This window comes from Microbacterium sp. NPDC089695, from assembly GCF_044749085.1.
Lineage (GTDB): Bacteria > Actinomycetota > Actinomycetes > Actinomycetales > Microbacteriaceae > Microbacterium.
Map to the genome: position 1 here is coordinate 2,453,457 of NZ_JBIVHG010000001.1, position 55,526 is coordinate 2,508,982.

General features: G+C 69.1%; 55 protein-coding genes, 2 tRNA genes and 1 pseudogene (2 of these 58 cut by a window edge). 34 read left to right on the forward strand and 24 right to left on the reverse strand.

The features are described from left to right. The 4 genes and pseudogenes from ACIPYT_RS11765 to ACIPYT_RS11780 form a co-directional block, all read left to right on the forward strand. On the forward strand, positions 1-92 hold the final stretch of the coding sequence (locus ACIPYT_RS11765; protein WP_401074058.1) for an MFS transporter. 1,186 nt of this gene lie to the left of the window's left edge; only the last 92 of its 1,278 coding nucleotides appear in the window; its start codon lies beyond the left edge, outside the window; it ends in the stop codon at positions 90-92. A gap of 4 nt (positions 93-96) precedes the next feature. After that, positions 97-456, forward strand: a pseudogene (locus tag ACIPYT_RS11770) (class I SAM-dependent methyltransferase); the annotation flags it as partial. A 425-nt stretch (positions 457-881) separates the two neighbouring features. After that, positions 882-2,387, forward strand: a complete 1,506-nt coding sequence (gltX, locus tag ACIPYT_RS11775) for a glutamate--tRNA ligase (protein WP_401074060.1) — start codon at positions 882-884, stop codon at positions 2,385-2,387. A 97-nt stretch (positions 2,388-2,484) separates the two neighbouring features. Next, positions 2,485-2,556, forward strand: a tRNA-Gln gene (locus tag ACIPYT_RS11780). Between the two features lie 52 nt (positions 2,557-2,608). Here ACIPYT_RS11780 and ACIPYT_RS11785 read toward each other — a convergent pair. After that, positions 2,609-3,541, reverse strand: a complete 933-nt coding sequence (locus ACIPYT_RS11785) for a hypothetical protein (protein ID WP_401074064.1) — start codon at positions 3,539-3,541, stop codon at positions 2,609-2,611. Positions 3,542-3,703: 162 nt separating this feature from the next. Here ACIPYT_RS11785 and ACIPYT_RS11790 point away from each other — a divergent pair, with 162 nt between their 5' ends. After that, positions 3,704-4,663 (forward strand): DNA topoisomerase IB, encoded by a 960-nt coding sequence (locus tag ACIPYT_RS11790; RefSeq protein WP_401074067.1) that lies wholly within the window; start codon positions 3,704-3,706, stop codon positions 4,661-4,663. A gap of 40 nt (positions 4,664-4,703) precedes the next feature. After that, positions 4,704-7,202 carry an aminopeptidase N gene (gene pepN, locus ACIPYT_RS11795; protein WP_401074069.1) on the forward strand — a complete coding sequence of 833 codons (2,499 nt, stop codon included), beginning with the start codon at positions 4,704-4,706 and terminating at the stop codon, positions 7,200-7,202. Positions 7,203-7,221: 19 nt separating this feature from the next. On the opposite strand, the gene ACIPYT_RS11800 is transcribed toward pepN, so the two are convergent. Further along, positions 7,222-7,860 (reverse strand): MBL fold metallo-hydrolase, encoded by a 639-nt coding sequence (locus ACIPYT_RS11800; protein WP_401074071.1) that lies wholly within the window; start codon positions 7,858-7,860, stop codon positions 7,222-7,224. A 153-nt stretch (positions 7,861-8,013) separates the two neighbouring features. On the opposite strand from ACIPYT_RS11800, the gene ACIPYT_RS11805 reads away from it, so the two are divergent. Then, a tRNA-Glu gene (locus tag ACIPYT_RS11805) sits at positions 8,014-8,086 on the forward strand. A 60-nt stretch (positions 8,087-8,146) separates the two neighbouring features. Here the strand turns inward: ACIPYT_RS11805 and ACIPYT_RS11810 are convergent. The 4 genes from ACIPYT_RS11810 to ACIPYT_RS11825 all read right to left on the reverse strand — a co-directional run bounded on the left by ACIPYT_RS11810 (position 8,147) and on the right by ACIPYT_RS11825 (position 11,723). Continuing rightward, positions 8,147-9,394 carry an MFS transporter gene (locus tag ACIPYT_RS11810; protein WP_401074074.1) on the reverse strand — a complete coding sequence of 416 codons (1,248 nt, stop codon included), beginning with the start codon at positions 9,392-9,394 and terminating at the stop codon, positions 8,147-8,149. Then, positions 9,394-9,942 (reverse strand): ArsR/SmtB family transcription factor, encoded by a 549-nt coding sequence (locus tag ACIPYT_RS11815; protein WP_401074076.1) that lies wholly within the window; start codon positions 9,940-9,942, stop codon positions 9,394-9,396. Before ACIPYT_RS11815 ends, ACIPYT_RS11810 begins: the two co-directional genes overlap by 1 nt. A gap of 108 nt (positions 9,943-10,050) precedes the next feature. Further along, positions 10,051-11,169, reverse strand: a complete 1,119-nt coding sequence (locus tag ACIPYT_RS11820) for a DUF4349 domain-containing protein (RefSeq protein WP_401074079.1) — start codon at positions 11,167-11,169, stop codon at positions 10,051-10,053. Further along, complete coding sequence (locus ACIPYT_RS11825; protein WP_401074082.1) at positions 11,166-11,723, reverse strand: RNA polymerase sigma factor; 558 nt, start codon at positions 11,721-11,723, stop codon at positions 11,166-11,168. Before ACIPYT_RS11825 ends, ACIPYT_RS11820 begins: the two co-directional genes overlap by 4 nt. Before the next feature lie 252 nt (positions 11,724-11,975). Between ACIPYT_RS11825 and ACIPYT_RS11830 the strand changes: the two genes are divergently transcribed. Further along, positions 11,976-12,980, forward strand: a complete 1,005-nt coding sequence (locus ACIPYT_RS11830; protein ID WP_401074085.1) for a TerC/Alx family metal homeostasis membrane protein — start codon at positions 11,976-11,978, stop codon at positions 12,978-12,980. A gap of 24 nt (positions 12,981-13,004) precedes the next feature. Here the strand turns inward: ACIPYT_RS11830 and ACIPYT_RS11835 are convergent, their stop codons facing one another. After that, on the reverse strand, positions 13,005-13,598 hold the full coding sequence (locus ACIPYT_RS11835) for an LON peptidase substrate-binding domain-containing protein (RefSeq protein WP_401074087.1): 594 nt from the start codon (positions 13,596-13,598) through the stop codon (positions 13,005-13,007). Between the two features lie 36 nt (positions 13,599-13,634). Here ACIPYT_RS11835 and ACIPYT_RS11840 point away from each other — a divergent pair, with 36 nt between their 5' ends. After that, entirely contained in the window at positions 13,635-14,132 is a 498-nt protein-coding gene (locus ACIPYT_RS11840) for a DUF427 domain-containing protein (protein WP_401074090.1), read from the forward strand. Positions 14,133-14,144: 12 nt separating this feature from the next. On the opposite strand, the gene ACIPYT_RS11845 is transcribed toward ACIPYT_RS11840, so the two are convergent. Both ACIPYT_RS11845 and ACIPYT_RS11850 read right to left on the reverse strand, forming a co-directional pair. Next, positions 14,145-15,458, reverse strand: coding sequence for an LLM class flavin-dependent oxidoreductase (locus tag ACIPYT_RS11845; RefSeq protein ID WP_401074093.1), 1,314 nt, complete (start codon positions 15,456-15,458; stop codon positions 14,145-14,147). Further along, positions 15,455-16,750 carry an O-acetylhomoserine aminocarboxypropyltransferase/cysteine synthase family protein gene (locus tag ACIPYT_RS11850; protein WP_401074096.1) on the reverse strand — a complete coding sequence of 432 codons (1,296 nt, stop codon included), beginning with the start codon at positions 16,748-16,750 and terminating at the stop codon, positions 15,455-15,457. The genes ACIPYT_RS11845 and ACIPYT_RS11850 overlap by 4 nt, the downstream gene beginning before the upstream one ends. Positions 16,751-16,937: 187 nt before the next feature. On the opposite strand from ACIPYT_RS11850, the gene leuC reads away from it, so the two are divergent. The 6 genes from leuC (at position 16,938) to ACIPYT_RS11880 (ending at position 23,291) form a co-directional block, all read left to right on the forward strand. Further along, positions 16,938-18,389 carry a 3-isopropylmalate dehydratase large subunit gene (gene leuC, locus ACIPYT_RS11855; protein WP_401074099.1) on the forward strand — a complete coding sequence of 484 codons (1,452 nt, stop codon included), beginning with the start codon at positions 16,938-16,940 and terminating at the stop codon, positions 18,387-18,389. Positions 18,390-18,391: 2 nt separating this feature from the next. Then, positions 18,392-18,988: a 3-isopropylmalate dehydratase small subunit gene (leuD, locus tag ACIPYT_RS11860; RefSeq protein WP_401074102.1), complete on the forward strand. Its 597-nt coding sequence runs from the start codon at positions 18,392-18,394 to the stop codon at positions 18,986-18,988. A gap of 63 nt (positions 18,989-19,051) precedes the next feature. Next, positions 19,052-20,419, forward strand: coding sequence for a UDP-N-acetylglucosamine 1-carboxyvinyltransferase (murA, locus tag ACIPYT_RS11865; RefSeq protein ID WP_401074105.1), 1,368 nt, complete (start codon positions 19,052-19,054; stop codon positions 20,417-20,419). 5 nt (positions 20,420-20,424) lie between these two features. After that, the gene (locus ACIPYT_RS11870) at positions 20,425-21,180 is read left to right on the forward strand and encodes a lysophospholipid acyltransferase family protein (RefSeq protein ID WP_401074108.1); all 756 of its coding nucleotides are present in this window, start codon (positions 20,425-20,427) and stop codon (positions 21,178-21,180) included. After that, complete coding sequence (locus ACIPYT_RS11875; protein WP_401074110.1) at positions 21,170-22,303, forward strand: NAD(P)H-dependent glycerol-3-phosphate dehydrogenase; 1,134 nt, start codon at positions 21,170-21,172, stop codon at positions 22,301-22,303. The genes ACIPYT_RS11870 and ACIPYT_RS11875 overlap by 11 nt, the downstream gene beginning before the upstream one ends. Next, positions 22,209-23,291 (forward strand): D-alanine--D-alanine ligase family protein, encoded by a 1,083-nt coding sequence (locus tag ACIPYT_RS11880; RefSeq protein WP_401074113.1) that lies wholly within the window; start codon positions 22,209-22,211, stop codon positions 23,289-23,291. Before ACIPYT_RS11875 ends, ACIPYT_RS11880 begins: the two co-directional genes overlap by 95 nt. A gap of 16 nt (positions 23,292-23,307) precedes the next feature. Here the strand turns inward: ACIPYT_RS11880 and ACIPYT_RS11885 are convergent, their stop codons facing one another. Beyond that, positions 23,308-23,805, reverse strand: coding sequence for a DUF3515 family protein (locus ACIPYT_RS11885; RefSeq protein WP_401074116.1), 498 nt, complete (start codon positions 23,803-23,805; stop codon positions 23,308-23,310). Between the two features lie 23 nt (positions 23,806-23,828). Between ACIPYT_RS11885 and thiL the strand changes: the two genes are divergently transcribed. After that, positions 23,829-24,824, forward strand: coding sequence for a thiamine-phosphate kinase (thiL, locus tag ACIPYT_RS11890; RefSeq protein WP_401074119.1), 996 nt, complete (start codon positions 23,829-23,831; stop codon positions 24,822-24,824). On the opposite strand, the gene rsmD is transcribed toward thiL, so the two are convergent. After that, a complete protein-coding gene (gene rsmD, locus ACIPYT_RS11895; protein ID WP_401074122.1) occupies positions 24,794-25,420 on the reverse strand; it encodes a 16S rRNA (guanine(966)-N(2))-methyltransferase RsmD in 627 nt (208 codons plus the stop codon). The two genes, thiL and rsmD, sit on opposite strands and share 31 nt — an antisense overlap. A gap of 61 nt (positions 25,421-25,481) precedes the next feature. Here rsmD and ACIPYT_RS11900 point away from each other — a divergent pair, with 61 nt between their 5' ends. The 6 genes from ACIPYT_RS11900 (at position 25,482) to mutM (ending at position 30,598) form a co-directional block, all read left to right on the forward strand. Then, positions 25,482-27,653 (forward strand): ATP-dependent DNA helicase RecG, encoded by a 2,172-nt coding sequence (locus ACIPYT_RS11900; protein WP_401074124.1) that lies wholly within the window; start codon positions 25,482-25,484, stop codon positions 27,651-27,653. 49 nt (positions 27,654-27,702) lie between these two features. Next, on the forward strand, positions 27,703-28,200 hold the full coding sequence (coaD, locus tag ACIPYT_RS11905; RefSeq protein ID WP_401074126.1) for a pantetheine-phosphate adenylyltransferase: 498 nt from the start codon (positions 27,703-27,705) through the stop codon (positions 28,198-28,200). Positions 28,201-28,325: 125 nt separating this feature from the next. Next, positions 28,326-28,820, forward strand: a complete 495-nt coding sequence (locus tag ACIPYT_RS11910; protein WP_401074834.1) for a YceD family protein — start codon at positions 28,326-28,328, stop codon at positions 28,818-28,820. Between the two features lie 2 nt (positions 28,821-28,822). Next, positions 28,823-29,032 (forward strand): 50S ribosomal protein L32, encoded by a 210-nt coding sequence (gene rpmF, locus ACIPYT_RS11915; protein WP_050721097.1) that lies wholly within the window; start codon positions 28,823-28,825, stop codon positions 29,030-29,032. Positions 29,033-29,055: 23 nt separating this feature from the next. Then, a complete protein-coding gene (rnc, locus tag ACIPYT_RS11920) occupies positions 29,056-29,742 on the forward strand; it encodes a ribonuclease III (RefSeq protein ID WP_401074128.1) in 687 nt (228 codons plus the stop codon). Next, complete coding sequence (gene mutM / locus ACIPYT_RS11925; RefSeq protein ID WP_401074132.1) at positions 29,735-30,598, forward strand: bifunctional DNA-formamidopyrimidine glycosylase/DNA-(apurinic or apyrimidinic site) lyase; 864 nt, start codon at positions 29,735-29,737, stop codon at positions 30,596-30,598. The genes rnc and mutM overlap by 8 nt, the downstream gene beginning before the upstream one ends. Before the next feature lie 7 nt (positions 30,599-30,605). Here the strand turns inward: mutM and ACIPYT_RS11930 are convergent, their stop codons facing one another. The 5 genes from ACIPYT_RS11930 to ACIPYT_RS11950 form a co-directional block, all read right to left on the reverse strand. Next, complete coding sequence (locus ACIPYT_RS11930) at positions 30,606-31,928, reverse strand: permease (RefSeq protein WP_401074135.1); 1,323 nt, start codon at positions 31,926-31,928, stop codon at positions 30,606-30,608. After that, complete coding sequence (locus ACIPYT_RS11935; RefSeq protein WP_401074137.1) at positions 31,925-32,620, reverse strand: ABC transporter ATP-binding protein; 696 nt, start codon at positions 32,618-32,620, stop codon at positions 31,925-31,927. Before ACIPYT_RS11935 ends, ACIPYT_RS11930 begins: the two co-directional genes overlap by 4 nt. An 86-nt stretch (positions 32,621-32,706) precedes the next feature. After that, the gene (locus ACIPYT_RS11940; RefSeq protein ID WP_401074140.1) at positions 32,707-33,786 is read right to left on the reverse strand and encodes a GNAT family N-acetyltransferase; all 1,080 of its coding nucleotides are present in this window, start codon (positions 33,784-33,786) and stop codon (positions 32,707-32,709) included. Next, positions 33,783-34,871, reverse strand: coding sequence for a GNAT family N-acetyltransferase (locus ACIPYT_RS11945; protein ID WP_401074143.1), 1,089 nt, complete (start codon positions 34,869-34,871; stop codon positions 33,783-33,785). The genes ACIPYT_RS11940 and ACIPYT_RS11945 overlap by 4 nt, the downstream gene beginning before the upstream one ends. A 12-nt stretch (positions 34,872-34,883) precedes the next feature. Next, positions 34,884-35,162, reverse strand: coding sequence for a hypothetical protein (locus ACIPYT_RS11950; RefSeq protein WP_401074146.1), 279 nt, complete (start codon positions 35,160-35,162; stop codon positions 34,884-34,886). Positions 35,163-35,725: 563 nt separating this feature from the next. Between ACIPYT_RS11950 and smc the strand changes: the two genes are divergently transcribed. The 3 genes from smc to ACIPYT_RS11965 are packed head-to-tail and all read left to right on the forward strand — an operon-like array spanning position 35,726 to position 40,758. Continuing rightward, positions 35,726-39,274 carry a chromosome segregation protein SMC gene (smc, locus tag ACIPYT_RS11955; protein ID WP_401074148.1) on the forward strand — a complete coding sequence of 1,183 codons (3,549 nt, stop codon included), beginning with the start codon at positions 35,726-35,728 and terminating at the stop codon, positions 39,272-39,274. 56 nt (positions 39,275-39,330) lie between these two features. Then, positions 39,331-40,203 (forward strand): signal recognition particle-docking protein FtsY, encoded by an 873-nt coding sequence (gene ftsY / locus ACIPYT_RS11960; protein WP_401074151.1) that lies wholly within the window; start codon positions 39,331-39,333, stop codon positions 40,201-40,203. A 54-nt stretch (positions 40,204-40,257) separates the two neighbouring features. Continuing rightward, positions 40,258-40,758 (forward strand): DUF2004 domain-containing protein, encoded by a 501-nt coding sequence (locus tag ACIPYT_RS11965; RefSeq protein ID WP_401074153.1) that lies wholly within the window; start codon positions 40,258-40,260, stop codon positions 40,756-40,758. A gap of 10 nt (positions 40,759-40,768) precedes the next feature. Here the strand turns inward: ACIPYT_RS11965 and lipA are convergent, their stop codons facing one another. Together lipA and lipB are read right to left on the reverse strand one after the other, a co-directional pair. Continuing rightward, positions 40,769-41,761, reverse strand: coding sequence for a lipoyl synthase (gene lipA, locus ACIPYT_RS11970; RefSeq protein WP_401074155.1), 993 nt, complete (start codon positions 41,759-41,761; stop codon positions 40,769-40,771). Continuing rightward, a complete protein-coding gene (lipB, locus tag ACIPYT_RS11975; protein ID WP_401074158.1) occupies positions 41,758-42,411 on the reverse strand; it encodes a lipoyl(octanoyl) transferase LipB in 654 nt (217 codons plus the stop codon). Before lipB ends, lipA begins: the two co-directional genes overlap by 4 nt. A gap of 132 nt (positions 42,412-42,543) precedes the next feature. Between lipB and ACIPYT_RS11980 the strand changes: the two genes are divergently transcribed. The 3 genes from ACIPYT_RS11980 to ACIPYT_RS11990 all read left to right on the forward strand — a co-directional run bounded on the left by ACIPYT_RS11980 (position 42,544) and on the right by ACIPYT_RS11990 (position 45,397). Continuing rightward, the gene (locus ACIPYT_RS11980) at positions 42,544-43,128 is read left to right on the forward strand and encodes a TetR/AcrR family transcriptional regulator (RefSeq protein ID WP_401074161.1); all 585 of its coding nucleotides are present in this window, start codon (positions 42,544-42,546) and stop codon (positions 43,126-43,128) included. 40 nt (positions 43,129-43,168) lie between these two features. After that, positions 43,169-44,728 carry a signal recognition particle protein gene (gene ffh / locus ACIPYT_RS11985; RefSeq protein ID WP_401074163.1) on the forward strand — a complete coding sequence of 520 codons (1,560 nt, stop codon included), beginning with the start codon at positions 43,169-43,171 and terminating at the stop codon, positions 44,726-44,728. A 111-nt stretch (positions 44,729-44,839) separates the two neighbouring features. Beyond that, positions 44,840-45,397: a hypothetical protein gene (locus tag ACIPYT_RS11990; protein ID WP_401074166.1), complete on the forward strand. Its 558-nt coding sequence runs from the start codon at positions 44,840-44,842 to the stop codon at positions 45,395-45,397. A gap of 100 nt (positions 45,398-45,497) precedes the next feature. Here the strand turns inward: ACIPYT_RS11990 and glpK are convergent, their stop codons facing one another. From glpK to ACIPYT_RS12005, 3 genes are all read right to left on the reverse strand, one after another. Further along, positions 45,498-47,012: a glycerol kinase GlpK gene (gene glpK / locus ACIPYT_RS11995; protein ID WP_401074169.1), complete on the reverse strand. Its 1,515-nt coding sequence runs from the start codon at positions 47,010-47,012 to the stop codon at positions 45,498-45,500. Positions 47,013-47,051: 39 nt separating this feature from the next. Next, entirely contained in the window at positions 47,052-47,813 is a 762-nt protein-coding gene (locus tag ACIPYT_RS12000) for an MIP/aquaporin family protein (RefSeq protein WP_401074172.1), read from the reverse strand. 92 nt (positions 47,814-47,905) lie between these two features. Further along, entirely contained in the window at positions 47,906-49,615 is a 1,710-nt protein-coding gene (locus ACIPYT_RS12005) for an FAD-dependent oxidoreductase (RefSeq protein ID WP_401074175.1), read from the reverse strand. 101 nt (positions 49,616-49,716) lie between these two features. Between ACIPYT_RS12005 and ACIPYT_RS12010 the strand changes: the two genes are divergently transcribed. Then, positions 49,717-50,688, forward strand: a complete 972-nt coding sequence (locus ACIPYT_RS12010; RefSeq protein ID WP_401074177.1) for a sugar-binding transcriptional regulator — start codon at positions 49,717-49,719, stop codon at positions 50,686-50,688. Positions 50,689-50,692: 4 nt separating this feature from the next. Here the strand turns inward: ACIPYT_RS12010 and ACIPYT_RS12015 are convergent, their stop codons facing one another. Continuing rightward, complete coding sequence (locus tag ACIPYT_RS12015; RefSeq protein ID WP_401074179.1) at positions 50,693-51,844, reverse strand: glutamate--cysteine ligase; 1,152 nt, start codon at positions 51,842-51,844, stop codon at positions 50,693-50,695. A 208-nt stretch (positions 51,845-52,052) separates the two neighbouring features. On the opposite strand from ACIPYT_RS12015, the gene rpsP reads away from it, so the two are divergent. From rpsP to trmD, 4 genes are read left to right on the forward strand one after another with little or no spacing between them, the layout of a single operon-like run. After that, positions 52,053-52,490: a 30S ribosomal protein S16 gene (gene rpsP / locus ACIPYT_RS12020; RefSeq protein WP_401074182.1), complete on the forward strand. Its 438-nt coding sequence runs from the start codon at positions 52,053-52,055 to the stop codon at positions 52,488-52,490. Positions 52,491-52,496: 6 nt separating this feature from the next. After that, entirely contained in the window at positions 52,497-52,727 is a 231-nt protein-coding gene (locus tag ACIPYT_RS12025; RefSeq protein WP_050721075.1) for an RNA-binding protein, read from the forward strand. 2 nt (positions 52,728-52,729) lie between these two features. Beyond that, positions 52,730-53,332 carry a ribosome maturation factor RimM gene (gene rimM / locus ACIPYT_RS12030; RefSeq protein WP_401074185.1) on the forward strand — a complete coding sequence of 201 codons (603 nt, stop codon included), beginning with the start codon at positions 52,730-52,732 and terminating at the stop codon, positions 53,330-53,332. A 19-nt stretch (positions 53,333-53,351) separates the two neighbouring features. Continuing rightward, a complete protein-coding gene (trmD, locus tag ACIPYT_RS12035; RefSeq protein WP_401074187.1) occupies positions 53,352-54,050 on the forward strand; it encodes a tRNA (guanosine(37)-N1)-methyltransferase TrmD in 699 nt (232 codons plus the stop codon). Here trmD and ACIPYT_RS12040 read toward each other — a convergent pair. After that, positions 54,047-54,640 (reverse strand): histidine phosphatase family protein, encoded by a 594-nt coding sequence (locus ACIPYT_RS12040; RefSeq protein ID WP_401074190.1) that lies wholly within the window; start codon positions 54,638-54,640, stop codon positions 54,047-54,049. The two genes, trmD and ACIPYT_RS12040, sit on opposite strands and share 4 nt — an antisense overlap. A 63-nt stretch (positions 54,641-54,703) precedes the next feature. On the opposite strand from ACIPYT_RS12040, the gene ACIPYT_RS12045 reads away from it, so the two are divergent. Continuing rightward, the gene (locus ACIPYT_RS12045) at positions 54,704-55,441 is read left to right on the forward strand and encodes a class I SAM-dependent methyltransferase (RefSeq protein ID WP_401074192.1); all 738 of its coding nucleotides are present in this window, start codon (positions 54,704-54,706) and stop codon (positions 55,439-55,441) included. A gap of 12 nt (positions 55,442-55,453) precedes the next feature. On the opposite strand, the gene map is transcribed toward ACIPYT_RS12045, so the two are convergent. Continuing rightward, positions 55,454-55,526: the final stretch of a type I methionyl aminopeptidase gene (gene map, locus ACIPYT_RS12050; protein ID WP_401074195.1), read on the reverse strand. The gene runs 710 nt beyond the window's last position; only the last 73 of its 783 coding nucleotides appear in the window; its start codon lies off the right edge, out of view; its stop codon occupies positions 55,454-55,456.

The following is a 55,526-nucleotide window of genomic DNA, read 5'->3' on the forward strand; positions in this document are numbered from 1 at the left end:
TCGGCATCGCGGCCTCGGTCATCGTGCTGGTCATCGTGGTGCTGTCGCCTCTGGCGGTGCATCGCGCGCCAGGTGAGGTCGCGAACCCGTGACGGCATGAAGTCCTGGACCGACACCGGAGACGCGTACGCAGTGTCGTACGCGTCCCTCTGTCTCGGCACGGCGTCGGCCCTGCTCTTCGGGATCGGGCCGGGCGCCGGGCGGAGCGTCCTCGACGTCGGATCGGGGACGGCCGATCTGCTCGCCGAGTTCGAGACGGCGGGCTGGGCGGTCACGGGCTGCGAACCGGAGAGCTCCATGCGCGCGGTCGCGGTGCGCGCGCATCCGGATATCGTGTGCATCGACGGGGCCCTTCCCGACCTGCCGTTCGCGCGGGCATCGTTCGATGCGGTGACGGCGAACTTCGTGCTGAACCACGTCACGGATCCGAGGGCGTCGGCGCGCGAGCTCGCGCGGGTTGCCCGCACGCGGGTGGCCGCCACGATCTGGGTGCAGTCGCCGTCCTGGTTCTGGCGCGACGTCTGCGACCGCGCGGGGCTCACCCCTGTCGAGGGGGAGCGGCTGCCGTCCGAGCGCGACTTCGACCGCACCGCCGCAGGATTCTCGGCGATGCTGAGTGATGCGGGCTGGCACGACGTCGAGGTGCGCGAGCAGACCTGGATCTGGCGCCCGGATCCCGCTGCGCTCTGGGCGTCTGCCGAGGGTGGCGTGGCGAGTGCCGGTCTGTTCCACCGGGGACTCGACGAGGCCGGGAGGGCGGCCTTCCGTCGGGAGGTTCGAGGCCGTGTGCGGGGAGCGCGTCGTCGACGGCGCGCTGGCGCTCGAGCACACGGCGGCGATCGCGGTGGGCGCTCCGCGCTGAGCCGTAGAATCGTAGGGCTATGGCTACTCCGCATCCCCTCACCACGACCGCTGCCGGCGCCGACGTCCGCGTCCGCTTCTGCCCTTCGCCGACCGGCCTGCCGCACGTCGGCATGGTCCGCACCGCACTGTTCAACTGGGCCTACGCTCGCCACAACGGCGGGAAGATGGTGTTCCGCATCGAGGACACCGATGCCGCCCGTGACAGCGAGGAGAGCTTCCGCCAGCTCGTCGACGCGCTGACCTGGCTCAAGATCGACTGGGACGAGGGCGTCGAGGTCGGCGGTCCGCACGCGCCGTACCGTCAGTCGGAGCGCCACGACATCTACCGCGGCGTGATCGACAAGCTCCTCACCACGGGCGCTCTGTACGAGAGCTACTCGACCGCCGAGGAGATCGACGCGCGCAACGAGGCTGCAGGGCGCGCGAAGCAGCTCGGCTACGACAACTTCGACCGTGACCTCACCGACGAGCAGAAGGCCACCTTCCGTGCCGAGGGCCGTCAGCCCGCGCTGCGTCTGCGCGTGCCGGATGAGGACGTCACCTACGTCGACCTCATCCGCGGCGAGGTCACGTTCCCGGCCGGCTCGTTCCCCGACTTCGTGGTCGTCCGCCCAAACGGCATCCCGCTGTACACGTTCGTGAACCCTGTGGACGACGCGCTCATGGGCATCACGCACGTGCTGCGCGGCGAAGACCTCATGCCCTCGACCGCCCGTCAGCTGGCGCTGTACGCGGCCCTGATCGACGCGGGCGTCACGACGTTCGTGCCGCGCTTCGCGCACATGCCGCTCGTGCTGGGTGAGACCGGCACCAAGAAGCTCTCCAAGCGCGACCCGCAGGCCGATCTCTTCCTGCACCGCGAGCGCGGGTTCATCCACGAGGGCCTCCTGAACTACCTGGCGCTGCTGGGCTGGTCGATCGGCCCCGACCGCGACGTGTTCTCGCTCGAGGAGTTCATCGCGGCGTTCGACATCACGAACGTCAACCCGAACCCGGCGCGCTTCGATCAGAAGAAGGCCGAGTCGATCAACGGCGACCACATCAGGATGCTGGGGGAGAAGGACTTCGCCGAGCGGACGATCCCGTACCTCGCCGCTGCGGGCCTGTTCGACGAGCCCACGCACGAGCAGCTCGTGCTGGCCTTCCGTGCCGCGCCTCTCGTGCAGGAGCGCGTGCAGCTGCTCGGCGACGTCCCCGGCATGCTGGGCTTCCTCTTCGTCGACGAGGTCTCGTACGACGCCGACGCGCTCAAGGGGCTGCCCGCGAACGCGGCAGAGGTGCTCGACGCGTGCGTCGCCGCGATCGAGCCGATCGAGGAGTTCACGCCGGAGAAGATCCAGGATGCTCTCGCGACCGCGCTCGTGGAGAACCTCGAACTCAAGCCGCGCGTCGCCTACGGCCCGCCCCGCGTGGCGATCACCGGACGTCGTGTCTCGCCGCCGCTGTTCGAGTCGATGGAGCTGATCGGCAAAGACGAGTCGCTGCGTCGGCTGCGCGGTCTGTCGTCGTTCCTCGCGCAGTGATGGCGCGCCCGGGCGGCGACCCGCGGCCGGACGTTTTGGTATTCCGGTCGCCGCTCGGGTAGGCTTGACTCTCGGTGCGAGGCCCAGGTTTCGCCCTTGGGGTATGGTGTAATTGGCAACACGGCTGATTCTGGTTCAGTTGTTCTTGGTTCGAGTCCAGGTACCCCAGCTCGATGAAAACCCCCGCTCAGGCGGGGGTTTCGTCGTTTCCGGGCGGGTGGCTACTCGCACTCTCCGATGAACCCGAGATAGCAGGTCGCCTCGTGCGTCTCGGCGGGCCGGTAGTCGTCGTTCGACACCTGCCGCACGTCGGTCTCCGGGGTGCGCGTGAGGTTGCCGTAGGTACCGAGCGTGGCGACGTACGAGCCGGGGGTGTCCTGCGCCTGCATCTCGAGGATCGCTCCGTTGTAGTCGTCGCAGAGGATCGTGGCGTTCTCGGTGAGCTCGACGCCGACGCACGCCGCGTTGTAGTTCGCGACCAGCAGGTTGGTGCAGTCCGTCCAATCCTGATCGACGAAGCACGGATTCACGGCATCCATCGTGACGTCGAAGCGCCCTGTCTCGTAGGTCTCGCTGTGGAACGTCTCGGGCTGCTCGGGCACGTCGACCTTGGTCCAGGTGCGTGCGGTCGCGAACGTGGTCACGACCACGATCGCGACGATCAAGAGGAGCGCTCCGAGGATCGACAGCGTCACCCAGAGGCCGACGTTCCTCCGCGGCGGTGCCGCGAGGCCGGGCGCGCCTGCGATCTGCGCGGCACCCGGGTAGCCGAATCCGGCGTGCCCGGCATCGGGGTACGCGGCCGTCGCGGCGTACGCGGGGTCGTTGTATCCGGTGCCGGCGTAGGGAAGCGTCGCCTGCGCGTCGGCCGGGACCGGAGCGGTCTGCGGTGACGGCGACGGGTGCGGTGCGGTGTACTGCGGAGGCGGCGCGGCGGAGAAGCCCGCTGGTCCCGTCGGCGGTTCCGCATCGAATGGCGGTGCGACCGGGGGCGTCGCCGGCTGCAGCGAGAGCCAGTAGTCGTACCAGCTCCTCGTGGATGCCGGGTCGGCGGCGACCTGCTCGGCCTCGATGTCGCTGAGAGGCAGCGACAGACCCGCGCGCAGATCCGGTCTCGCGAGGGCCGACTGGAACTGCTCGAGCGACATCGTCATACACATGAGGATGGCAGACCCCGGTGTACACGGACAATCCGGCTGGTGACGAACGGAGAGCGCTCCTAGCAGACGACATCGTGGCGACGCCATGCCCTTCACCCGGACGCGGCCCCGACGGCATCCTCGTGGTGTGGTGAACGAGGGTGAGATGTGGCGCGCATGGCACTGAGACGAGTGGTCCCGGGGGAGGAGCCGGGCATCCGGCGGCGACGCTCCGGGTCGGGGTTCCGGTATCTCGACGCGGCCGGCGAGCGGGTGTCGGAGGCCGATCGCGAACGCATCGCCGATCTCGTGATCCCGCCGCGGTGGACCGACGTCTGGATCGCGGCGGATCCGCTCGCGCACATCCAGGCGGTCGGTACCGACGACGCCGGACGCCGCCAGTATCTGTACCACCCGCTGTGGCGGACGGGCCGGGATCAGCGCAAGTTCGCCAGGGCCCTGCGCCTCGCCGCCGCCCTCCCGTCTGCGCGCCGGCGGGTGACCACGGCGATCGGGGAGCCTGGGCTCTCCCGCGACCGCGCCCTCGCCGTCGCCTTCCGGCTGCTCGACGACGGGGCGCTGCGCATCGGTTCCGAACGGTATCTCGTCAAGCACGGCAGTCGTGGGCTCAGCACTTTGCGGCGTCGGGATGTGCGGATCGACGGCAGCACCGTGCACTTGAACTTCCCCGCCAAGAGCAAGCAGCTCGCGTCGATCGAGATCACCGACGACGCGCTGGCGGAGGCGCTCACCGAGTTCTCCGTCGGCTCGCCGCGCGCGACGCTGCTCGCGTACCGCAAGGGCCGACGGCGTGTGCGACTCTCGTCGGCGGAGATCAACGACTATCTGCGCGAGGTCGCGGGAGGGAAGTTCACGGCGAAGGACTTCCGCACCCTGCACGGCACGATCCTCGCGGCCGATGCTCTCGCCCGCATCGGAACCCTGGAAAGCCGATCGGAGCGCAAGAAGGCGGAGCGCCTCGCCGTGCAGGCCACCGCGTCGGCGCTCGGCAACACGATCGCGGTGGCGCGGGGGAGGTACATCGATCCGCGCGTCTTCCGACAGTACGCGCGCGGGCGCACCCTCGACCTCACGGTATCGCCGGAGTCGGCGATCCGGAGGCTGCTCGGACGCTGATGCGCGCTGACGTCGGCAGCACGGATGACAGGATGGACGCATGGACACAGCCAATCTCTCCCGTGAGGAGACGGCCGCGCGATCCGCATCCGTCACCGTGCACCGTGCCCGCGTCGAGCTCGATCTGACCGGAGCCCCCGAACGGGCGCGGCCGGGGTTCTCCACGGTCACCACTCTCGACTTCGCCGCGACGACCGACGAGACGTGGATCGACTTCATCGGCCTCTCCGTCGACGCGGTGGTCCTCAACGGCGCGGAGCAGGCGATCGACTGGGACGGCGCGCGGATCAGGCTGCGTGGCCTCTCGTCCGAGAACACGGTGCGCATCGAGGCCGTGGGCGCATACAGCCGGTCGGGCGAGGGCATGCACCGCTTCCACGACCCCGCCGACGACCTCACCTACCTGTACACGCAGTACGAGCCGGCCGACTCCCGCAGGGTGATGGCGTGCTTCGAGCAGCCCGACATGAAGGCAGAGTACGTCTTCGTGGTCGACGCTCCGGCCGGCTGGGAGGTGCTGTCGAATCAGGCGTCCGCGTCGATCGACGAAGGGCTGGGCGTGCAGCGCGTGGAGTTCGCCCCGACTCTGCCGATCTCCAGCTACATCACCGCGGTCGCGGCCGGGCCGTATGCACGCGTCGAGGGCGAGTGGTCCCGCGACGATCAGCGCATCGCGCTCGGCGTTCTCGCGCGGCGCTCCCTCGCGCAGCATCTCGAGGCCGACGAGATCCTCGAGGTCACCCGGCAGGGTTTCGATTTCTTCACGGACGCCTTCGCCTACCCGTATCCGTGGGGCAAGTACGACCAGATCTTCGTGCCCGAGTACAACCTGGGTGCGATGGAGAACCCCGGTCTCGTCACCTTCACCGAGGCGTACCTGTCACGGGGTGCAGCGACCGATGCGCAGCGTGCCGCTCGAGCGAACACGGTCCTGCACGAGATGGCCCACATGTGGTTCGGCGATCTCGTCACGATGAAGTGGTGGGACGACCTGTGGCTCAAGGAGTCGTTCGCCGACTACATGGGTGCGCACGCCTCTGCCGCCGCGACGCGCTTCCACGACGCCTGGGTCACCTTCGCTGCGCGCCGCAAGGCCTGGGCGTACCAGCAGGATCAGCTGCCCACCACGCATCCGATCGTCGCCGACATCACCGATCTCGAAGCCGCCAAGCTGAACTTCGACGGGATCACCTACGCCAAGGGCGCATCGGTGCTCAAGCAGCTCGTGGCGTTCGTCGGCGACGAGGCCTTCTTCGAGGGAGCGCGCCGGTACTTCGCCGCCAACGCTTTCGGCAACACGACGCTCGACGACTTCCTGGTGCAGTTGAGCGCGGTCTCGGGGCGCGACATGACGGAGTGGTCGCGCGCCTGGCTGCAGACCTCCGGCCTGTCGACTCTCGAGCTCGAGAGGGATGCCGATCGGGCTGCCGTGCTCGTGCAGCACGACCCTCGTCCGCATCGACTGCGCATCGGACTCTACGACCTGGTCGACGGGCGCATCGTGCGCCGTGACCAGGTCGCCCTCGACATCGCGGACGAGCGCACCGCACTGGACCTTCCCGACGCCGACCTCGTGCTGCTGAACGACGATGACCTGACGTATGCCAAGGCACGTCTCGACGAGCGTTCACTTGTGACCGTCGAGGACTCCCTCTCGTCGATCGAGGATCCGCTCGCGAGGGCGCTCGTCTGGTCATCGCTGTGGAACGCCACGCGAGACGGTGAGCTCGCTGCGAGCCGCTACACCGCGATCGCCCGGCGCCATGCTCCCCGCGAGTCGAACATCGGGCTGCTCGCGGGCGTGATCGCCAACGCGGCGTTCGCGATCCATCATTACGTGGCCGAAGCGAGGCGGTCTGAGGAGCAGCGGCTCTGGGCCGAGACCTCCTGGGAGGCGTTGCAGGGCGCCGAGGCGGGGAGCGACGCGCAGCTCTCGTGGGCGCGGTCGCTCGCCGCGGCATCCGCGTTCGACGACGTGCACCACGAGGAGGTGCAGACCCTCCTCGACGGGCACGCACCCGACGGCTTGACGGTCGACCCCGACCTGCGTTGGCAGCTGCTGACCGCTCTCGTGGCGACCGCTCATGCGGGGGTCGCGGAGATCGAGGCGGAGAGCGTGCGCGACGACACCGGGACCGGGCGCACGGCCGCTCGACGCGCGCGCGCCTCACGGCCGGATGCGTCTGTGCGCGCGGCGGCCTGGGATGCCGCCTGGAACGACGACACGCTCAGCAACGACCACCTCGATGCGGAGATCGCCGGGTTCCGGGCCGGTGGTCGGCGCGATCTCGTCGAGTCATTCGACGACGAGTACTTCTCGCGGATCGCGGACGCCTGGAGCACCCGCAGCATCGAACTGGCCCAGCGTCTCGTCGTGGGACTATTCCCGGCGACGTCGATCCTCGACCTGGTCGATGCGTGGCTCGTCGCGCACGGCACGGCGCCGGCCGCGCTGCGCCGGATCGTGTCGGAGCAGCGCGACCACCTGGCGCGCGACCTCCGCGTGCGGGCCGCTCAGGAGGCGCTCACCGCTCGGTGAGCGTCGACGCGGTCAGGCGTCAGAGGTCGAGCGACTCGCCGGGCTCGAGCACGAAGAACTCCCCGCCGTCCTGCTCGGTCGCCCACTGCAGGCGCTGGCGGTGCATGGTCTTGCCCGCGACCGACAGCGTCATGTCGTGCGTGCCGAACGAGCGCCGCGGCTTCACGGCCAGTACGTAGTCCATCGCCTCGCCGATCTTGAGCCACGGCGCGCCCAGGGGAGCGGCGAGCGTCTGCACGTCGACGCCGTCCGGCACGGCATAGGAGTCTCCCGGGTAATAGAACTCGTCGTCCACGAGCACGCCGACGTTGTCGACGACCGGGAGGGACGAGTGGATGACTTCGTGCGTGCCGCCGAAGAACCGCAGGGTGAAGCTCCCTGCGGTGACCGTGTCTCCCGGTGCGACGGTGGTGATCTCGTACCCCTCCGCTGCGCGCGCGACCCCGGCCGGGGCGAAGATCGGCGTTCCGGGCACCGCGCGGAGGATCCGATCAAGGTGCTCGGGCGTCCAATGGTCGGGATGCTCGTGCGTGATGACGAGGGCCACGAGCCCGCGAAGGTCATCGATCGGCGACGTGAACGACCCCGGATCGATGACGAGCACCTCATCTCCCTTGTCGATGCGGAGAGCGGCATGTTCGAATTTGGTGACGCGCATGAGAAGAGTCAACTCCTCTCGACGGCCGCTGGCAAACGGTCGAACGGCGCGCCACGCCCGGGATCCGGGGTGCTCCCGCCTCGATTTGGCGGCATGAGAATCGTCATGGCATACTTGAACAGTTGTCGCGGGACGGAAACGCTCCGCAAGACTGGCCCCATCGTATAGCGGCCTAGTACGCCGCCCTCTCACGGCGGTAACGCGGGTTCGAATCCCGCTGGGGTCACACAACACACGAAAGCCCTCGGTTCTCCGAGGGCTTTCGTCGTCTCCGGACGACATCGCGTCAGGCTGAGGATGACGCCTCACGGAGCGTCATGCGCCGGAACGTCGGGCTGCTCAGCGGCAGCACCATGATCGCCATCATCGCTCCGCCGAACACCGCGAACGGGATGCCCACCGCGGTCGCGGAGGCGAGAGCTCCGAACGCAGCCATCGCGAGGGGCATCAGACAGTCGTCGCCGAGGCGGGTGAGTGCGCTCATGCGTCCGAGATACGCGGTGTCCACCGTCGCGGCGAACGTCGCGCTGAGCAGCACGGAGGCGTACCCGGCCGTGACGCCGATGACGAACGCCGCCGCGCCGACGCCCCAGACCGAGCCGAAGCCGAGCGCGATGATCGCCGCTCCCTGCACGACGAGCGCCCAGAACCCGGCGTACGCCTCTCGTCGCGGGCGCCAGCGCAGCACGCTCGCGGCGCCGGCGGCCGCGCCGAGCCCCAGCAGCGCCTCGAACAGCCCGACCGCCGGTGCGCCCCACCCCTGGTCGTGGGCGCGCAGCGCCAGGCCTATCCCGATCGCAGGCCCCACGGCGAGGTTCAGGCCCGAGAGGGCGATCACGAGAGTGCGGGTGGTCGGGTGCACGCGCAGGTGGCCGAACCCGCGAGCGATCGCGCGCAGAGACGGTTCGCGATCGGCGCGGGCCAGTCGGAAGCGAGGGCGCAGCCAGGCCGCGATGAAAGCGACGACGAGAGCGAAGGTCAGTGCGTTGACGCTCGCGCTCCCGGCGAGGCCCGACCACGCGACGAGGACGCCGCCGACCGCCGCGCCGGCGATGGTGCCGAGTCTCGTCGCGGTCTGCGACATGGCGCTGTAGGACGGGAGGTCCTCCGGACGCACGAGCTGACGGGCGATCGTGCCCGCGGAGGGCTCGTAGAACGCGTCGCACACACCGAACGCGATCGCGGCGGTCAGCAGCAGGGCGACGCTCGGCGGCTCGGCCAGAACCCAGAGCGCGACGCTCACGAGCACCACGACGCGGATCGCGTTGAAGAGCATCATGACCCGACGGGCATCCGCGCGATCCGCGAGTACACCGCCGAACAGCAGGATCACCGCGCGCGGCACCGTGCCTGCTGCGACGATGAGCCCGGCGACGGCGGGAGAGGTGTTCTGCACGGCCGTCCAGGCGAGCGCGATCGTCCACACCGCGTCTCCGGCGTCGGAGAGCGCCTTGACGAGGATCCAGGCGTGCACACGGCGGTCCCGACGGAACGGAGGGGGAACCGTGAGCTGTTCCGGAGCGACGGTCGACATCACGGCACCGTCGGGAACGCGTGGGCGAAGAAGAAGATCGGGGTGCGCTCCTGTCCGTCGTCGAGATCGACCGACGCCTGCCACTCGTTCAGCGTCGTGAGCAGACGGGCGGTGAGGTCACGCAGCTCGTCGGGGGAGGCCCAGGCGGTCGTCTCCGTGTTCGACGCGTCGTAGGCGGCGAACGCCGGATCCTCGTGGCGGCGCTGCCAGCGCTGCAGGCGTTCGATCTGCATCCGGATGCTCTGGCGCTGCGCCTCTCGGGCGAGCAGGGCGTCGGCGGGCGAGTCGGCGAAGTCCCCTGCCGACCAGGTGAGTCCGCGGCGCGCGAGTCGCCACCAGCTGGTGCGCCGGTCGCCCTGCGGGTCCTCGACCCGCTCCACGAGGCCGGCGCGCTCCAGCATCCGGAGGTGATGGCTGATGCTGCCGACCTGGCTCTGCAACTCCCGCGCGAGGGTCGTGACCTGCGAGGCGCCGTAGAGGAGCAGGTAGTCGTACATGCGTCGCCGCAGCGGGTGGTGCACGGCGGTGATGACGGAGATGTCTTCCATGCACGCCACCGTACGGCCGACGCGGCAAGACGACAAGACTTCTTGTATACCCCGGAAAGGCAGGGAATCGGGGCCACCGCGGGGTGTCGTGATGGCCCCGACTCCGCGTCAGTCGGCCGCGCTCTCGGCCGTACGCTCGCGACGGGTGCGACGCGCACGGCGGATGCCCCAGATCAGCAACACCACGAGTGCGGCGATCGCCAACCAGGGGAGGATGAAGCCGACCGCCACGACGAGCGCGTTGAGCGACACCACCAGACCGTTCCATCCGGCGAGCAGCCCGTCGCCGAACCCGGCGGGATCCGCCGTCGTCGGAGCGGTCGCCTCCGTGAGCTGCACCTGCAGACTCGACATCGCGACCTGATCCTGCAGCGCGGTCAGCTGCTGCTGGTACGACTCGAGCTGCGCCTGGCGGTCGGTCAGGGCGACCTCGGCTTCGATCAGCTCCGACACACTGCCGGACTGCGCCATCAGCTCGGTGAGGCGCTGCACGGAGGCGGTCGTCGCATCGACGCGCGCCTGCAGGTCGATCGTGGTCGAGGTGACGTCCTGCTTCGAGATCGAGGTCGAGAGCACCTCGCCCGCGTCGCGCAGTTCGTCGATCACGGCGGTCAGGTCGGCCGAGGGCACCCGGATGCTGATCCAGCCGTAGCCGTCATCGGCGGGCGCAGGAACCGTCGTCCCGTCGACGGCGAGGCTCTTGCCGACCTCGGTGCTCTCGACGTACCCCTCGTGCTCTTCCGCGATCGTGGTGATCGCATCCGCCGCCGCCGCGATGTCGTTCACCTGCAGCGTGACGTTCCCGGTCGCGATGATGTCGCGGCCGGTGGCATCGACGTCGCCCTGGGCCGCCTGCAGCTCGGGGTTCACGGCGGAGGACTCCGGCGCGGCGTCCGAGACGCCCGTCGGTGCGCTGCGGTCGGCCGTACCGGAGCTCGATTCCTCGGAGCTCCAGCCGATCACGCCCGATCCGCCGTCCGCGGTGCTCATGGCGCTGCCCCCGACGGCGCTCAGGATCGGCGGCGTGACGAGCACTCCGATCACGAATGCGGCCGCGATCCCCGCGCCGGTCGCCCACCGTCGGCGGCGCACACGAGCACGGTCCGGCACGGTGGCCGCCGACGGGCGCGGGCGCTCTGCGGCGATCTCCGCGAACACCGCCTCCTCGATGCGGTCGACGGTGGCGTCGGAGAGATTCGGGAGCCCGTCGTTCGTCTTGTCGTTCATGCCTCGCTCGCTTCCTTCACGGCACCGCGCAGGCGGGTGCGCACTCGCGAGAGACGATTCCTGACCACGGCGTGACTGATGCCGAGCTCCTCCGCGGCCGCCTGATAGGCGTAGCCCTCTGCGGCGCAGAGACGGAAGATCTCGCGGTCGAGCTCGCTCAGCGTGCCGATCTCGGTGGCGATCCGCTCCGCGAGGTCCGTCGTGATGACCTGGTCCTCGACGCTGATCGTCGCGGGCAGGTTCTCGTCGGGGGCATCCGCTGTGTGGGCCTGATCACGCCGCCGCTGCCGCATCCGGTTCGCTGCCTGGAAGCGGCAGATCGTCGCCAGCCACGGCAGCACGGACTCGCCCTGCAGCTCGAGCCCGGGCAGCTTGCGCCACGCGGTCACGAAGGTCTCCTGCGTCACATCCTCGGCGTCGGCTGCGGAGCCGATGATGCCGTGGGCGATCCAATAGACCGGCCGGACGTACAGGCGGTACAGCTCGCGGAAGGCGCTTTCGTCGCCGGCCGCGGCCTGCGCCACCCATCTCTGATCACTCGTCTGCACGGGCATCCTTGATTCCGTTCGGTGTCTCTCACCAGGGAAGTGTCGCCGGATGCCCCATCGTCTCAGATCGGTGTGCGCGATTCTCCTGATCGCGACATCGCAGGGTCTAGCATGGTCTTCTGCGAGAGGGAGTATCCCGGATCCGCGCGTAACGTCATCACGAGCATCATCGAAGCTGCTCCGGGCGCGCGACGCACCATGTGCGGGGGAGAGACTTTCGGTCTTCTCCGTACCCTCCCCGAAAGGTCCGTCACGCCTGTGGACATCCCCGTCTGGTTCGAGATCACCTCGATGGTCGTTCTCAGCCTCGTGCTGATCGGCGATCTGCTGCTCATCCGCCTGCGCCCGCACATCCCCTCCACGAAGGAGTCGACGCTCTGGGTCGTCTTCTACGTCGGACTCGCTCTCCTCTTCGCCCTGATCCTCGGCAACGTGGCGGGCTGGCGCAACGCCGGAGACTTCATCACAGGCTGGGCGCTCGAATACAGCCTCTCGGTCGACAACCTCTTCGTCTTCGTGCTGATCATGGCGCAGTTCGCGGTGCCGCGGCGTCTCCAGCAGCAGGTGCTCATGGTCGGCATCATCATCGCGCTCGTGCTGCGCGGTGCGTTCATCCTCGTGGGCGTCACGATCATCGAGAACTTCTCGCCGATCTTCTACGTCTTCGGAGCCTTCCTGATCTACACCGCGATCAAGCAGGCGATGCCCGAGGGGGATCACGACGACGACGTCAAGCGCGAGAACTTCATCGTGAGGCTGCTTCGTCGACGCATCGACATCAGCGAGACCTACGACGGCTCGAAGATCCGCACGACCGTCGACGGCAAGCGGATGTGGACGCCGATGATCATCGTGTTCATCACGATCGGCGTCACCGACCTCATCTTCGCGATCGACTCGATCCCCGCGATCTTCGAGATCACGACGAACGGATTCCTGGTGTTCGCGGCGAACATCTTCGCGCTCATGGGTCTGCGCCAGCTCTATTTCCTGCTCGGCGACCTGCTCGACCGCCTGCGCTACCTGCACTACGGCATCGCCGTGATCCTCGGGTTCATCGGCATCAAGCTCATCCTGCATGCGCTGCACGTGAACGAGCTGCCGTTCATCAACGGCGGGGAGCACGTCGAGTGGGTCCCCGACATCGACAACCTCGTGTCGCTCGGGGTCATCCTGGTGTCGATGACGGTCGCGACCGTCGCGAGCCTGGTGGCGTCGTCGCGCGAGAAGCGCGCAGCACGCCTCTCGACGCCCGTCGACTGAGTCCTCGGCCGAGAGATCGGGCTCTCAGCCGTTCGACCAGAGCGATTCGGCCTCGAGGGTCATGTCGATCACCTGACCGAGCAGGGCGCCCGTCGTGGTCGACTGGAGAAGTCGGTAGCGGTCGTACTCGCCGAGCGGAGCGATCGCGGCGAGTTGCCAGGCCGCGGCGATCGGTTCGTCCGCGAGTTCCGTGTCGGGCGCCCAGGGGCCGTCCGCGCGAGCGAGCACTCGCCGCACGATCGCCTCGGCCTCCGTGCGCAGCGGCGTCAGGGCGTCGTTCCAGACGAGGGCGGGTACGGGCGCGGTCTCGGCCATGGGATGCGGCTCGTCGTCCGCCCAGCGCTCGACCGTGAACCGCCGGGTGCCGACCGCGACGATGTGCAGCACGTCCGCATCGGCCGACACGCTCACGAGCCGCGCCATGGTGCCGATCGTGCTGCGTTGATCGCCTCCGCCGACCTCGTGCCCGCGCTCGATGAGCACGACCCCGAACTGCGGGTCCTCCTCGTCGAGCAGCCGTCCGATCATGGTGAGGTACCGCGGCTCGAACACGCGGAGCGGCAGCGGAGTCGACGGGAACAGCACCGATTCGAGCGGGAACATCGGTATCGCGGTCATGGCCCCAGTCAACACCGCCCGACGTACAGTGAACAGATGCGCAGACCTCAGCCCGTCATCCCCGCGTCCGGTCAGGAGTCGGTCTGGGATTATCCGCGGCCACCGCGCGTCGAGCCCGTGCGGGGTCGCGTGACGATCCGGCTCGGCGGTGAGCTGATCGCCGATACGACGGACGCGGTGCGAGTGCTCGAGACCAGCCATCCGCCCGTGTACTACGTACCGCTCGCCGATTTCTCGGCCGGAGCGCTGGCGGATGCCGCGGGATCCTCGTTCTGCGAGTTCAAGGGCGCGGCCCGCTACTTCGACGTCCGCGGCGGGGGAGAAGTGGCGGAACGCGCGGCATGGAACTATCCGGATCCCTCTCCGGGATTCGAGGTCCTCGCCGATCGGGTGGCGGTGTACGCCGGACCCATGGACGAGTGCACGGTCGACGGCGAAGTCGTGACCCCGCAACCGGGCGGCTTCTACGGAGGGTGGGTCACGGCGAACCTCGTCGGGCCCTTCAAGGGCGTCCCCGGGTCGATGGGCTGGTAGGCCGACCTCGGCTCAGAACGCGCGCAGGTTCGCCTGCAGGCCGCCGTCGACGAACTCGCGACGGAGGATGCCGCGGCGTCGCAGCACCGGCACGAGCTCGTCCAGCGTGCGGTGCAGCGTCACCGGATGGAAGTCGCCCCACAGCAGCACACCGTCGTTGCCCCAGTCCCCGAGCTCCTCGATCAGGTCGGCGAACTCCTCGGCGGTGCCGACGAACCCACTGCGGTCGCTGATCCGTCCGCTCCGCGCGAGGGCGGCGAGATGCGCGCGGAGCGGCGCCGACTCGTCGCGATCGCCGACAAGGCGCTGGATGCTGCCGCGGGAGACGTGCGGGCCGAAGATCGACAGGTCGAGGGGACGATCGAGGTCGAGGCCGGTGAGGTCGGTCTCGAGGTCGCTCGACTGCTTGCGTGCGATCTGCACGAGCGCGGCGTCGTCGGGGTGGGCCGAGGCGGCGACGATGCGGTCGGCCTCCTCCGCAGACGAGGTGATCACGGGCTGGATCGCGAAGAGGATCCTGATGTCTTCGGGTGTGCGGCCGGCGGCACGAGCGGCGTCGTGGATCTTCGCGCGGTACGCACGTACCGATGACTCCGTCAGGGGTGCGAGCGCCAGTTGGACGTCGGAGTTCGCGCCGGCGAATCCGAGTCCACGACCGGAGCCGCCGGGCGACACGATCGCGGGCTCGCCATCGGTGAAGGGGAGTGCGTTGAGCGGGCCGTCGAACGCGAAGTGCGTACCGCGGTGCTCTACGGCCCGCAGGCGCGTGCCGTCGGCGTAGACGTCGGTGGCGCGGTCGCGCACGAGGGCGCCGTCATCCCAGCTGCGCCAGAGCGAGCGGATGCCGTCGAGCCATTCCTCGGCCCGGTCGTACGCCTCGTCGTGGCCGAGCTGTGCGGCCGCCGAGAAGTGTCGGGCGCTGCCCGTGTCGGTGACGACGTTGAGCCCGAGTCGATGACCGCTCAGATGCTGCAGGGTCGAGAACTGCCGCGCCGCGGTGTACGGAAGGTACGCCGCCGGATTCACGGTCGGGACGACCCCGAGGTGCCTGGTCGCCTGGAACAGATACGGTGCGAGGAGCAGCGGATCGTGCTTCGGGCCGCCGAAGGCATGGCGCACCCGCAGGTCGATCGTGTCGGCCGAGCCGAGCGACGGGGCATCCTCGATGATCACGAGGTCGAAGCCGGCCTGCTCCAGCGTGCGCGCCGCATCCTGGTAGATCTCGGGCCTGGTCCAGTCGTAGTCCCAGTCGAGCGAGGGATAGCCCCATCCCTGCGGGCCGAACCCGCGCGCGAGGAACCAGCCGAAGTGCTGCAGGCGGCTCATCGGACGGCCTCGCGGGCGGGTTCGAGCACGCGGGTGAGGTCGGCGATCAGGTCGGCGACGTCCTCGATGCCGATCGACAGGCGCAGCGTCCCCGGACGCACACCCAGCAGCTCGCGCTCCTCGTCGCTGCGGTACGCATGACTCGTCGTCCCCGGGTGGAGCACGAGCGATCGCACGTCGCCGATGTGCGTCATATGCGTGAACACGCGCACATCCTCGACGAAGGCCCTGGCCGCCGGGAGGCCGCCCTTGAGCGTGAACGTGAAGATCGAACCGAAGCCTCCTCGGAGGTACTTCAGGGCCAGCGCATGGTCGGGGTGGCTCTCCAGGCCGACGTAGTCGACGCTCTCGACGGCGTCCTGAGCCGTGAGCCAGCGCGCGACGTCGAGCGCGTTGCGCGACTGGCGCTCGACCCGCAGCCCGAGCGTTTCCGCACCCTGCCCGATCAGGAACGCGTTGAGCGGCGAGGGCGAGGCGCCGAAGCGCGGGGCCACGGATTCGCGAGCGTAGGCGATGCGTGCGTTGCCGCCGTGCCGCGACGCGATGCTCGGGAGTCCGGCGCGACCGGGGAGCACGAGGTGCGGCGCGTTGTGACCGGCCTTCGCCGCATCGAAACGGCCGTCGTCGACGATGACCCCGCCGAGCACCGAACCGTGGCCGGCGAGGAACTTCGACGCGGAGTGCACGACGATCGCGGCGCCGTGCTCGAGGGGGCGCACGAGGAAGGGCGTGCCGAGGGTGTTGTCGACGATGAGCGGTATCGCCGTCTCGTCGCCGATCGCCGCCACGGCGGCGATGTCGAGCACGTCGTTGCGGGCGTTCGCGAGCGACTCGGCGAAGAGCGCGCGTGTGTTGGGGCGGATCGCCGTGCGCCACGCGTCGGGATCGCGGATGTCGTCGACGAACGTGGTCTCGATGCCGAGCCTGGCGAAGTTGTCGAGCAGCAGCCCGCGCGTGCCCTCGTAGATGTGCGTGGAGGAGACGATGTGGTCGCCTGCACCCGCGACGGTCAGCAGCGCGGTCGAGACCGCAGCCTGACCGCTGGCCACCAGCACCGCGTCGGCTCCCGCCTCGAGCGCCGCCAACTGACGCTCGACGGCGCGCACAGTGGGATTGCCCGTGCGGGTGTACCCGAAGCCTGCACCGGTGCCGAAGTGGTGTGCGGCGTGGTCGAAGTCGTCGAACTCGAATCCCGCCGTGAGATAGATCGGGGTCGCGCGTGAGGACGCCCCGTCCTGGTTTCGGGCGGCATGGACCGCCGTGGTGGCGAAACCGGGGGAGTCGACGGTCATGCGGGTGCCTCTCGATGGTGCGGGTCTCAGTACTGTGTCACGGCGCGTCGCACACCGCGGAAGCGGTGGTAACCTGACGTCATGCGGATCGTGCTCCTTCTTAGCGGCCGCGACGAGACCTCGTTCTGAGCCCCTCCTCGTCGCGGAGTCCACTGTGGGCCGAACCGCCAGCTTCAGGAGAATCGCAATGAACAGCCCCGCAGCACCCTCTGCGTCCGCACGTCCTCGCACTCTGGCCGAGAAGGTCTGGGACGACCACCTCGTCGTCAAGGGCGAGAACGGCGAGCCGGATCTCATCTACATCGACCTGCACCTCGTGCACGAGGTCACGAGCCCGCAGGCGTTCGACGGCCTCAGGACCGAGGGGCGTCCGCTCCGGCGTCTCGACCTGACCATCGCCACCGAGGACCACAACACTCCGACGTGGGAGATCGACAAGCCCATCGCAGACCTCACGAGCCGCACCCAGATCGAGACGCTGCGCCGCAACGCCGCGGAGTTCGGAGTGCGTCTGCACTCGCTGGGCGACGCTGAGCAGGGCATCGTGCACGTGGTCGGCCCCCAGCTCGGGCTCACGATGCCGGGCATCACCGTGGTCTGCGGCGACTCGCACACCTCGACGCACGGCGCCTTCGGCGCGATGGCGTTCGGGATCGGCACGAGCGAGGTCGAGCATGTGATGGCGACGCAGACGCTCCCGCTCAAGCCGTTCAAGACCATGGCGGTCACCGTCGAGGGCACCCTGCGACCCGGGGTGACGGCGAAGGACATCATCCTCGCCGTGATCGCGAAGATCGGCACCGGCGGCGGGCAGGGCTACGTGCTCGAATACCGCGGCAGCGCGATCCGGGCCCTCTCCATGGAGGGGCGCATGACGATCTGCAACATGTCGATCGAGGCCGGCGCCCGCGCCGGAATGGTCGCCCCCGACGAGACGACGTTCGCCTACCTCGAGGGGCGCCCGCACGCTCCGAAGGGCGACGACTGGGACGACGCGGTCGCCTACTGGCGCACGCTGCCGACCGACGAGGGCGCAGCGTTCGACGCCGAGGTGTTCATCGACGCCGACGAGCTCGAGCCGTTCGTCACGTGGGGCACGAACCCCGGCCAGGGCAGCTCGCTCTCGGCATCCGTGCCCGACCCCGCCACGATCATCGACCCGAACGAGCGCGCAGCCGCCGAGCGGGCGCTGGAGTACATGGACCTGACGCCCGGGACGCCTCTGAAGGAGGTTCCGGTGGACGCCGTGTTCATGGGATCGTGCACGAACAGCCGCATCGAGGATCTGCGCGCGTTCGCGTCGATCATCGAGGGCCGGAAGAAGGCCGATGGCGTGCGCGTCATGGTCGTTCCGGGGTCCGCCCGCGTGCGGCTCGAAGCCGAGGCCGAGGGACTCGACAAGATCATCACGGACTTCGGTGCGGAGTGGCGCTTCGCGGGCTGCTCGATGTGCCTGGGCATGAACCCCGATCAGCTCGCTCCGGGGGAGCGCTGCGCATCGACCTCGAACCGCAACTTCGAAGGTCGCCAGGGCAAGGGCGGACGCACCCACCTGGTGTCGCCGCTCGTAGCCGCGGCGACCGCGATCCGCGGCACGTTGTCGAGTCCCAGCGACCTGTACGAGATGGCGGAGGTCTGACGATGGAGAAGTTCACCACCCACACCGGGATCGCCGCGCCGCTCAAGCGCTCGAACGTCGACACCGATCAGATCATCCCCGCAGTGTTCCTCAAGCGGGTCACGAAGACCGGGTTCGAGGACGCCCTGTTCCACGGTTGGCGTCAGGACCCCGACTTCGTGCTCAACCAGGATGCGTTCCAGGGCGCGTCCGTGCTGGTCGCCGGCCCCGACTTCGGCACGGGATCCAGCCGCGAGCACGCCGTCTGGGCGCTGCGCGACTTCGGATTCACGGTCGTGCTGAGCCCGCGCTTCGCAGACATCTTCCGCGGGAACTCGGGCAAGCAGGGGCTCCTCGCCGCAACGATCTCCGAAGAGGATCTCGAGCGGATCTGGGCCGAGATCGACCGGAATCCCGGGGCTTCCATCACGGTGAACCTCGAGGACCGCATCGCCACCATCGGCGAGATCCAGGCCGACCTCGGCATCGACGATTACACTAGATGGCGGCTCCTCGAAGGGCTCGATGACATCGGGCTCACGCTGCGCAACGAAGACAAGATCGCGCAGTTCGAAGCCCGCCGCGAATCGTGGCGGCCCCGGACCCTCCCCGTTCAGTGAACGGCGGGACGGGGGAGCCGAGGGCGACCCCGTCCCGATACCGTTGACCGAAGTGAGGCCCGAATGACGACACCCCTGCGCGACGCTCTTGCGGATGGAGTCCCAGCGTTGACCGGAGATGTCCTCGCGATTCGCGGAGGCCGCCCGCTGCGCGGTCGTGTCGACGTCAAGGGCGCGAAGAACCTCGCGACCAAGGCGATGGTCGCGACGCTGCTCGGCGAGACCGCCAGCACGCTGCGCGACGTCCCCGACCTCAGCGACGTCGCCGTGGTGCGCTCGCTGCTCGAGGTGCACGGCGTGCGCGTGACGTCGGGCGACGAGCCCGGCTCGCTGGTGTTCGACCCCAGCGGCGTCGAGTCGGCCCACATGGAGGAGATCGACGCGCACGCGGGTGCCTCCCGCATCCCGATCCTGTTCTGCGGTCCGCTGCTGCACCGGCTCGGTCAGGCGTTCATCCCGGACCTCGGCGGATGCCGCATCGGCGACCGTCCCATCGACTTCCACCTCGACGCGCTCCGCAAGTTCGGCGCGATCGTCGAGAAGCTCCCGAGCGGCATCCGTCTCTCCACGGGCGGTGCGCGCCTGCACGGTGCGAACATCCACCTCCCGTACCCCAGCGTCGGCGCCACCGAGCAGGTGCTGCTCACCGCGGTGCGGGCCGAGGGCACGACCGAGCTGCGCAACGCCGCGATCGAGCCCGAGATCATGGACCTGATCGCGGTGCTGCAGAAGATGGGCGCCATCATCTCGTACGAGCCCAACCGGGTGATCCTCATCGAAGGCGTCGAGAAGCTCCGCGGGTACGACCACCGGTCGATCTTCGATCGCAACGAGGCGGCGTCGTGGGCATCTGCGGCTCTCGCGACCGACGGCGAGATCTTCGTCGGCGGCGCGAAGCAGCAGGAGATGCTCACCTTCCTCAACGTGTTCCGCAAGGCGGGCGGCTGGTTCGACATCCAGGAGGACGGGATCCTCTTCCGCCGCGACGGCGAGCTCAAGCCCGTGGTCGTCGAGACCGACGTCCACCCCGGTTTCATGACCGACTGGCAGCAGCCGCTCGTCGTGGCCCTCACACAGGCGAAGGGCCGGTCGGTCGTGCACGAGACCGTGTACGAGAACCGCATGGGCTTCACCGAGGCGCTCGTGAAGATGGGCGCGGACATCGTCGTGCACCCGCGGGGTCTGCAGGCGGGTCCGCGTCGTGTTCCGCGCCGCGATCTCGAGCAGGCCGCCGTGATCACGGGTCCGACCCCGCTGCACGGTGCAGACATCGTGGTGCCCGACCTCCGGGGCGGATACAGCCACGTGATCGCGGCGCTCACGGCGTCGGGCGAGTCCCAGGTCTCGGGCGTCGACATCCTGAGCCGCGGCTACGAGAAGTTCCTCGCCAAGCTCGATGCACTCGGCGCCGACTTCGACGTCGTCCGGTGACGGACATGGGTCGCCGGTCGTCGGAGACCACGCGTCCGAGCCTGTTCTGGCCGGTCGCCGTGATCGTCATCCCGTTGGTCGGCCTGCTGGCGCGCATCCGGGTGACCGGTCGCGAGAAGCTGCCGCAGAGCGGCTCCTACGTGCTCGCCCCGAACCACTACTCCGAGTTCGACCCGCTGATCGTCGCCGTGGCCGTGTGGCGCCTCGGACGCGCGCCGCGGTTCATGGCCAAGGAGAGTCTGTTCCGCGTGCCCGTCGTGGGGTGGTTGCTGCGGAAGACGGGAATGATCCCGGTCGCCCGGTCGTCGTCGGCGGCCGCCGCGAAGCAGACCATGAAGCAGTCGGAGGAGCTCGTGAAGCACGGGCGCGGCGTCATCGTCTACCCCGAGGGAACGCTCACCAGAGACCCGGACATGTGGCCCATGCGCGGCAAGTCCGGCGCCGTGCGCCTCGCGCTGGCCGACGGCATCCCGCTGATCCCGATGGCCCACTGGGGTACGCAGGCGATCATGGGCCGCTACCAGAAGGGCCTCAGCGTGTGGCCGCCGCGCAAGCCTGTCCAGGTCGTGATCGGCGACCCGGTCGATGTGTCCGACCTGCGCGGTCGCGCGGGCGAACCGGCGGCCCTCAACGAGGCGACGACACGACTCATGAACGCGATCACGGAGCTCCTCGAGGGGCTGCGCGACGAGAAGGCTCCGGCGGAGCGGTGGAACCCCGCCGCGCACGGGCAGAAGGAGACGGGACGCCTTGACTCCTAAGCGCACCGTGCCGACCGGACCACGCGTCGCCGTGATCGGCGCCGGGAGCTGGGGCACCACCTTCGGGAAGATCCTCGCCGACGGCGGCGCGCACGTCACGATGTGGGCCCGGCGTGCGGAACTCGCGCACGAGATCGATGAGGCCAAGCGCAACTCCCGCTACCTGCCCGGCATCAACCTGCCGCGGAGCATGACGGCGACGCACGAGCTCGCGACCGCGATGCGCGACGTCGACCAGGTGTACCTGTCGGTGCCGAGCCAGTCGCTGCGTGAGAACCTCAAGGCGCTGCGACCGCTGCTCGCCGACGGCGACGCGAAGATCGTCAGCCTCATGAAGGGCGTCGAGCGCAGCACGGGCCTGCGCATGAGCCAGGTGATCGAGCAGGAGCTGCGGTGCGACCCCGACCGGGTCGCCGTCGCATCCGGCCCGAACCTCGCGCTAGAGATCGCCCGGGAGCAGCCGACCGCCGCTGTGATCTCGTCGCGGAGCCAGGAGACGGCCGAAGAGGTCGCTCGCGCCGCGCGCAACGGCTATTTCCGCACCTTCGTCAACACGGACGTGATCGGCACGGAGTTCGGCGGGGTTCTCAAGAACCTCATCGCCGTGGCGATCGGGATCGTCGACGGCGTCGGATACGGCGAGAACACGAAGGCCTCGATCATCACCCGCGGTCTCGTGGAGATGACGGACTTCGCGGTCGCGAACGGAGCGCACCCCGAGACTCTGCAGGGACTCGCGGGTCTGGGCGATCTGATCGCGACGTGCCAGTCGCCGCTCAGCCGCAACAACACGGCCGGGCGCCTGCTCGGCCAGGGATACAGCTTCCAGGATGTCGTGAAGCAGATGCAGCAGACCGCCGAGGGCCTCGCGTCCGTCGCGCCGGTGCTGCAGCTCGCGCGCGAGTCCGAGGTGGACATGCCCATCGTCGAACAGGTGAAGATGGTGCTCGACGGGAAGATGGACCCCCGCGACATCGCACCCCACCTGACGACGGACGACGACACCCCGCAGGGTGAGAGGACCAACCATGGACAAGCAGACGGTGGTGGTGCTCTTCGGCGGGCGCTCCAGCGAGCATTCGATCAGTTCCGCAACGGCGGGAGGGGTGCTGGGCGCGATTGACCGCGACCGCTACGCGGTGATCCCCGTCGGGATCACCCGCGAGGGCGCCTTCGTGCTCGAGGACGACGACCCGGCGAAGTTCCCGCTCGACGCGGCCCACCTGCCCGAGGTCGTCGACAACGGCAGCCGCATCCTGTGGCCCGAGCCCGGCGGCGAGCGGACTCTGCGCGTGGTGCGCTCAGACGGTTCGACCGACGGTCTCGGTGAGATCGACATCGTGCTGCCGATCCTGCACGGTCCGCACGGCGAGGACGGCACGATCCAGGGGTACTTCGACACACTGGAGGTGCCGTACGCGGGCGGCGGGGTGCTCGACTCGGCGCTGTGCATGGACAAGCACTTCATGAAGATCGCCCTGCAGGCCGCCGGAATCGCCGTCGCTCCGTGGGTGACGGTGCGCGCCCGACAGTGGGCCCAGGATGCCGCGAGCGTGCGCTCCGCGGCCGCAGACCTCGGCCTTCCTCTGTTCGTGAAGCCCGCTCGTGCGGGTTCGAGCGTCGGCGTCTCGAGGGTCGAGACGCCCGATGAGCTCGACGCCGCGCTCGCGGTCGCGTTCGCCGAGGACGACAAGGTGCTCATCGAGACCGGTGTCTCCGGTCGTGAGATCGAGGTGGCGGTGCTGGAAGGCGCCGACGGCGTGCGCGCGTCGCTCCCGGGCGAGATCGTGCTGACCTCGCGCGGATTCTACGACTTCGAGGGCAAGTACCTCGGCGGCGACGGCGTCGACGTGGTGTGCCCGGCGGAGCTGGACGACGATCAGGTCGCCGCGATCCAGGATGCCGGCATCCGCGCCTTCGAAGCCGTGGACGGCCGCGGTCTCGCACGTGTCGACATGTTCCTCACGCCGTCGGGCGAGCTGGTCGTGAACGAGCTCAACACGATGCCGGGATTCACGCCGATCTCGATGTTCCCGAAGTGCTGGGTCGCCTCGGGTCTGAGCTACGGAGACCTCATCTCGGAACTGATCGAGGCGGGTCTGCGCCGCTGATCGACGGTCGTGGGGCTCAGCCCTCGGTGCCGCCGTCGTCGGTCGTCGGCACACGGTCGGTGCAGCGCGCGGTCGCGGGTTCGAGGCCCGACTGGATGCTCGTCGAGAGCTTCTCGACGACGGTGCGGAAGTCGATCTCCTCGCCGCGGCGGATGACCACTTCGACCGCAGGGTCGCGCCCGTAGGTGACCAGGCGCTGACGGTCCTCCTCCTGATCGAGGACGAGCCAGTCGACTCCGCCGATCGTCGTGCACACCTCGGTCGAGGGCGCCGGCACGTCGACGCCGCAGCGCAGCACGACCGTCGGCTCGCCCCAGGCTCCGGTGGCCTGCGCGTCGGTCCATACCCGATCGAGGTCGCCGACGGCGTCCGGCAGCAGCACGGAGACCTCGGCGCAAGCGGGATTGTTCGCGTCGGCGGCCGGCTCGAGGTGGATCGTGGTCGAGCACCCGGCGAGCCCGGCGGCGGCGATCAGCATGCCCGCGACGACGAGCAGACGGCGAGAGGAGGGCATGCATCCAGGCTACCTTTGACTCCATGCCCTCCCGACCCGCCTCCGACGACCCGCGCCTGGGAGACCTCTCCGAGGGCGACATCCTCCGTGCGATCCTCGCTCGCACCGTGCCCGCCTCCCACGCCGTCATCGGCCCCGGTGACGACGCGGCGGTCATCGCGGCACCGTCCGGCTCCGTCGTGGCGACCACCGACACGCTCGTGCACGGACCGGACTTCCGTCTCGCGTGGTCGAGCGGGTACGACCTCGGCTGGAAGGCCGCCGCGGTGAACCTGGCGGATGTCGCGGCGATGGGTGCGCGGCCGACTGCGCTGCTCGTGGCTCTCGCCGTGCCGCGCGATCTTCGCCTGTCGTTCGTCGAGCAGCTCGCCGACGGCTTCCGCGAGGCGTGCGGTGCGCTCGCCCCCGGCTGTGCCGTGGTCGGCGGCGATCTCACGGTGTCCGATGTCCTGACGGTAGCGGTCACGGCGCTCGGCGACCTCGAGGGCCGCTCGGCCGTCACCCGCGCGGGAGCACGTGCGGGCGATGCCGTGGCGATCGCCGGTGAACTCGGTGACGCCGCCCGGGGGCTGGCGGTGCTGTTCGGGCGATTCCGCGACGGGGAGACACCCGTGCCGGTGGATCCGACCCGACTCGGCTCCGGGGAGCGCTCCGCTCTCGTGGCGCAGTTGCGGCCGTCGCCGCCGATCGGTCTCGGTCCCGTCGCCGCGACCGCGGGCGCGACCGCCATGATGGACGTCTCCGACGGGCTCGCGCTCGATGCGCGGCGACTCGCCGCGGCGTCCGACGCGACGATCGCACTCGACGGTGCCGCGCTCGGCGATGACCCGGAGCGTGCTCTCGCCGGCGGTGAGGACCACGCGCTGCTCGCGACCTTCCCTTCCGGTGTGCTGCCGCCGGGATTCCGCCGGATCGGCGAGGTGCGGCCGCGCGCCGAGGACGACCTGCTGCTCGACGGTCGGCCGGTCGACGTGAGCGGCTGGGACCCCTACCGCGACTGGGACTCGGCGGCGGGCTGATCTTCGTCGGCGACCGCCGTGTCCGAGGTGTCGGTCGCCACGGGCGCCGCCCACCACAGGCGCGTGTCGCCGTAGGTCCTGTCGCGGAGGAGCTCGAGCCCCGCGGCGTCGAGGTCCGGCGGCGTCGATCGGCGCGCCCGCTCGATCACGACCGTGGCGTCCGGGCTGAGGAGCGGAGCGAGAGCGACGAGATCGGCGGTCATCGCGGCGTCGTCGAGGTCGTACGGCGGATCGGTGAAGACGAGGTCGAACGGTCCGCCTGCGCGCTGCAGGTACGCCTTCACCGTGCTCTGGTGCACGCGGGCCGAGGTGGGCGCACCGGCCCGCGCCACGGCCGCAGCGTTGCGCTTCACGATCGCGGCGGCGGCACGCCCGTGCTCGACCAGGTCGACGCCTGCGGCGCCACGACTGAGGGCTTCGAGTCCGAGAGCACCCGAACCGGCGTACAGGTCGAGCACCCGCGCGCCGGCGATCGCATCCGACGACTCCAGAGCCCCGAACAGCGACTCCCGCACGCGATCGCTCGTGGGTCTCGTCCCAGAGCCCGGGACCTCGAGTCGTGCTCCACGTGCGCTGCCGGCGATGATCCTCGTCACCCGTTCACGATACGACAGGCGCGGTGCGCGCCGTGTCGGCGCCGACTCCTAGACTCGGATCATGCCGCTCACGCTCGACACGTCACTGGCGGAGGCGCTCGGCGCCACCCCGGCGAAGTCGCTCGACCGTGCCTTCGGGATGACGACCGTGGGCGATCTGCTCTCGCACTACCCGCGTCGGTATGCCGATCCGGGCGAGCTCACGCCGATCCGCGAGCTCCCGATCGGCGAGACGGTCACGATCGTCGCCGAGGTGCTGTCGTCGAGCGCCCGCGCGATGCGCAACCGTCGCGGCGCCATGGCGGACGTGGTGATCGGCGACGGCATCGGCAAGATGTCCCTCACGTTCTTCGCGAAGAACCTCGCGGCGGCCAAGTGGCGCTCGGATGATCTCGCGGTCGGTCGCCGCGGCGTGTTCTCGGGCAAGGTCGGCGAGTTCAACGGCGTGACGCAGTTCGCCCATCCCGAGTACGAGCTGTTCGACGACGAAGACGCAGCACGGCGTCGTGCGGATGCCAGGGCGGCGGTGCTCATCCCGATCTACCCTGCGACGTCGAGCCTGCAGACGTGGCAGATCGCGCGATTCGTGGGCCGCGTGCTCGATGATCTCGCCGAGGTACCGGAGCCGTTGTCCGCCGACGTGCGCGCTCGCGAGGAGCTCCTGACGGCACGGGAGGCACTGGAACAGATCCATCGTCCCAAGACCCGCAACGACATCGACCCGGCCGTGCGGACTCTGCGCATGCACGAGGCGCTCACTCTGCAGACGGCGCTCCTGCAGCAGCGCGACGCCGTGCGCTCGCTGTCGGCCACCGCACGGCCCGCACGCCCCGGCGGGCTGCTCGAACGCTTCGACGCCGCGATGCCGTACACGCTCACGCCCGATCAGCAGACGGTCGGCGAGGCGGTGGCGGCCGATCTCGTGGGCTCGTGGCCCATGAACCGCCTGGTCCAGGGCGAGGTGGGTTCGGGTAAGACCCTCGTGGCGCTGCGCGCGATGCTGCAGGTCGCCGAGTCCGGTGGGCAGGCCGCGCTCATCGCGCCCACGGAGGTCCTCGCGGCGCAGCACCTCCGGTCGATCACCAAGATGCTCGGTCCGCAGCTCGCCCCGCTCGTGATGCCGACGCTGCTGACCGGGCAGCTCCCGGCGGCCGAACGACGCAAGGCCGCGCTCCGCGTCGCCTCCGGGCAGTCGCTCATCGTCGTCGGCACGCACGCGCTGCTGGGTGAGAAGACGACCTTCGCCGACCTGGGTCTCGTCGTCGTCGACGAGCAGCACCGGTTCGGCGTCGAGCAGCGTGAGGCGCTCAGGGCCAAGGGGTCGAGTCCGCATGCGCTGGTGCTCACCGCGACCCCGATCCCGCGCACGGTCGCGATGACCGTGTTCGGCGACCTCGACACGTCCGTCATCCGCACGATGCCGAAGGGGCGTGCGGGCATCGAATCGTTCGTCGCCCCGCTCGCCGAGCATCCGGGCTGGTTCAACCGGGTGTGGGAGCGTGCGGCGGAGGAGATCGCTCAGGGTCGACAGGTGTTCGCCGTCTGCGCGGCGATCGACACCGCGAAGAAGACCGCGGAGGCGGGGGAGACCCTGCTCCAGCCGGAGGGCGCATCAGGCCCGCGGTGGGGCGTGGTCCAGCTCGACGAGGCTCTCGCGACCCATCCCACGCTCGGCGGTCTTCGCCGCGCCGTGCTGCACGGCCGCATGCCCTCCGATGAGAAGGATGCCGTGATGCAGGCCTTCGCGCGGGGCGACATCGACCTGCTGCTCGCCACGACCGTGATCGAGGTGGGTGTCGACGTCCCCAACGCATCGACCATGATCGTGCTCGACGCCGACCGCTTCGGCGTGTCGCAGCTCCACCAGCTGCGCGGGCGCGTGGGACGAGGCGGCGTGCCGGGGCTGTGCCTGCTCGTGACGGAGTCGGAGGCCGGCTCGGTGGCACGCGAGCGCGTGGATGCCGTCGCGGCGACGCTCGACGGATTCCAGCTCGCCGAGGTCGACCTGGAGCTCCGCGGCGAGGGCGACGTGCTGGGCGCGGCGCAGGCGGGCGTGCGGTCGTCGCTCAAACTGCTGCGCGTGGCCAAGGACTCGAAGCTCATCATCCGGGCGCGTGAACTCGCCGAGAGCATCCTCGCCGACGATCCCGACCTCGCCGCGAACCAGGGACTGCGCTCGGCGATCACCCGCCGCGTGAGCGATGAGGATCGTGCGGCTCTCGCCAAGAACTGACCGCTCGCGCCGTCGATCGGCCATCGGAGCGGTGCTCTAGGCTGGGGGCATGAGCAGTCGGATCGCCGTCGTCCCGGGTTCGTTCGATCCGCCGACCCTGGGTCATCTCGACGTGATCCGTCGCGCGGCCACACTGTACGACGAGCTCCACGTGCTCGTCGTGCACAACCCGGGCAAGGAGGCGATGCTGCCGATCGCGCAGCGCATGTCGCTGCTCGAGCAGTCCATCGCGGAAGACGGCGTGGACGGCAACGTCATCGTCGGTTCCTGGAGCATGGGCCTTCTCGTCGACTACGCGCGTGATGTGGGCGCCGGCGTGCTGGTGAAGGGCATCCGCTCGCAGATCGATGTCGCGTACGAGTCGCCCATGGCGATCGTGAACCGGCATCTCGCCGACATCGAGACCGTCTTCCTGCTGCCCGATCCTGCCCACGCTCTGGTGTCGAGTTCTCTCGTGCGCCAGGTCGCCGGGCTGGGCGGCGACATCTCGCCGTTCGTCCCGCCGGCGGTGGCCTCGTTCCTCGACACGGGCGGCCGCGGCATCTGACGCATCCGCGGTCAGCCGGTGACCAGCCTCGCCCGTTCGGGAGCCGGTAGCATTGCGGGGTGCGTTCCCGACTCAACGGCCCCTTCGTCCTCCCCGTCCGCGACATCGTTCGCAAGCCGGGGGAGATGCGCGAGCATGCCTTCACGGTGACTCTGGCCGAGCCCTGGGGCGAAGGGATCGTGTCCTTCGCCGAGGGCTCCGCGCTGGATCTCGACGTGCGTCTCGAGTCGGTGCACGAGGGCATCCTCGTGTCCGGAACGGCCGATGCGGAGTACTCCGGCGTGTGCGGCAGGTGCCTCACCGACATCGCCCGGCCTGTCGAAGTCGAGTTCCAGGAGCTTTTCGCGTATCCTGGTGAGGAAGAAACTGACTTCGAGGTTCAAGACGACCACGTGGATCTTGAAACTCTGGTCAGGGATGCGGCGGTATTGTCGCTTCCCTTCCAGCCGGTGTGTCAGCCGGATTGCCTCGGGCTCGACCCGATCACAGGCGAGAGGCTGACCGAGAGCACCGGGTCGGAGCAGGCCGCTCCCATCGATCCGCGATGGAGTGCGCTCCAGAAGATCACAGACCAGGACGGTACGGCAGAGAGCCGGGCCGCCGAGAAAGAAGAGAGCTAGTCATGGCTGGTAACCCCCCGAAGCGCAAGGTCTCCCGTTCCAACACCCGCTCGCGCCGCGCGCAGTGGAAGGCCGAGGCTCCCGCGCTCGTCAAGACCGTCGAGAACGGCAAGGTCGTCTACAGCCGTCCGCACCAGGCCAAGGTCGTCACCGACTCGCAGGGCACCGAGCTGTTCCTCGAGTACAAGGGCCGCAAGGTCGCCGACGTCTGAGTCGCGACCCCTACGCTGTGACAGTGGTCCCCGAAGGGACGCGCGCACTTCCTGAGAAGCTCCGTGTCGAGATCGACGCGGAGCTTCTGGAGTTGGCGCTGACCCATCGTTCGTACGCCTACGAGCACGGCGGCATCCCGCACAACGAGAGGCTCGAGTTCCTCGGCGACTCCGTGCTGGGTCAGGCCGTCACGGTCATGCTGTTCACGACGCATCCCGATCTCGACGAGGGATCGCTGGCCAAGCGCCGTGCGAGCGTCGTCTCGACCGTCGCCCTCGCCGAAGTCGCGCGAGGCATCGGTCTCGGCGAGCACCTCCTGCTCGGCCGAGGTGAAGAGCAGACCGGCGGGCGCGACAAGGACTCGATCCTCGCCGACACGATGGAAGCCGTCATCGGCGCGACGTACCTGTCGGCCGGCCCCGATGCCGCGACCGAGCTCGTGCTGCGTCTCACCCAGCCGTTGCTCGCCGACCCTGAGCGCTACGGGGCCGCGATGGATCCGAAGACGAGTCTTCAGGAGCTGGCTGCACGGCTCGGATCGACGCCGCCCCAGTACTCGATCGAGGCGAGCGGTCCCGATCACGACCGTCGATTCACGGCCACCGTGGTGGTCGGCGATCTGTCGATGACGGGCCTCGGCAGCAGCAAGAAGACCGCCGAGATGGCGGCGGCGCTCAGCGCCTGGCGTCTGCTCGACGAGCGTGCCTGAGCTCCCCGAGGTCGAGGTCGTCCGCGCAGGACTCGCGCCGGCCGCGATCGGCGCCACCATCACGGCCGTCAGTGTCATCGACGAGCGCGCCCTCACACGTCATGCCGCAGGCGCCGCCGACTTCGTGGCGCGATTGGAAGGGCACCGCATCACGGCCGCCGATCGCCGGGGGAAGTTCCTGTGGCTCCCGCTCGACGGCGACGAGTCCGCGCTGATCGCGCACCTGGGCATGAGCGGCCAGATGTTGTTGCGCGCGCCCGACGCGGCGGCTGAACGCCACGAGCGCATCCGCATCCACCTCGACCATCCGACGCACGGCGACCTCGCGATCGTGTTCGCCGATCAGCGCACGTTCGGATCCCTCGCGGTCGACGAGATGCTCTTCGACGGCCCCACCCGCATCCCCTCCCAGGTCGTGCACATCGCCCGCGATCCGATCGATCCGTTGTTCGACGACGCCGCGTTCTTCGCGGCCCTTCGACGACGCAGCAGCGCGATCAAGCGCGTCCTGCTCGACCAGCAGGTGATCAGCGGCGTGGGCAACATCTACGCCGACGAGTCGCTGTGGGCCGCGCGCATCCATCCCGAGACCGCTGCGTCGTCGCTGTCGACGCAGGCCTCCCGCAGGCTCCTCGCCGAGGTCAGACTGGTGCTCGACAAGGCGCTGGCCGAGGGCGGCACGAGCTTCGATGCGCAGTACGTGAACGTGAACGGGCAGGCCGGATACTTCGCGCACTCTCTGAACGCCTACGGTCGCGGGGGAGAGCCGTGTCCGCGCTGCGGCGGTCCGATCCGCCGCGAGGCGTTCATGAACCGCTCGAGCCACTACTGCCCCCGGTGCCAGCGCCGCCGCTGAACCGGGCTCACGCCGCCTGGAACGACCGCGCGAGCAGCGGACGGGTGACCCGTGTGCTGACCCACACCACGCCGATCCCGGCAGCCACGACGACGGCGATCGTCACGAGCGACGCAGGCGCGGTGAGCAGCGCCATTCCCAGGAGCGGGAAGACCAGCACCGCCGCGCACAGGGCCGAGCCGATCGCCGTGATCAACAGCGGCGACATGATCGCGCGCCGACGCGCGGCGTCGACGGTCTCCAGCGGCATCCCGAGACGGTGGAGGCTGCGGTGCAACTCGGTCTCGTCCAGGATCGCCGCGGCCTGGTTCACCCCGACGGATGCGGCGACCATGAGGAACGAGCCGATCAGCGTGATCACCAGTCCGGTGCGGATGTCCGCCACGAGCGCGGCGTCCTGCGATGACATGCCGTCGCCGTTCATCGCCGACATCAACGACACACCGGTGCCCGCGAACACGGCCATGAAACTCGCCATCGCGATCCCGCTCACCTGACGCCACGACGCCTTCGGAGAGTCGAGCACGATGCGCGCGGCGAGGAGGCGATCCGCGGTGTCCGCTCTGCGCAGTCGACGCGAGGCGGAGACCTTGAGCACCCAGGGGCCCACGAGGTTCAGCACGGCCAGAGCCGCCCCGAACAACCCCGCCAGTACGACGATCGTGGTCGCGAGGCCCGCGATCTGCGGGAAGACCGAGATCAGCGCGTACGCGCCGACGATCACGGCGACCGCGATCACAGCGCGCACCCAATGCACGTTCGACGTCGACGTGCGCATGCGCACTCCGAGCGGCGAGACGACGACGCGTCGCAGCCCCAGCACCGCGCTCCCCACCGCGATCGCGAGGATGCCGGTCACGACGGCCACCATGGCGAGCGGTGGCAGCAGCACGGCGCCGATGCCGAGCGGCTCACCGCGGAACGGGATCATCCCGATCAACGGGCTCGACGCCAGGTACGCCGCCACTCCGGTGGCTGCCCCCGCCGCGGCGAGGAGGAAGGACTCCACGATCGTCGCGGTGCCGACCCCGGCCGGTGTCACGCCGAGCAGACGCAATGTGGACAGCCGTTCGTCGCGGCGGCGCGCAGACAGTCGGGCTGCCGCGCCACCGAGCCCGGCGAGCGGCACCACCAGCAGCACCAGCGCGATCGCAGCGAGCGCCTGATAGAGCCCCGCCATGTCGTCCGTCCACGTCCAGAACGACTGGGCGCCGCCGACGACCGTGAGCACCAGCGCCGTGACGATGCCGAAAGCGACGATCGGAAGGGCGACGACAGCGCTCTGCCCGGGCGAGGGGCGCAGGAGCAGGCGCAACACACGGGTGTTCATGCCGCCACCCCCGAGGAGACGACGAGACCGTCGCGCACCGACACGATCCGCGAGCACCGGGACGCCACCTCGGGGTCATGCGTCACGACGAGCAGGGTGCGCCCCTGGCCGACGGTCGACCACAGCAGGGCATCCATCACCTCCTGCGACGTTCGCGAGTCGAGGGCGCCCGTGGGTTCGTCGGCGAACACCAGCTCGGCTCCGGTGACCTGTGCGCGAGCGATCGCGACGCGCTGCGCCTGCCCGCCTGAGAGCTCGCCGATCCGACGATCCTCCATGCCCGCGAGACCGAGAGCCGCGAGCCATGACGCCGCACGCTGCACGGCATCCGCCTTCTTCACACCGGTGATCATCGATGCGAGCGCGACATTCTCGACGGCAGTGAGTTCGGGGATGAGCAGGCCCTGTTGGAAGACGAAGCCGAAGGACTCGCGGCGCATGCGCGATCGGGCCGACTCGCCCAGCGCCGAGACCTCGACAGGGTGCCCTGCCGGGGGCTGGAACGTGACGGTGCCCGCATCCGGCGTGACGATACCGGCGAGGATGTGCAGAAGAGTCGTCTTGCCCGAGCCCGACGCTCCCATGATCGCGACGGCCTCACCGCGGTGGATCGTGAGGTCCACCCCGGCGAGGGCGTGCGTGGTGCCATAGGACTTGTGGAGGGCTCGGGCTTCGAGGACGGAGGAGTTCATGTCTCCAGCCTCCCGAGGCCAGAGGGCTCGGCGCGTCGGTCGGTCGGATGATCGAGGGGATGTCGAGTACTCCGTGCGGATGATCCTCAGAGACGCTTCTGCCAGGCGCCGGCGTACGAGACCGGCACGAAGCCGATCGCCTCGTTGATGCTCAGCATCGGCCTGTTCTCCTCTGCGTTGAACGTCGAGACGACGGCCGATGACGGCATGAGCTCCCGCCAGCGCAGCAGGTTCGCGCACTTCACGATCATCCCGAGACGATGCCCGCGATGATGGCTCGCCACGAGTGTGCCGAACTGGTGCGTGACGCCGGTGCGGTCCGCACCGATCAAGAGCTCGTTGTACGCGACCAGCTCGCCCGTCGGCACGTGCTCGACCGCCACGACCGAGAAGGCCTGACCTGCGGCGGTGTTGCGCGCATCCCGGCGTACGACGCGTGCGGCATCCCACTCCTCGGCCACGAACTCCATGTCGCCGCTCGGCGCGTCCGTCGACAGTCGGGCGAGGATCGCGGCGTACCCGTCACGATGCTCCGGCGGCGTCGGAGCCATCCAGTGCACCGTGCGGTAGTCGCGCCCAGCAAAGGCCTCAGCATCGGCCAGCGCGGCGACGAGAGGAGCGGGGTCGGCGTGCAGGTCGAGTTCGCTGTTGCGCTCGACCTGCTCGCAGACGTAGCCGTGGCGCTCGAGCGCGTCCGAGAGTGCCGTGGCAGGGACCCGTCCCCACCCGGTGCGCGGCACGATCATCCGGTCGGTCTCGAGAGGCCGGTGCAGGCTCCACGTCTGCAGGAGGGTGCGCCCGTGATCCCGTGCCTCGGTCACCGCGGCATCGAGGAGCGCGTCCTCGACGCCGAGCCCGGCGCACGCATCGGGCACGAGCACGTCGATCTCCGCCGCGTGGGCGTCGGCCTCCTGCGCGTAGTCGATCGTGATCATCCCGACGATGTCGTCGCCGATGCGCGCCACGAGTCCCGTGCTGAGCGTGTCGGTGCTGTCGTGCCAGGCCGGGAGCATCTGCTCCACGTCAGGCGCGAGGTCGGGCAGCCCGACCGCTTCATCGCACACGAGTCGGTTGAGATCGCCGTACGCGCGGAACTCGCCCGCATCCTCGTCGGAGAGCGAGGTCGGCAGGTGCAGCGGCGCGATCGTGATCGCTGTCGTGCTCATTCGAGATCCTTCCTCCAGGCACCTTCGTAGCCGATGGCGCGAAAGCCCAGAGCTTCGTTGATGGAGAGCATGGGCCGGTTCTCCTCGGCGTTGTAGGTGATGATCGATGGCGATTCGGGCGCGATGTCCGACCAGCGGAGCAGTGCAGCGCATTTGAGCAGCTGGCCGAGTCTGTGCCCGCGATGCTCGCGCAGCACGAGGGTGTCGTGCTGATGCGTCGTCGACGTGAGATCGGGGCCGATCCCGAGTTCGGTGAAGCCGGCGAGCTCCCCGGTGTCGACGTGCTGTGCGGCCGTGACGAGAACCCGCTGCCGCATCTCGGCGGTCCGCTGTTCGCTGCGGACGAGCCGGTCGGCGTCCCAGGTCTCCTCATCCGCGTCGAGTCCGGCTGACGGTGCGTCGGTGGACATCCGCGACTTCAGCCACGCGAAGCCGTCGATGTGCTCTGCCGGCGTCGGGACCTCCCACCGGAGAACTCGGTACCCGCGGGCGGCCTCGCCGGCCTCGGCGAGGAGCTCGCGAGCCCTCGATTCGGCAGTCGCGGTGCGCGGCAGCTCGCTGATGCGGTAGACCTGCTCGAGCGAGAAGCCGTGCCCGGTCAGGAAGCGGGCGACGTGGTCATCCGGGACGCTTCCGATTCCGGTGCGCGCGTCGAGGCGGGCTCCGTCGCTGTGCTGCTGCTCCGTCCAGTTCTGGATCACGGTGCGGCCGTGCGTGCGCGCGAACGCCTCGACGTGGGGGAGGATCGCGGATCCGATTCCTCGCCCCCAGACATGCGGGCGCAGCTCGATCGCGGCGATCGCGACGCGTGACCCCTCCTCGTGAGGGATGTCGACCACGGCACGTCCGACGGTCTCGTCGCCGACGCGCACCGCCCACACGAGCGTGGTGCGTTCCTCACGGGAGCGCAGGAGAGGCAGCAGAGCCTCGGGCTCCAGGTCCTGCTCGTCACGACCCGTGATCTCGCGATACACGAGGTTGCGGACGCGGGAGAGTTCACGGAACTCGCCCGCGTCCGCGGCATCCGCCCGTGCGGGGAGCACGAGCGGATGCAGCGTCGCCTCATCGGTGACTCTGATGCTCATTGTGCGCTCCGATCAGCGCAGCTGACGCTGCAGGTCGAAGGCGAGCATGGCGTTGATCTCTGCAGCCGAGCGGACTCGTCTGTCGAGAGGGAACGGATCTGCGACCGATGCCGCCGATCGGCGGATCCGACGCGGACGTTGCGCCCGCTGGAGCAGCCAGAGGCCGATCCGGAGCGAGAGACGATCGGCGAGCGCGAGGCGCTGCAGCTCGTCGTGGTCGGGGATCTGCAGGACCAGGTGGTCCTCGGTATCCGGCGGGTGGATGGTGCTGCGGTACAGCGTGGTGTTCACGATGGTGTCCTTCGTAGAAGAGTTGGTGGTGAGATCGCGTCGATGAGGGTGAGCGATGTCGTCGCTCACCGCGGCCGACGGCGCGAGAGGAGAGATCGGACCGGAGCCGTGGGTGACACGGATGCCGGTGCGGCAGGTCCGTGATCCGATGGCGGATCAGAGGGTGGTGGCGCGAAGACGCGCTGAGGCTGTGGCCCGATGACGGGCGGAGTCCTCCGGCTGCTGCTCTGCGGAAGAGTGCGGCGACGGTGCGGCCGCGTGCTGTTCTACGACAGAGCGCTGTGACGGACGCCGGCGGTTACCGAGTGCGCGAGGCGCGGCGCGAACGGCGCGGCGAGGCCTGTGGCCTGTGCGTTCATGAGAGTGATCATCGGTAACCTCCTTTCGTGTGGCGATCCGGAGGTTCACGGTAGCGACAACTCACAGCGGACGTCAAGCATCCCGGGCGTGTCCGGCGTGTCGCATGGGTGTCGGGTTGCTCTCCGCGCCGCGCGGGATGCCGGTGCTGGCGCGGGATTCCGGTAGCGTGAGGGCGTGATCCACCCGGGAAGCGCGGTACGCGCATGCATCTGAAGAGCCTGACCCTCAAGGGGTTCAAGTCCTTCGCGCAGCCGACGAGCTTCGTCTTCGAACCGGGGGTCACGTGCATCGTCGGCCCGAACGGATCGGGCAAGTCCAACGTCGTCGACGCTCTCGCGTGGGTCATGGGGGAGCAGGGCGCGAAGACGCTCCGCGGCGGCAAGATGGAGGACGTCATCTTCGCGGGCACCTCCACTCGCGGCCCGCTCGGTCGCGCGGAGGTGCAGCTGACGATCGACAACAGCGACGGCGCCCTGCCGATCGAGTACGCCGAGGTCACGATCAGCCGCACCCTGTTCCGCAACGGGTCGAGCGAGTACGCGATCAACGGCGAGAACTGCCGCCTCCTCGACGTGCAGGAGCTGCTGAGCGACTCGGGCCTCGGCCGCGAGATGCACGTGATCGTGGGCCAGGGTCGCCTCGACACCGTGCTGCAGGCGTCACCTGAAGACCGCCGCGGTTTCATCGAGGAGGCCGCCGGCATCCTCAAGCACCGTCGTCGCAAGGAGAAGACCCTCCGCAAGCTCGATGCCATGGAGACCAACCTCACGCGCCTGAGCGACCTGGCGGGGGAGATCCGCCGGCAGCTCAAGCCGCTCGGCCGGCAGGCGGAGATCGCGCGCGAGGCGCAGACCATCGCCGCCGTCGTACGTGACGCCAAGGCGCGGATCTTCGCCGACGACGTGGTCGCGCTGCGCACGGCGCTGGCCGATCACACCCGCACCGAGCACGAGCGTCACACCGAGCGACTGGTGCTCTCGGATCAGGCCGAGGGCGTACGGGCGAGCATCACGCGCCTCGAGCAGGACCAGAACTCCGTCGCGGTCGACAAGGCGCGCGGTGTCGCCTTCGGACTCGAACAGGTGCAGGAGCGCATGCGCGGTCTGTACACGCTCGCGAACCAGCGCCTCGCGCTCCTCGGTTCCGAGGAGGACGACGCCGCTGTCACCGCGGTCACGGTCACGCAGGCCACCATCGACGAGGCGAAGGACGAGATCACCGACATCTCCGCCGGGCTCGGCGACGCGCAGGATGCTGCGGCATCGGCGAGCCGTGAGGTGATCGCCGCGCGCGCCGAGCTCGACACGCTCGATGTCGACATCGCCGAGCAGAGCGCGCTCGTGTCGGAGTACGACATGCGTCTCACCTCGCTGCGCGGCGCCGCCGATGCAGCGGCATCCGCCCTCGCAGCGGTGCGTGGAGCAGTGCTTCGTCAGGAAAACGCGCTGGAGGCCGCGCACACACGACGCCGCGAAGCGGCCGAGGCGCTCGAGTCGATCGACGGGGCCGAGGCGCCGGAAGGCACCGCGGCCGAGCACTCCGCGGCGTATGAGAGCGCGCAGCGCGCGGCGACCGCCGCCGAAGCCGAGCGTGAGACTCTGCGCGAACGCCTGCACACGGCCGAGCGCGAGGTCGATGCGCTCACGGCCAAGGCTGCGGCGCTCGGGAGTGCGCTGTCGCTGTCGGGCGGGGCCGCGGAGATCGTCAAGGCCGGGGGCGCCGGCATCCGAGGCCTTGTGGGTGACTCCGTGCAGGTGCGCGCCGGGTTCGAGGCGGCCATCGCCGCGGTGCTCGGCCCGCTCGCGGAGGGTGTGCTCGTGGACGCCTCCGCGGATGCGTTCGCCCTCGCTGCCGCAGCCTCCGAGCAGCGCCGAGGCGTGGTCGATTTCGTGGTCGCCGATGCGCGGCGCCCCGACGTCGCAGACCTCCCGGTGATCGCCGGGGTCACGCCCGCCGTCGACACCGTGACCGCGCCCGACGGTGTGCTCGGCATCCTGTCGCACGTGCTGATCGCTGACGACCTCGCTGCTGCGCGGACCGCGCGACAGGCGCTCGATCTCACCGGCGACACCGCGATCACGATCGTCACGACCACCGGAGACGTGGTCACCGCACGGACACTGCGCACGGGATCGGGCGGGGAGCGTTCACGCCTCGAGCTCGCCGCCGAGCGTGACGCCGCCACCGACCGCCTCGCCGAGGTGCAGGTCATCGTCGACTCCCTGCGGGAGGCTCGTGTCGACGCCGACGACGCGGTCGAGACCACTCGTCGGCAGGCGAAGGAGACGCTGCGTGCGCTCCGCGAGCATGACGCGGCTCTCGCCAGTCACGCCGAACAGGTCAACCGCATCACGGTGACGCACGAGTCGGCCGTCGCCGAGTGCGAACGCTTGGAGGCGGGTCTGGCGCAGGCGCAGACAGCCGTCGAAGACGCGGAGAAGTCCGCGGAGGCCGCGACCTCGACGCTCGACGAGGCCGTGTCGGCGCCGCGACCCGTGCTAGATGCGTCGGCGCGAGACGGTCTGCTCGAAGCGCTGGAGCTCGCCCGCGAGGGCGAGGTCAGGGCACGTCTCGAGATCGAGACGCTGCGCGAGCGCGTGCGAGCGGCGCAGGCCCGGGTCGCCGGTCTCGAACGACAGCGTGAGCAGGAGCGCGACGCCGCGGCCGAGGCTGCTCGCCGAGCGGTGATCCGTCGTGCGCAGCGGGAGGCGGCATCCGGAGTCGCGGACGAGCTGCCCCGCATCCTCGACTCGCTGGATCGCTCGGTCACCGAAGCTCGTCTCGCGCTGGCCGAGGCGGAGTCCGCTCGGTCCGCGCAGAACGAGGAGCTCACTGCGCTGCGGGCGCAGGAGTCCTCGCTGCGCGAGAGGCTCGCTGGGCTCACGGAGAGCGTGCACGGACTCGAGCTGCAGATCCACGAGAAGAAGCTCCACCTGAACAGCCTGCTCGAACGCGTGGCGTCGGAACTCGCTCTCGACGAAGATATTCTCGTTGCGGAATATGGTCCCGATCAGCTCGTTCCCAAGGACCCGGGAGTTGAGCCGGCTGACGGCGAGCTCCTCGATGACACGGCGATCCCCTTCGATCGTCGCATCCAGCAGCGACGCCTCGCCGAGGCGGAGCGCAAGCTCACGCAGCTCGGAAGGGTCAATCCGCTGGCGCTCGAGGAGTTCGCAGCGCTCGAGCAGCGTCACGCATTCCTGACCGAGCAGCTCGCCGATCTCACTCAGACGCGGCAGGACCTCCTGACGATCATCGGCGATCTCGACGAGCGCATGCAGACGATCTTCGCGAGCGCCTTCGAAGACACGAAGGCGGCGTTCGGCGAAGTGTTCCCTCTGCTGTTCCCCGGAGGCTCGGGCAGCATCTCGCTCACCGACCCCGACAACATGCTCACGACCGGCATCGAGGTCGCCGTGCGACCCGTCGGCAAGAAGATCGAGAGGCTCTCGCTCCTCTCGGGCGGCGAGCGATCGCTCGCGGCCGTGGCGCTGCTCGTCGCGATCTTCAAGGCGCGGCCGAGTCCGTTCTACATCCTCGACGAGGTGGAGGCGGCGCTCGACGACGCGAACCTGGGACGCCTGCTGACGGTGTTCGAGCAGCTGCGCGAGAGCTCGCAGCTCCTCGTGATCACTCACCAGAAGCGCACCATGGAGATCGCGGACGCCCTGTACGGCGTGTCGATGCGCCAGGACGGCGTCTCGGCCGTCGTGGGCCAGCGCGTGGGCGACCGCGCGGCAGCCGCGGTCTGACGCCTCGACCCGACGGTCCGGCGGGCATCTCAGGATCGTAGCCGTAGGCTGGAGTCATGGCGGAGAAGTCCTGGTCCCTCGGTCGTGCGCTGCGCGGCATGTTCGTCAAGCCCACGATCGATGAGACGACGTGGGAGGACCTCGAGACCGCTCTGATCACGGCCGACTTCGGGCCCGACATCAGCGAGCGCATCGTCGATGAGCTGCGCGCGAAGGTCGAGCGCTACCGCACGACCGACCCGAAAGACCTTCAGCGGATGCTGCGCGAGACGCTCGAGGAGCACTTCGCCAAGTTCGACACGACCCTGAAGCTCACCGAGCGCCCGGCCGTGGTGCTCGTCGTCGGCGTCAACGGCGTCGGCAAGACGACCACGATCGGCAAGTTCACGAAGTTCCTGCGCGGCTACCAGCGCAGCGTCGTGGTGGGTGCGGCCGACACCTTCCGTGCCGCGGCCGTCGATCAGCTCGCGACGTGGGCGCAGCGCGGGGGAGCGGCGATCGTCCGCCCGCAGCAGGAAGGCCAGGATCCGGCGTCCGTCGCGTATCAGACCATCGAGTTCGCGCAGCGTGAGGGCATCGAGATCGCGATCATCGACACCGCCGGTCGTCTGCACACCAAGGGCGGACTGATGGATGAGCTCACGAAGATCCGCAGGGTCATCGAGAAGCAGGCGCCGATCAGCGAGGTTCTCCTCGTGCTCGACGCCACGACCGGTCAGAACGGCGTCATGCAGGCTGAGGCCTTCCTGCAGCACGCGGGGGTCACCGGGCTCGTGCTGACCAAGCTCGACGGCTCCGCGAAGGGCGGGTTCGTGCTCGCGGTGCAGGAGCGCACCGGCATCCCCGTCAAGCTCCTCGGCCAGGGCGAGGGCATCGACGATCTCAGCGGTTTCACGCCCCACGTGTTCGTCCAGTCGCTGGTCGGCTGACGACACGCGACGACAGGACTACCGCCACGACCACCGGGCTGGTTTCATAGCGGTATGGCGATCGAACACGACTATTTCGGACTCCTGTCGTCGGGCCCCGACGGCTCGATCTTCTGGTCGGAGACCGTGGAGCTCGGCGACCAGAGCGTCACGGTCGACCTGACGGCGCCCGATCAGGACGACGTGTCCGCGGACGCGCTCGACATCGCCGCGTCGCTCATCGCCGGGCTCGAGACCGTCGACGGCACGGCTCGGCGCAGCATGCTGTCGGAAGTCGACGATCGCACGAGCGAGGTGACCGAGTACATCCTGCAGCAGCAGGAGGCCTACGGAGACGAGATCGCGGACGTGCTGGTCGACGTGAGCGGGGATGCCGCAGTCGACATCATCCGCTCGCTGCGCCTCATGAGCATGACGATCCTCGCCGACGAGCACGGCGGCTCCGAGCCGTTCGCGGTGCTCGAGTACGCGCTCGACGCCGACACGACCGACGACGTGCTGCTCGTGAACCTGGGCTCCGACGGCGGTGTGCTGTCGGTCATGAGCGCCGACTGACGCCGCGAGGTCAGACGGCCTGAGCGAAGCCCAGGTCAGCGCCCTCGGCGATGTGCGCGAGGTGCGCGGGGATCTCCCGGCCCTTCGACGTCATCGACTGCGCCCACAGGCGGCCTGCGCGGTACGACGAGCGCACGAGAGGACCGGCGAGCACTCCGAGGAAGCCGATCCGCTCCGCCTCCTCCTTGAACTCGACGAACTCCGCGGGCTTCACCCACCGCGCGACGGGAAGGTGGCGCGGTGACGGCCGCAGGTACTGCGTGATCGTGATGATGTCGCAGCCCGCCTCGTGCAGATCGTTCAGCGCCTGCACGACCTCCTCGGGCTCCTCGCCCATGCCGAGGATGAGGTTCGACTTCGTGATGAGACCGGCGTCGCGCCCCTGCTCGATGACGTTCAGGGAGCGCTCGTACTTGAACGCGGGGCGGATCCTCTTGAAGATGCGCGGGACGGTCTCGACGTTGTGCGCGAACACCTCGGGGCGCGCCTCGAAGATCTGCCCGAGGAAGGCGGGATCGGCGTTGTGCTCGTTCGCGAGCAGCTCGACGCCCGTGTTCGGGTTGAGAGCGTGGATGCGGCGGACCGTCTCGGCGTTCAGCCACGCGCCCGTGTCGGGCAGGTCGTCGCGTGCGACGCTCGTGACCGTGGCGTATCGCAGGCCCATGCGCTGCACGCTCTCGGCCACGCGACGGGGCTCGTCGGTGTCGTAGGCGTCGGGCTTGCCGGTGTCGATCTGGCAGAAGTCGCAGCGCCGCGTGCACTGCGAGCCGCCGATCAGGAAGGTCGCCTCACGGTCCTCCCAGCACTCGAAGATGTTCGGGCAGCCGGCCTCCTGGCACACCGTGTGCAGGTCCTCGGTCGTCACGAGCGACTGCAGCGCCGTGTACTCCGGACCCATCTTCGCCTTGGTCCTGATCCATTCCGGCTTGCGTTCGATCGGCGTCTCGGCGTTGCGGATCTCGAGACGGAGAAGCTTGCGCCCCTCGGGTGCGGCGGCGGTCATGCGGATGCTCCTGCGAGGTGGGCGGTCGAGTACGAGGCGGTGAACGCGGCGGCGACGGCATCCACGATGTCGGCGGGGGAGACGTCGGTACCTGTGACCTCGCTCACGGTGGTCACTCCGGCGTCCGTGATGCCGCACGGGATGATGCCGCGGAACCCAGCGAGGGTGTTGTCGCAGTTGATCGCGAAACCGTGCATCGTGACGCCCTGCTGCACGCGCACGCCGATCGCGGCGACCTTGTCCTCGGAGAGCGGTCGGCGCACCCAGACGCCGCTGCGCCCGTCGACCTGGTAGCCGTCGACGCCGAACGGCCGCAGGACGTCGATGAGGATGCTCTCGAGCCGTCGCACGTGCGCGACGACGTCCATGGGCTCCGAGAGCCGGACGATGGGGTATCCGACGAGCTGGCCCGGCCCGTGCCACGTGATCTTGCCTCCGCGGTCGACGTCGACGACCGGGGTGCCGTCTTGCGGGCGCTCGTGCGCCTCGGTGCGCTTGCCCGCGGTGTAGACGGCTTCGTGCTCGAGCAGCAACAGCGTGTCCGGACGCGTGCCGTCCACGACGTCTGCGTGCACGCGCCGTTGCAGCTCCCACCCGTCGGTGTAGGGGACGTAGGTCGGAGCCAGTCCGGCGTTGACGATGTCGATCATGCTGCACTCCCTCGTGGGGCTGTCGGTCTCGGCGACGTCTGAAACAGCGCGCCATAGATGGATCGCGTCTAACAATACTCCTTCGAGGATGCGGGGGCGTCGGTGCCTCTGGACCCGCGATACCGTGTCCTCATGACCAGCACGCGAGGAGCAGGGCGACCGAAGGCGTCGTCTCGAGAGACGCTCGCGGAGGCCGCGTGCGAACTGTTCCTCGAGCGCGGCTACGACGCGACGTCCGTCGCCGACATCACCCAGCGCGCCGGAGTGAGCCGGTCGAGCTTCTTCAACTACTTCTCCTCCAAGAGCGACGTGCTGTGGTCGGGATTGGACGCCCGCATCGACGAGGTCGGCCTCGCGCTCGGTGCGCAGGAGAAGAGCGCGGATGCGGCGTCCACGCGCGGCATCCTCGTGGAGGCTCTGCACGGTTTCGCCCCCGACCCCCTCGCGCTCGCGCTGCGCAACCGGGATGCGATGGGACTCGACGACGAGCTCACGCGTGACAGCGCCCTGCGGCTGGCTCGGCTCGCGTCGATCGTCGCGGCCGCGGCTTCCGCGTCCGGCATCCCGGCGATTCGTGCGGAGATCCTGGGCGCCGCGTACGCCGCTGCCGTGCTGTCGTCGCTGCGCGTCTGGGCCGAGCAGGGTGCGGGGTACTCGGCACCCGAGACGGTGCTCGCGGAGGCCTTGACGACCCTCGACGACCTGCGCTGGGGCTGAGCCGTCCGTCGCGAAGGCCTCGGCTAGAATCGGTAGCACCATGGCTACGTTTGGCACGCTCTCCGATCGGCTCACCGAGACCTTCCGCAATCTGCGCACGAAGGGAAAGCTCACTGCGGCCGATGTCGACGGCACCGTCCGGGAGATCCGCCGTGCGCTGCTCGACGCCGACGTCGCGCTCGCGGTCGTAAAGGACTTCACCGCCAAGGTGCGCGAGCGCGCGCTCGGCGACGAGGTCAACAAGGCCCTGAATCCGGCGCAGCAGGTCGTGCAGATCGTCAACGAGGAGCTCATCGCCATCCTCGGCGGCGCACAGCGCCGCCTGCAGTTCGCGAAGACCGCGCCGACCGTCATCATGCTCGCGGGCCTCCAGGGCTCCGGAAAGACGACGTTCGCGGGCAAGCTCGCGAAGCAGCTCGAAGGCGAGGGGCACACACCTCTGCTGGTCGCCGCCGACCTCCAGCGCCCGAACGCCGTGAACCAGCTGCAGGTCGTCGCCGAGCAGGCTGGCGCCACGATCTACGCACCCGAGCCCGGCAACGGCATCGGCGACCCCGTGAAGGTCTCGCGCGACGGCGTCGAGCACGCTCGCCGTCAGCAGCATGACGTCGTCATCATCGACACCGCCGGACGCCTCGGCGTCGACGCCGAGCTCATGAAGCAGGCGGCCGACATCCGCGCGGCCGTCGACCCCGACGAGGTCCTGTTCGTGATCGACGCCATGATCGGTCAGGATGCCGTCAACACCGCGAAGGCCTTCCAGGAGGGCGTCGACTTCACCGGCGTCGTGCTGTCGAAGCTCGACGGCGACGCACGCGGTGGTGCGGCGCTCTCGGTCGCCTCGGTCACCGGGCGCCCCATCATCTTCGCCTCGACGGGCGAGCGCCTCGAGGACCTCGAGCCGTTCCACCCCGACCGCATGGCGAGCCGCATCCTCGACCTCGGCGACATCCTCACCCTCATCGAGCAGGCCCAGCAGGCCTTCGACGAGGAAGAGGCCGCCAAGATGGCGGAGAAGCTCGCGACCGAGCAGTTCACGCTCGAGGACTTCCTCGACCAGCTTCAGCAGATGAAGAAGATGGGGTCGATGAAGAAGATGCTCGGGATGCTCCCGGGCATGGGGCAGATGAAGCAGCAGCTCGAAGACTTCGACGAGCGCGAGATCGACCGCACCGAGGCGATCATCCGATCGATGACGCCGGGCGAGCGCCGCAATCCCAAGGTGCTCAACGGCTCGCGTCGTCTGCGTATCGCCAAGGGATCGGGCATGACCGTCACCGACGTCAACCAGCTGGTGCAGCGCTTCGACCAGGCCGCGAAGATGATGAAGACGGTCGCTCGAGGCGGGACGCCGAACATCCCCGGAATGGGGCCGGTGCCCGGCATGGGTCGCCCCGGGGCGTCGTCGAAGCGCGGCAAGAAGGGCAAGGGCAAGGCTTCGGGTTCCCGGTCGGGCAACCCCGCCAAGCGCGCCGCCGAGAACGCGGGCCTGGCCCCGGCGGCCACGCCGACCGGATCGGGCTTCGGCTTGGGCGGCGGTGCCAAGGCTCCGAGCGACGCAGACCTCGCCGAGATCCAGAAACTCTTCGGCAAGAACTGAGACGTCTCCGCCGCCGCGGAGCGTCGGTTCTGCAAGGGCAGGCTCGGCGGTGTTCGACGCGATGAGTCAGAGAACTGAGATGCAGATGTCTCGCGTCGATAGGATCAGCGAGTGATTCCGCTTGTCGCCACCGCTGCCAGTACTCGAGAGGTCGCAATCGACCCGACTCTCTTGGCTGTGCTTTCGATCTTCGGTGGCGTTGCACTCACCGCTGGCGCTGCGTTGCTCGGCGCGTGGATTCAAAGTCGTCGCGAACACGACAAATGGATCAGGGAACAGCGGCTTGCCGCCTTCATCGCGTCGCGCGTCTACGTCACTAATGCGCGGTCTCTCATCCAGAAGTTTCGCAAGACTCAAGCGGAAGCCGCCGCGGGTGATAAAGCCGCATCCGCGAGAATGGCCGACATTCACAAAGAGTCGACCGCCTTGCTCGCCAGTTTCGCAGAGGCATCCGCTCCGCTTACGATCGTCGGCCCCGACGACGTCAACGACGCGGTCCGGGCAGTGTCGAAGGCGATCACAGACAACGATCAAGTCGCCGTCGACGTCGCTGACAAACTCGTGGTCGAGCGGATGCGAACCGCACTACGAATCGCGAATACGCACCCCGGTCGTGAATCCGGCGGCGAGCACACGTGGATCCAGTCTCCGCCCTCACGAAGAAGATGAGGTCGTCGTTCGAGCGCAGGGATGCGGTCGATAGGCCGCGACGACATGGAGGAGCGGGCCCGGGGAGAACCCCCGAGCCCGCTCCCTCAGCATCCTGAGATCACTTCACGTCGTCGTCGACCCAGTCCATCGACTTCGTGACGGCCTTGCGCCACAGGCGCAGCTGACGGTCGCGCTCGGCCTCGTCCAAGGTCGGCGACCAGCGCTTGTCCTCCTGCCAGTTGGCGGAGAGGTCGTCGAGGCCGTTCCAGAACCCGACCGCGAGTCCGGCCGCGTAGGCCGCGCCGAGCGCCGTGGTCTCGGCGACGACGGGTCGCACGACCTCGACGCCGAGCACATCGGCCTGGAACTGCATGAGCGCGTCGTTCGCCACCATGCCGCCGTCGACCTTCAGTTCGGTGAGATCGACTCCGGCGTCGGCGTTGACGGCGTCGAGCACGTCGCGGGTCTGGAAGGCGACCGCCTCGAGCGCTGCGCGCGCGATGTGGTTCTTGTTCGCGTACCGGGTGAGACCGACGATCGCACCGCGTGCGTCGGGTCGCCAGTACGGAGCGAACAGACCCGAGAACGCGGGAACGATGTACACGCCGCCGTTGTCGTCGACCTTGTCAGCGAGCTCCTCGACCTGCGGGGCGGAGTCGATGATGCCGAGCTGGTCGCGCAGCCACTGGATGAGCGAACCCGTCACGGCGATCGATCCCTCGAGCGCATAGTGGGTCGGCTGGTCGCCGAGCTTGTAGCCGACGGTCGTGAGCAGCCCGTTCTTCGAGCGGACGATCTCCTCGCCCGTGTTGAAGATGAGGAAGCAGCCGGTGCCGTAGGTGTTCTTGCTCTCGCCCTTGTCGAACGCGGCCTGGCCGAACGTCGCCGCCTGCTGGTCGCCGAGGATGCCGGCGATCGGCGTCTCACGCAGCAGCGAGGAGCTCTCCGCTGCGCCGTACACCTCGGACGACGAGCGGATCTCCGGCATCATCGAGCGCGGCACTCCGAACGCCTCGAGGATGTCGTCACGCCACTCGAGCGTCTCGAGGTCCATGAACATCGTGCGCGACGCGTTCGTGACGTCCGTGGCGTGCACGCCGCCCTCGACACCGCCCGTGAGGTTCCACAGGACCCAGCTGTCGGTGGTGCCGAACAGCAGGTCGCCGGCCTCGGCCTTCGCGCGCGCCCCGTCGACGTTCTCGAGGATCCAGGTGATCTTGGTTCCCGAGAAGTAGGTCGCGAGCGGCAGCCCGACGACGGACTTGAACCGGTCCACGCCCTCGTCGCCCGCGAGACGGTCGACGATCTCCTGCGTGCGCGTGTCCTGCCAGACGATCGCGTTGTACACCGGCTTGCCGGTGTTCTTGTCCCAGACCACGGCGGTCTCGCGCTGGTTGGTGATGCCCACCGCGGCGATGTCGTGACGGGTGAGGTCGGCACGGCTCAGTGCGAGGCCGATGACCTCCTGCACGTTGCGCCAGATCTCGGCGGCGTCGTGCTCGACCCAGCCGGCCTTCGGCAGGATCTGCTCGTGCTCCTTCTGACCCGTCGCGACGATGCTGCCCTTCTTGTCGAAGATGATCGCGCGACTCGAGGTCGTGCCCTGGTCGATCGCGATGATGTAGTCAGCCATTGTGTGTTCTCCTTTGAATTACGATGCGAGCAGTCGGCGTCAGGCGGCAGCGGCGAGGCCCAGAAGGACCGGGGCGGCCAGAGCGGCGAGCGAACCGCCGACGAGCGGACCCACGACCGGAACCCACGCGTACGACCAGTCGCTCGAGCCCTTGCCCTTGATCGGGAGGATCGCGTGGGCGATGCGCGGACCGAGGTCACGGGCAGGGTTGATGGCGTATCCGGTCGGGCCACCGAGCGACGCGCCGATCGAGACCACGACGAGGGCGACGGGCAGTGCGCTGAGCGGTCCGAGGCCTCCGGGGACGCCGATGTCGGCGACGCCGTAGTCGGCGAAGGCGAAGACCGCGAACACGAGGACGAACGTGCCGATGACCTCGGTGACGAGGTTCCAGCCGTAGGAGCGGATCGACGGTCCGGTCGAGAACACGCCGAGCTTGTTGGCGGCTTCGGGCTCGTCGTCGAAGTGCTGCTTGTAGGCCAGCCAGACGAGGATCGCACCGACGATCGCACCCAGCATCTCTGCAGCGGTCGCGACCGCGAACTGCGAGAAGTCGATCTTGTCGGCGATGAGCAGGCCGATGCCGACGGCAGGGTTGAGGATGGCGCCCGAGTAGGCCGAGGCGAGGACACCCACGAAGACCGCGAGACCCCATCCCCAGTTGACCATCAGGAAGCCGCCGCCGTAACCCTTGGTCTTGGCGAGTGCGACGTTCGCGACGACTCCACATCCGAGGAGCACCAGCATCGCCGTGCCGACGAACTCCGACAGGAAGTAGAGACCGAGATTCACTTCAGTCATGTCTTCATTGACCTTTCTTGTGTGCCGGAGCCCCTCAACCCCGGCACGTTATGGGAGTTTCGTCGCGAGGAGGGCGACGTGGGAAGGTCCCGTCAGCCGCGTGCGCGGGACGGGATCTGGAGTCCGTGTCGTTCGTTCAGCAGGAGGCGGGTCTGCTCGAGTTCTGCGTCGCGGCGTTCCCGGTCCCAGCCGAGGAGCGGGGCCAGTGCGTCGGCGATCTCCTCGAGCACGTCGGCATCGGCGTTACCGGTGAAGGCGATGCTCGTGCGGCGGAGGATCACGTCCTGCAGCCGGGCGACGAGCTCGCGGCTCACCATCCACTCCAGCTCGCGCGTGGAGAGGTCGCCACCGGCGAGCGGCGTGTCGTCGCCCTGCTCGATGTACTCCCAGACCTGTGCCGCGCGGGTGCCATATCGGGCGAGGAGCTTGTCAGAGCGGTCGCCCGCTCCGGGCAGGTTCTCCTGGATCCAGATGCGACGCGCCTTCTCGGTGCGCGGGAAGTCGCGCCCGCCGCCGATCGCACGGCCGGCGGTCGAGACCGTGCGGGTGCGGCCGACGAGGCCGAGCACGACGTCCGACAGGGATTCGCCGAGAGCGCGGAACGTCGTCCACTTCCCGCCGACCAGACTCACGAGAGGAACGGCGCCCTTCTCGTCGACCTCGATGCGGTAGTCGCGCGACACGAATCCCGGCGCGGTGTCCTCGTGACGGGGGAGAGGGCGGATGCCGGAGAAGTTGTACACGATCTGCTCACGCGTCACATCGATCTGCGGGAACACGTGGTGGATGAGGTCGAAGAAGTAGTCGATCTCCTCCTCGGTGCACACCGGGACCTCTCGCGGATCGGCGTCGATGTCGGTGGTTCCGACGAGCACCCGTCCCTTGAGCGGGTAGATCAGCACGATGCGGCCGTCGGAGTGCTCGAAGAAGATCTCGCGTCCGCGGGTCGCCTCGAGGAGCTCGGGGTGGTCGAGCACGATGTGCGATCCCTTGGTGCCGCCCATGAAGCGCGTGTCGGCGCCGAGGGCGTCGTTCGTGAGGTCGGTCCAGGGGCCGGAGGCGTTGACGACGACGTCGGCGGCGACCGTGAACTCCGTGCCGCTCTCGCGGTCGCGGAGCACGACCTTCTCGCCGTCGCGGGCGATCGCTTCGACGTAGTTCAGCGCGACAGCGCCGGGGTGGGCCGAGCGACCGTCCTGCAGCACATCGAGGGCGAGGCGCTCGGGGTCGTGCATCGACGCGTCGTAGTACGTCGCGGTGTACTTGATGTTCGGGTCGAGGTGCGGAAGCTCCGCGAGCGACTTCTTGCGGCCGAGGAAGCGGTGCCGCGGCACGGTGCCGCCGTCGCGCGAGAACGTGTCGTAGATCGTCAGTCCGACCTTGATGAGGAATGCACCGCGCTCCTGCGGCTTGCCGCTCTTGTGCGTGAGGAAACGCAGCGGCGCGGAGAGGATGCCCGAGAACGTCGAGTAGATCGGGATCGTGGTCTGCAGCGGCTTGACGTAGTGGGGGGCGATCTTGAGCAGCCCGTTGCGCTCTTCCACCGACTCCCGCACGAGGCGGAACTCGCCGTTCTCGAGGTACCGGATGCCGCCGTGGATCATGTGGCTCGACGCCGCGGATGCCCCGGAGGCGAAGTCGCCGCGCTCGACGAGGACGACGTCCACGCCCTGCAGGGCCAGATCCCGGAACGTGGAGATCCCGTTGATCCCCGCTCCGATGATGAGGACGCTGGTACGCCCCGATTCGCGAACGGCGCGGACCTCGTCGCGCTCCGGTGATGAGTGTGTCGACTCGATCATCTTCGACCTCCCTGTGGTGCTTGCCCCCAGCATCGACCCGATGTACCGCGCGCGCAAGTCCACTGCACATATGTGCAAGGATCGACGTCGAGGAGGTCCATATGGCCCGGACGGATGCGGGATCGCGCGACTCGAAGCTGATCGCGGCGCTCACGGCTGCGCAGCTCTACTACATGCAGGACAAGACGATGGAGGTCATCGCGCAGGAGCTCCGGACCTCGCGGTCGTCGGTGTCGCGACTGCTCAGCTTCGCCCGCGAAAGCGGCCTCGTCGACATCCGCATCAACTCGCCTCTCGAACGCCTCGGGATGCTGGAGCAGCGGATCCGCGATCGGCACCGCGTCGTCGCGCACGTGGTGCCGACACCGGAGATCGTCAGCGAGGTCGAGCGGCTCGAACGCGTGGCGCTCACCGCGGGGCGCCTGCTGTCGCAGTTCGTGGACTCCAACATGATCGTCGGGGTCGCCTGGGGGTCGACGATCAGCGCCGTGAGCCGCGGCCTGACGCAGAAGGAGACGCACAACACGACGTTCGTGCAGCTGAACGGCGCCGGGAACACGCAGACGAGCGGCGTGGAGTACTCCAGCGACATCCTGCAACGCTTCGGCAGCGCGTTCGGCGCCCAGGTGCAGCAGTTCCCGGTCCCCGCGTTCTTCGACGACCCGTCGACGCGCGAGGCGATGTGGCGCGAACGCAGCACGCGCCGCGTGCTCGATCTCCAGGCCAAGATGGACATCGCGGTGTTCAGCCTCGGCTCGCCCGCGGCGGAGGTGCCGAGTCGCGTCTACGTGGGCGGATACCTCGGACGCGACGACTATCGCAGCCTGCGTGAGGACCACGCCATCGGTGATGTCGCGACCGTGTTCTTCCGCGCGGACGGCTCCTGGAAGGACATCCGCGTGAACGCGCGCGCCACGGGACCGGGACTCGACCGCCTCCGGCGCGTGCCGCGTCGTGTGTGCGTCGTGTCCGGCATCCCGAAGCTGGTGAGCCTGCGCGCGGCGATCGCGGCCGATCTCGTGACCGACGTCGTGCTCGACGAGGGACTCGCTCGACGCCTCGTCGAGGAGTGAGGCCTCAGGGAGTCGCGGTCGACGCCTCGGGGCCTGACCGGAACTCCCGGATCAGGTGCTGCACGACCGCGCGGAGGTCGCCTCCGGTGGCATTCGCGATCGTGAGCTGCCGCTCGTAGCTCGCACCGTCGTCGAGGATGGTCGCGATGCTGCTGAACTCGCGCACGCACCCGAGCTCGGCGGCGACGGGCGCGAGATCCTCGAGGATCTCCGCGACGTGATCGCGCACCGGTCGCTGCGTGCCCGCAGCATCGACGATCACGCGGGCGTCGAGTCCGTACCGCGCGGCGCGCCACTTGTTCTCCCGGTGGTACCACGACGGCATCGTCGGGAGAGCCCGTCCCTCGTCGAGCTCGCGGGAGAGATGCTCCACCAGCACCTGCACGAGCGCCGCGACGGCCGCAAGCTCGGGCAGTGACGAGAGACCGTCGCACGCGCGCACCTCGATCGTCCCCCAGCGCGGCGCGGGACGGATGTCCCAGCGCACCTCGGTGGCGTCGGCCATGACCCCGGTGCGCACCATGTCGTCGAGATACGACTCGTAGTCGGACCAGTCGTCGAGCTGCCAGGGGAGGCCGGCGGTCGGGAGCTGCTGGAACACCAGAGCGCGGTTCGACGCATAGCCCGTGCGCTCGCCCGCCCAGAACGGACTGGATGCCGACAGCGACTGGAGATGCGGGAGATACGCCGCGAGGGCGTTGATGATCGGAATGACCTTGCGCTTGTCCTCGACGCCGATGTGCACGTGGATGCCCCAGATCATCATGTTCCGGCCCCACCACTGGGTGCGCTCGATGAGCGTGTGGTACCGCGTCTTGTCGGTGACCTCCTGGTCGAACCACTGTGCGAAGGGGTGACTCCCCGCCGAGAGCAGTTCGATCCCGGCCGGATCCGTGGCGGTGCGCACCGCGGTGATCGCGTTCGCGATGTCGTCGACCGCGTGCGCGACCGAGTCGCCGACCCCGCTCGTGACCTCGATCGTGTTCGTGAGCAGTTCGCCGGTGACCGTGTAGCGCTCACGAGCGCTGTCGGATTCCAGCGCGGTCAGCAGCTCCGGTGCGCGGCCGACGAGATCGCCGGTGGCCGGATCGGCGAGCATGATCTCCCATTCCAGACCGACGGTGGAGCGGGCGGAGGGGGCGAACTCGAGGGTCACCCGCACAGTCTGGCACGCGGGTTCCGCGACACGGCACGGCGCGTGTCGCAGCGTTTCGCTCCTGGCGCGTCGATCTGGCAGAATAGAGGGTCGGACGACGTGCTCGACCCTCTATCCAGCACGAGTCCTCCCTTTGAGCTTCCGCCGGGTGTGCACCCCACTCTCCAGGCGACCGGTTCGTTTACCTTCCACACCATTCAGGAGAATCGTGGCTGTCAAGATTCGTCTCAAGCGCCTGGGCAAGATCCGTGCGCCGTACTACCGCATCGTCGTCGCCGACTCGCGCACCAAGCGCGACGGTCGTGTGATCGAGGAGATCGGCAAGTACCACCCCACCGAGGAGCCCTCGTTCATCGAGGTCGACTCCGAGCGTGCCCAGTACTGGCTGTCCGTCGGTGCGCAGCCGACCGAGCAGGTCACCGCGCTGCTGAAGATCACGGGCGACTGGGGCATCTTCAAGGGCGACAAGGACGCGAAGTCCACCCTCAAGGTCGCCGGCGAGAAGACGGCCTTCGAGGTCGACTCGTCCAAGAAGTCCGTCATCAAGCCCAAGGCGGAGAAGAAGGAGGAGGCTCCCGCTGAGGAGGCTCCCGCCGCCGAGGCCGACGCGGAGGCCGCTGAGGCTCCCGCCGCCGACTCCGAGTAATCCGCCGTGCTCGCCGCCGCGCTCGAACACATCGTCAAGGGGATCGTCGATCACCCGGAGGATGTGCGTATCAACGCCTCCACGTCGCCGAGAGGCGACCTGCTCGAGGTGCGCGTGCACCCCGACGACCGTGGACGCGTGATCGGGCGCGGCGGCCGCACCGCGAAGGCACTTCGCACGCTCATCACCGCCCTGGCTGATGGCCGTCGCGTCCGCGTAGACGTCGCGGACGACTGACCGTGGTGCCGAAGGACAAGAACCAGGGCAGGAACCAGCTCCGCGTCGGACGCCTCGTCAAGGCGCACGGCCTCAAGGGCGCGCTGAAGCTGGAGCTGTACACCGACAACCCCGAGCGCCGGTTCACCACGGGCGCCGAGTTCACGTTGCAGGTGCCCGAGGCATCCCCGTGGCACGGCAAGACCGTGACGGTGCGCGAGTACCGCGTGATGAACGGCAATCCGGTCGTGTTCCTCGACGACGTCGACGATCGCACGGCGGCCGAGGGCCTTGTGCGCGCGATCCTCTGGATCGATCAGGATGTCGACGAGGTCGAGGACAACGCCTGGTTCGATCACCAGCTCGTCGGTCTCGACGTGGTCCGTGACGACGTCGTGATCGGCCGCGTCGCGCGGGTGGAGCACATGCCCGCCCAGGATCTCCTCATCGTGAAGGCCGGAGCGCAGGAGGTCATGGTCCCCTTCGTCGAGGCCATCGTCCCCACCGTCGACGTCGCTGCAGGGCGTGTCATCGTCACGCCGCCGGCCGGACTCTTCGAAGAGCTCCCCGATGCCGACGACGCCGAGAGCGCGGGGGAGTCGGCAGACTCCGACGCCTCCGAGTGACCACCGGGACGGATACTCCGTGCGCATCGATGTCGTCTCGATCTTCCCGTCGTACTTCGACGGGCTGACCCTCTCTCTTCTCGGGAGGGCGCGCAGCACCGGCATCCTCGACCTGAACGTGCACGATCTGCGCGACTGGACGCACGACCGTCACCGCACGGTCGACGACACGCCCTACGGCGGTGGCGCCGGCATGGTCATGAAGCCAGAACCGTGGGGTGCGGCCCTCGACGACCTCGTCTCGCGCGAGCCCGTGGCGGCTCGCCCCACGATCATCTTCCCCTCGCCGGCCGGCGAGGTCTTCACCCAGGCGACCGCTCGAGAGCTCAGTACTCGTGAGCACCTCGTGTTCGGCTGCGGACGATACGAGGGCATCGACGAGCGTGTCTTCGAGTACGCAGCCGACCTCGGCGAGGTGCGCCTCGTCAGCCTCGGCGACTATGTGCTGAACGGGGGAGAGGTGGCGACCATGGCGATGATCGAGGCCGTCGGCCGTCTGATCCCCGGCGTGGTGGGGAACCCGGAGAGCCTCGTCGAAGAGTCGCACGAAGACGGTCTGCTCGAGTACCCGTCGTACACGAAGCCGTCGTCGTGGCGGGAGCGCACCGTGCCGGACGTGCTCCTCAGCGGCAACCACGCGGCGATCGCCACATGGCGTCGCGACCAGCAGATCGAACGCACGCGGCGTCGTCGCCCCGACCTGCTCCCCGACGCCTAGAGCATCCGCTCGGCGCCGCGTTCGATCTCGAACACGACGCCGTGTGGATGGCGCAGTCCGAGAGCCGTGGGGGCGTCGAGTCCACGGAGCTCGGCGCGCAGCATCCGTCCGATCATCTCGTGGCTCACGAGCACCGGGATGCCGGTCGCCGCCCATCCGCACGCCGTGAGCGCCCGACGCGCACGGCCCCGCGCCTGCGCATAGCTCTCGCCGCCGGGGAACGCCCACCCGTAGCGATTCTCCGCGCGTTCGGCGCGCGCCGACGGAAAGAGCCTGTCCGCCTCGTCCCATGTGAGACCCGCGAGCTCGCCGTGATGGATCTCCGCGAGTTCAGGGACCTCGACGAGGTCGACACCGAGACGCTCCGCGATGACGATCGCGGTGCGCAGCGCGCGTCCGAGGGGACTGGAGCACACCATGGTCACGTCGTGGCCGACGAGACTGTCCGCGACGGATTCCGCCTGTCGCAGGCCTTCGTCGGTGAGAGGGGAGTCGAGCTGGCCCTGCAGCCGGCGCTCCTGATTCCAGCGCGTCTGGCCGTGGCGGACCAGGAACAGGTGCTCCGGTACGTGACGGTCCTGCGGGATCATGCCCCCAGAATGGCACAGCGCCCGCCTGCGATGACTGCGGATACGGGCTGATACGTTCGACGCATGGTCGATGAGGCGCTGGCACGGTCGTTCGAAGTCATCGGGGCGGACTACGACCGATACCGACCGGGTTTCCCCGCGGACGCCGCCGATCTCCTGATCCCGGAGCGTGTGGACACCGCGCTCGACCTCGGTGCGGGCACCGGCAAGTTCACGCGGCTCCTGCTCGATCGTGCGGAGACGGTGATCGCCGTCGAGCCGTCTGAGGCGATGCTCGACGTGCTGCGAGCGAACCTCCCTGCGGTGAGTGCGCGTGCCGGCAACGCCGAGGCGATCCCGTGCCCGGCGACTTCGGTCGACGTCGTCACGGTCGCCCAGGCGTTCCACTGGTTCGACCGGGAACCGGCGTGCGCGGAGATCGCGCGGGTGCTTCGGCCCGGCGGCATCCTCGGGCTCCTCTGGAACCACTCCGATCCGGAGTGCGCGTGGGATCGGGCCGCGCATCGCATCGCCCACCCCGCGGTCGCGGAGCAGGACGGAACCTCCGCGAGCGCCGTGGAGGAGCTTCCCGGTTTCGCGTTCGTCCGTCGCGCGGAGATCCGCACGGTGGAGACCATCACCCGGGCCGATTATCTCTCGCGCTGGGGCACGGTCAGCACGTTCCTCGTCGCGAGCGACGATCGGCGCGCACAGATGAGGTCGTCGATCGAGAGCGTGCTCGACGCGGACCCGACGACGCGCGGGCAGGAGACGCTCGACCTGCCGGTCGTCACTGACGTGTTCGTCTACGCCCGCGTCTGAGGGACCGCGCGGTCAGCGGACGCCGAGGAACGACCGGTCGGTGAGGACGATCGGACCGTCGGCGGTGACGGCGACCGTGTGCTCG

Coding starts and splice junctions, on each gene's coding strand:
- gltX (WP_401074060.1), top strand. CDS start 882: ATGGCTACTCCGCATCCCCTCACCACGACCGCTGCCGGCGCCGACGTC.
- ACIPYT_RS11785 (WP_401074064.1), bottom strand. CDS start 3,541: ATGACGATGTCGCTCGAGCAGTTCCAGTCGGCCCTCGCGAGACCGGAT.
- ACIPYT_RS11790 (WP_401074067.1), top strand. CDS start 3,704: ATGGCACTGAGACGAGTGGTCCCGGGGGAGGAGCCGGGCATCCGGCGG.
- pepN (WP_401074069.1), top strand. CDS start 4,704: ATGGACACAGCCAATCTCTCCCGTGAGGAGACGGCCGCGCGATCCGCA.
- ACIPYT_RS11800 (WP_401074071.1), bottom strand. CDS start 7,860: ATGCGCGTCACCAAATTCGAACATGCCGCTCTCCGCATCGACAAGGGA.
- ACIPYT_RS11810 (WP_401074074.1), bottom strand. CDS start 9,394: ATGTCGACCGTCGCTCCGGAACAGCTCACGGTTCCCCCTCCGTTCCGT.
- ACIPYT_RS11815 (WP_401074076.1), bottom strand. CDS start 9,942: ATGGAAGACATCTCCGTCATCACCGCCGTGCACCACCCGCTGCGGCGA.
- ACIPYT_RS11820 (WP_401074079.1), bottom strand. CDS start 11,169: ATGAACGACAAGACGAACGACGGGCTCCCGAATCTCTCCGACGCCACC.
- ACIPYT_RS11825 (WP_401074082.1), bottom strand. CDS start 11,723: ATGCCCGTGCAGACGAGTGATCAGAGATGGGTGGCGCAGGCCGCGGCC.
- ACIPYT_RS11835 (WP_401074087.1), bottom strand. CDS start 13,598: ATGACCGCGATACCGATGTTCCCGCTCGAATCGGTGCTGTTCCCGTCG.
- ACIPYT_RS11840 (WP_401074090.1), top strand. CDS start 13,635: ATGCGCAGACCTCAGCCCGTCATCCCCGCGTCCGGTCAGGAGTCGGTC.
- ACIPYT_RS11845 (WP_401074093.1), bottom strand. CDS start 15,458: ATGAGCCGCCTGCAGCACTTCGGCTGGTTCCTCGCGCGCGGGTTCGGC.
- ACIPYT_RS11850 (WP_401074096.1), bottom strand. CDS start 16,750: ATGACCGTCGACTCCCCCGGTTTCGCCACCACGGCGGTCCATGCCGCC.
- leuC (WP_401074099.1), top strand. CDS start 16,938: ATGAACAGCCCCGCAGCACCCTCTGCGTCCGCACGTCCTCGCACTCTG.
- leuD (WP_401074102.1), top strand. CDS start 18,392: ATGGAGAAGTTCACCACCCACACCGGGATCGCCGCGCCGCTCAAGCGC.
- murA (WP_401074105.1), top strand. CDS start 19,052: ATGACGACACCCCTGCGCGACGCTCTTGCGGATGGAGTCCCAGCGTTG.
- ACIPYT_RS11870 (WP_401074108.1), top strand. CDS start 20,425: ATGGGTCGCCGGTCGTCGGAGACCACGCGTCCGAGCCTGTTCTGGCCG.
- ACIPYT_RS11880 (WP_401074113.1), top strand. CDS start 22,209: ATGGACAAGCAGACGGTGGTGGTGCTCTTCGGCGGGCGCTCCAGCGAG.
- ACIPYT_RS11885 (WP_401074116.1), bottom strand. CDS start 23,805: ATGCCCTCCTCTCGCCGTCTGCTCGTCGTCGCGGGCATGCTGATCGCC.
- thiL (WP_401074119.1), top strand. CDS start 23,829: ATGCCCTCCCGACCCGCCTCCGACGACCCGCGCCTGGGAGACCTCTCC.
- ACIPYT_RS11900 (WP_401074124.1), top strand. CDS start 25,482: ATGCCGCTCACGCTCGACACGTCACTGGCGGAGGCGCTCGGCGCCACC.
- coaD (WP_401074126.1), top strand. CDS start 27,703: ATGAGCAGTCGGATCGCCGTCGTCCCGGGTTCGTTCGATCCGCCGACC.
- ACIPYT_RS11910 (WP_401074834.1), top strand. CDS start 28,326: ATGCGCGAGCATGCCTTCACGGTGACTCTGGCCGAGCCCTGGGGCGAA.
- rpmF (WP_050721097.1), top strand. CDS start 28,823: ATGGCTGGTAACCCCCCGAAGCGCAAGGTCTCCCGTTCCAACACCCGC.
- ACIPYT_RS11930 (WP_401074135.1), bottom strand. CDS start 31,928: ATGAACACCCGTGTGTTGCGCCTGCTCCTGCGCCCCTCGCCCGGGCAG.
- ACIPYT_RS11935 (WP_401074137.1), bottom strand. CDS start 32,620: ATGAACTCCTCCGTCCTCGAAGCCCGAGCCCTCCACAAGTCCTATGGC.
- ACIPYT_RS11940 (WP_401074140.1), bottom strand. CDS start 33,786: ATGAGCACGACAGCGATCACGATCGCGCCGCTGCACCTGCCGACCTCG.
- ACIPYT_RS11945 (WP_401074143.1), bottom strand. CDS start 34,871: ATGAGCATCAGAGTCACCGATGAGGCGACGCTGCATCCGCTCGTGCTC.
- smc (WP_401074148.1), top strand. CDS start 35,726: ATGCATCTGAAGAGCCTGACCCTCAAGGGGTTCAAGTCCTTCGCGCAG.
- ftsY (WP_401074151.1), top strand. CDS start 39,331: ATGGCGGAGAAGTCCTGGTCCCTCGGTCGTGCGCTGCGCGGCATGTTC.
- ACIPYT_RS11965 (WP_401074153.1), top strand. CDS start 40,258: ATGGCGATCGAACACGACTATTTCGGACTCCTGTCGTCGGGCCCCGAC.
- lipA (WP_401074155.1), bottom strand. CDS start 41,761: ATGACCGCCGCCGCACCCGAGGGGCGCAAGCTTCTCCGTCTCGAGATC.
- lipB (WP_401074158.1), bottom strand. CDS start 42,411: ATGATCGACATCGTCAACGCCGGACTGGCTCCGACCTACGTCCCCTAC.
- ACIPYT_RS11980 (WP_401074161.1), top strand. CDS start 42,544: ATGACCAGCACGCGAGGAGCAGGGCGACCGAAGGCGTCGTCTCGAGAG.
- ffh (WP_401074163.1), top strand. CDS start 43,169: ATGGCTACGTTTGGCACGCTCTCCGATCGGCTCACCGAGACCTTCCGC.
- glpK (WP_401074169.1), bottom strand. CDS start 47,012: ATGGCTGACTACATCATCGCGATCGACCAGGGCACGACCTCGAGTCGC.
- ACIPYT_RS12000 (WP_401074172.1), bottom strand. CDS start 47,813: ATGACTGAAGTGAATCTCGGTCTCTACTTCCTGTCGGAGTTCGTCGGC.
- ACIPYT_RS12005 (WP_401074175.1), bottom strand. CDS start 49,615: ATGATCGAGTCGACACACTCATCACCGGAGCGCGACGAGGTCCGCGCC.
- ACIPYT_RS12010 (WP_401074177.1), top strand. CDS start 49,717: ATGGCCCGGACGGATGCGGGATCGCGCGACTCGAAGCTGATCGCGGCG.
- ACIPYT_RS12040 (WP_401074190.1), bottom strand. CDS start 54,640: ATGATCCCGCAGGACCGTCACGTACCGGAGCACCTGTTCCTGGTCCGC.
- ACIPYT_RS12045 (WP_401074192.1), top strand. CDS start 54,704: ATGGTCGATGAGGCGCTGGCACGGTCGTTCGAAGTCATCGGGGCGGAC.